Raw genomic sequence first — 57671 nt, 5'->3', positions numbered from 1 at the left:
ATTACAGTTTCTGCATACGAACCGATCACCTTCCACATGCAGCGCCACCGCCTGCCCAACCCGGCCAGCGGTGTTCCGAATGGTCAGGTTTTCGAGGATCGTTTCCGGCGCATCGACCAGTACCGTGTACGTCGTATAGGTGCTGTATTTGTCCTTTCCGGTCCAGTCTTTTCCACCCGGATACGCTTTCCCGGAAAAATCATCACCCGTAATGATTACACCTTCCCTGCTTTCGCCGATGATGTGAATGTTTGGTTTCCAGGACGGGATGACCAGCTTTTCGGCGTAGACTCCGTTTTTGACATACAGCGTCACCGGAACCTGCGAGTGGTCCCGGAACGAGTTGACCGCTTCCTGAATGGTTTTGAAATTACCACTGCCATCCTGCGCCACGGTAAATGAAGCCGGATACGTTGCCGATGCCGGGGGCGTTGTTTGGGCAAAGGTGTTGATCGTTAGGAGAATCGGGAATAAAAATAGGAGGGTTTTATTCATCGTTATTGGTTTATGTCTTGTTGTTTTATAAGCTACCCCGGCTCGGCATAGTCTGTGACTATGTCGTGGCGTTATCCGGTCTCTGACCGGCGTATTAGGCTGGTTATTTACTCCGGTCAGAGACCGGATAACACTCAGACATAGTCACAGACTATGCCCAACGATCACCGAATGCTCAACTTTACCAGTCTCTGATGAAGCTCAGTAACGGGTTACTCAGCTTCACACTGCCAGTTCCATGGGTTTGCTGCTGAAGCCGAAGTACGTTTTTGCGTTGCCATAGCAGATTTTTTGGACTACCTGGCCGGTCCAGTCGATGTCGTCGGGGAGTTCGCCGTTTTCGATGTCGTTGCCGAACAGGTTGCAGAGAATCCGGCGGAAATACTCGTGGCGCGGGTAGCTCAGGAAACTGCGCGAATCGGTGAGCATACCCACGAACCGGCTCAACAGACCCATGTTGGAAAGCGCGTTCAGTTGCCGCTCCATGCCGTCCTTCTGATCGAGAAACCACCAGCCCGAGCCAAACTGCACTTTACCTGCTACGGACCCGTCGTTGAAATTGCCGATCATGGTCGCCATCAACTCATTGTCGCCGGGGTTTAGATTGTACAGGATCGTCTTGGCCAGCTTGTTGGTCGTGTCGAGCCGGTCGAGGAAGCGAGCCAGTGCCCGCGCCTGCGAGAAGTCGCCGATGCTGTCCCAGCCGGTATCGGGACCCAGTTGGCGCAACATGCGGGAGTTGTTGTTGCGCAGAGCGCCGAGGTGAAACTGCTGGGTCCAGCCTTTCTCCCAGTCCATTTCGGCCAGATACACCAGCATGGCCGATTTGAACTTCAGGACCTCCGGTTCCGTCAGCGACTGACCGGCCTGCCGCAGTTTGTCGAAAATAGCGTTGATTTCGGCCTCCGAGTAGGATTCGGCGTAAATCTGCTCCAATCCGTGGTCGGAGAGTTTACAGCCCATGGCCGCAAAGTAATCGTGCCGCTGGCGCAGCGCATCCAGAAAGTCGTTGAAATTCCTGATCTCCCGGTTGCTGGCTGCTTCCAGCCGGGCAACATACTGGTTAAAGGCTGCCCCATCGTCGACCGCCATAGCTTTGTCGGGCCGGAAGGTGGGCAACACGCTGATCTCGAAGCCCGCATCGAGCAACGTCTGGTGGTGTTCCAGCGAATCGACCGGGTCGTCGGTGGTGCAAACGGTCTCCACGTTCATCCGGCGGAGCAGGTTCCGCACCGAGAAATCCGGTGATTGTAGTTGTTTGGTACAACTGTCGTAGATACGACGGGCACTCTGTCCGTTGAGGGTTTCGGTAATGCCGAAATACCGCTGCAATTCCAGGTGTGTCCAGTGGTAAAGCGGGTTGCGCAGGGTGTAGGGTACGGTTTCGGCCCACTTCTGGAATTTGGCGAAGTCGTCCTGCTTCCCGGTGCAATAGCTCTCATCGACGCCATTGGCCCGCATGGCCCGCCACTTGTAATGATCGCCGTAAAGCCAGATCTGGGTCAGGTTCTCGAACGTCAGGTCATTGGCAATCTGGTCGGGCGGCAGGTGACAGTGGTAGTCGATAATGGGCATTGGCTTGGCAAACTCATGGTAGAGTTGCTGAGCCGTTTCGGTTTGCAGCAGAAAGTTTTCCGTTAAAAAAGGCTTTTTCATGGGTAATATGATGAATGAATCGTTGTGTATTGGGTAGCTTCTTAAAGAGAAACGCCCCGTTTCCAGGGGATAAAGTCGTCCTGCCCGTGGCGCATAGCGGCTACGTCCAGGGTGCCACTGGCTACCCGGATAATCTGTTCCAGCAAGCGCTCTCCGGCCTGTTCGATGGTCTCCTCACCGTCGATGATGGTGCCTGTGTTGACGTCGATAATGTCCGGCATTCGGTTGGCCAGAGCCGTGTTGCTGGCAATCTTCACGACGGGCGCAATGGGGTTGCCGGTTGGGGTGCCCAGCCCCGTGGTGAACAGCACGACGGTAGCGCCCGAAGCGACCTCGGCCGTTGTCGACTCCACATCATTGCCGGGTGTACAGAGCAGATTCAGCCCCGGTTTGGTGACCAGTTCGGGATAATCCAGAACGGCCACCACGGGCGATGTACCCCCTTTTTTGGATGCCCCCGCCGATTTCATGGCGTCGGTGATGAGCCCGTCACGGATGTTGCCCGGCGAGGGATTCATGTCGAACCCCGACCCGGCTTCCTTGGCCCGTTGGGCGTAGGTAGTCATCAACTGCCGGAATCTTTCGGCCGTTTCGGCATCTACACTCCGGTCGCAAAGTTCCTGCTCCACCCCGCAGAGCTCGGGAAATTCGGCCAGGATAACGGTGCCGCCAAGGGCAACCAGCAGATCGGACGTGTGCCCCAGGGCGGGATTGGCCGAAATGCCTGAAAAGCCGTCCGAGCCACCACATTCCAGCCCAATCGTCAGTTTGCTGAGCGGCGCCGGTTGCCGCACACAGGTATTGGCCTGCATCAGTCCCGCAAAGGTTTGTCGCAGCGCCTGGCTGATCAGGGCTTCTTCGGTGCCGATGGTCTGCTGTTCCAGCACAAACAGAGGCTTGTCGAACTGGGGGCTCCGTTTCTGAATCTCTTCCTGCAACATAGCCACCTGCGCATTCTGGCAGCCGAGACTCAGTACCGTAGCCCCCGCCACGTTCGGATGGGTGATGTAGCCCGCCAGCAAACCGCACAAAGCCTGTGCATCCTGACGGGTGCCGCCACAACCGCCTTCGTGCGCCAGAAATTTCACCCCGTCGACGTTAGGAAACAGGCGCGTTGGCTGCCCGAACGGTTGCTCGGGCTGATCCAGATCGGCCCGTAACACATCCTCTACCGTTCGACCGGCCTGTACCAGCGCCATCAATCCCTGCGTCTGGTGCTGATAGGAATTGCGTCGGCCGTAGCCCAGATCGTGGACGAGGGCCTCTTCCAGCACCTGAATGTTCCGATTCTCGCAGAACACAAGCGGCACCACGAGCCAATAGTTGGCCGTTCCCACCCGCCCATCCGAGCGGTGGTAACCCATAAACGTCCGGTTCTGCCAGCGGTCGACGGCGGGGGGCGTCCATTGGTAGGAGGCCCCGGCCAGATCGTAGCTGCTGGTGGCGTGTACAACGTTGAAGGTGGTGAGTCGGCCACCCGCCGGAATGGCCTGTTTGGCTTTACCGACCAGCACGCCGTACATGGTAATGGCATCGCCGGGGGCAAAGGACTGGATGGCCAGTTTGTGTTTGGCCGGAATGGATTCCGTCACGATCAGGGTCGAATCGTCCCAGTATACCCGGTCGCCGGGTTCAAGGTCGGCGAGGGCAACCAGAACGGAATCGGCGGGGTGTATTTTTAACGCGGTTTGTTTCATGTTGTCAGGGCTGGGGTGGGGTAAACACCTTTATCCTCGTTAAAATTGTCTTTTTTACAGAAATACGCCTGACCACCAGCAGGCTGTTTAAGGTGTTTTCTGACGAAGATTAAACAGGCGGTTTTTGCGAACGAAGTGTTACCAAATATTTATTCACGCAATCGTTATCGGGAACGTTGCCGAATTAGCGGGGATCGGTGAAGGGGAAGGTTATTGGCTAATAGTTTTGGGGGAACGAGTACTTGTATGTTAATTCATAAAAGTTAGACTTTGGCGGGAATGTAGCGCGGATCTTTAGTCCGCGTAGCCGTCAGGCTAAAACAGGATGACGTTTTTAGCCTGACGGCTACGCGGACTAAAGATCCGCGATACGTTATTCTTTTACTTCGTAGCCGTTAGCAGCAGGCTCTTTTCGGCGGCTCCGTGGGTGAATTCGGTTTTGGTGCGGGCTTTGGACGTGTCGGTGTTGGTGACTTTGATGGCCTGGCTGCGTTCGCCGTCAATCGAGAACAGCACATCGGTATTGGCCGGGTACTGGATGTTGTTGAACGTCAGGTTGCTGCTGTTCGTGACGCTGATGACGGGTTTCGTGGACGTCGACAGCAGATTTATGTTATCGAGCTGAATGCCGCTGGCATCGACCAGTTCGACACCTTTCTCCGTTTCGAGAACCATGTTCGCCATGGCAATCTGTTGAATCGCCATTTCGGGAAGTCCACGGACAAAGATGCCTTTCTTCGCACCGGTACAGACGACGTTCTCGAAGCGCATATTTCGGAAAACGGGCGTGCCTTCATTGACGACAGGCCGCTCGTCGCGTACGCCGTCCGTCGCGAATTTGACGAAGTAGTACATGTCGAAGAAGATGGCTTCCTGCGCGATGTTCTTCATGAAAATATCTTTGGCGTAAATGTGCTCGACCACTCCGCCCCGCCCGCGAACCGACTTGAACCGCAGCCCCTTGTCGGTACCCATGAACGTACAGTTGGAAACGAACAGATACCGGGCACCTCCGCTCATCTCGCTGCCGACTACAAAGCCGCCGTGACCGTTATACACGGTGTTGTTGCGGATAATGCCGTTTTCGGTGGGCATTCCCCGTTTTCGACCTTCCTCGTCCTTGCCGGACTTAATGCAGATGGCATCGTCGCCCACGTCGAGTGTACACCCTTCAATGAGAAAATTCTTACAGGATTCGATGTCCATGCCATCCCCGTTATGCGCGTACTCCGGGTTTTTGGTGGTCACATTCCGAAGGGTGAGATCCTGGCACATCAGCGGATGCAGACACCAGGCGGGTGAGTTCTGGAACGTGACGCCTTCCAGCAGCACTTTTTTGCAGTTGGTGAGCACCACCAGATTCGGCCGCAGAAAGTCTTTCATGTCGGCGAAATCCTGGGGCGTTTTTCCCGGTACCAGCAGCATACTCCGGTTTTCGGTGCTGGCTTTTTTGAACTGCTCACTCGGGTACCAGGTCTTGCCGTCGTCTTTCAGTACTCCGCCCGAAGCGACCTTTTCATGCCATTGGCTCTCGGTAAGCTGGCTTTTATGCACCGCCCGCCACACATCGCCGTTCCCGTCCAGAATCCCCTGACCCGTAATACCCACATTCACCAGATTCGTACCCGACACCGGCGACTGGTTGCGGGCCGCGCGTTTGCCTTCGTACACCCCTTCTACCAGCGCATATTGGGTCTTGTCGGTAGTGAACAGCAGCGTAGCGGCCCTTTTCAGGTGCAGGTTCACATTGCTTTTCAGAACAATTGGACCGGTGAGCCATATGCCTGCGGGCACCAGCACCACGCCACCGCCTTTCTGGCTACAGGTCGAAATCGCCTTGTTGATGGCCTGGGTATTGAGGGAAACACCGTCGGGTTTGGCACCGAAGGCTGTAATGTTGGTCGTGTCGCGCCGGAACGTCGGCTGAACAATTTTGGGCAGGTTCGCCCAGCTATAGGTCGGCGTGGTCTGCGCCGTTGCCGAAAAACTGGTCAGAAGCGAAGCGATAACGATGAGGAAAAAGGAATGTCTGGTCATTTGGTTGGCTATGTTGGGGTGTAAAAACTCCGGGCCAGACTAGTGCCTGGCCCGGAAAGAATTTATTGGCTATTGATAGCCCTGATTTTGCGCAAACTCGGTTTTGTTGGTCACGGCGTCCAGCTGGGTTTGCGGAATGGGCCGCAGCACCTGAAAATCCTGAAGGTTAATGGCATTATCGGGGGCATAGGCCCGGATGCGCTCCAGCAGCTTACCGGTACGTTTCAGGTCGAACCACCGAATCTGCTCGCCAGCCAGCTCGCGGGCACGCTCGTCCAGAATGAAATCGAGCGTTACCTGCGCCGGTGCGATCTGCATGGCGGCAGCTTTGCCGGGTTTGGCCGCCCGTGTACGCAGTACGTTGACGTAATCGGCGGCAGCTTGTAGATTACCCAGTTTCATTTGGGCTTCGGCGGCAATCAGATACACCTCGGCGAGCCGGATCACGAACACATCGCGGGCACTTTGCGCTTCGTTTAGGCTGGCGCGGGTTGGGTCAATAAACTTGGATAGGCTCGGGTAACGCAGGTTGTCTTTCACCGTTCCGTTGGCGTTGTAGATTTTGCTTCGGTCGTAGGTCTGGTACTTGCGCGTAGCCTCGAACGCATCCGGAATGTCGCGCCGGGTGCAATACACGGCCGTATCGCCCAGGCTCATACCCGCCGGACGGGAGGTTGCGTTGGCATACCACACCTCGGTAAACGAGCCTTCGTAGCGGGCGTCGTTTTCGCTGTACAGGTCGAGCAGGAAGCGGGTAGGCATGTAGCGGTTGAAGGGACGGCCGTTGGCAATATCCCGGATCATGCCGGGGCGGTCGTCGTACTTCATCAGGAACAGTAAATGGGCGTTATTGCTGCCCCGGCTGTGGCCGTACGGATTGAAGGTCGAGTTGGCCAGGTCGTTCAGTACCAGATTGGTCGAATAGTCCACGACGTAGATAGCCTCTTTGGTTTTGAGGTTGCTCATCTTCCAGAGGTCGGCGTAGTTGGTTTCGAGTTTGTAGCCGTAGTTGCCGGTCAAAACGGCCTGCGCGGTTTCCAGCGCTTCTTTATTCATGCCCCGAGTCAGGTACATACGGGCCAGAAACGCCTGCGCGGCTCCTTTCGTCACCCGGCCATACTGCGGCTGCGTAACGGGCAGATTGGCAGCGGCAAACTTCAAATCCTCGAAAATCTGATTGTAAAACGTTTCCACCGGCGTGCGGTTGGCCGTGGAGATGATCCCGTTCGTTTCCTGCGTGGTGAAGTGAACGCCACCCCAGGTTTCAACGATATGCCAGTAATAGAAGGCACGCAGAAACCGGAGTTCTCCTTCCCGAATGGGCCGCAGGGTAGCCGACAAACCCGCCTGGCCGATGCGGCTGATGCCGCCGTTGCAGAGGTTGATGGCGGCATAAAATTCCCGCCACTCGTTGCTGAGGGCACCATTGCTGCCCTGGAGGTTCAGGTACTGAGTCAAATCGCGGTACACCTCGCCGGAGCCACTCGTCCAGATATCGGTACCCGTTTCGGCAATATTATAGCCTTCTTCTTTGCCGTACCACCACCGCTGATAGGTGTAGGCGGCATTGACCAGCGTTTCGAAGCCTTCGGGCGTGGTATACACAGTCTCTGCGGTCAGGCCGCTGGGGTTGTATTCGTCCAGCACATCTTTACACGCGAAGAGGGTGCACAAAGAGAGTAGGACTAACCCCGTTCGCATTAGGTATGAATTCATGTTGACTAAAGTTTTTGGGTTATAGATTGACATTCAGGCCGAAGACGTACAGTTTGGTCATGGGGAAGTTCTCCGAACCACCCCGTTCAGGGTCGTAATTCAGCTTCGTGAAGGTGACCAGGTTCTTGCCCGTTACGTACACTCGAACGCCCCGAACAACCTTGGGGAGCATTTTGACTGGTACGTTATAGGCCAGTGTGATGTTCCGGATTCGGGCGTAGGTGCCATCCTGATAGCCCAGCGTGGAGAGGTATTTCAGGCCACCATTCCTGTTGGGGCGCGGGTAGGCGTTGGTTGGATTTTCGGGCGTCCAGTAGTCCAGACCCGCCGTGCTGTTGCCAACTCCCTGCTGGTCGAAACGCGCCGACCGGTCGGAGTTGATCATCTGACCCACACGGGCGTAGAGGAACAAATTCAGGTCGAACCCTTTGAATTTAAATGTGTTGTCGAAGCCGCCACTCCACTTGGGGCGGGGCGTTCCCAGGATGATCCGGTCGTTGACGGCGTCGATCTTGCCATCGTTGTTCTGGTCTTTCACTTTGACTTCGCCGGGTAGCTGCGTGGGCGCAAGTTTGGCCGCCAGATCGGCTTCCGAAGTCTGCCAGATGCCTAGTTTCTCGTAGTCATAATACACGCTGATGGGCGAGCCAACAAACCAGCCATTGCCGATGTCGTTGGAACCGGTCACCAGTTCGGTGATTTCCTCCTTGTTTTTGGTGAAGGTGACGTTGCTGCTCCAGGTCAGGTTCTGGGTGCGGATGTTGGTGCTTCCCAGTGACAGTTCAAGGCCCCGGTTGCGGGTTTTGCCTATGTTCTGTTTCACGGTCGTTACGCCGGTTGTTGGCGGAAGGCCCCGGTCCAGCAGCAGGTCGGAGGTGCGGGTGTCGTAATAGTCGAGCGATGCGTTGACGCGGCCGTTGAACAGACCGAAATCCAGGCCTATGTTTTTGGTGTTCGATAATTCCCAGCCGAGGGCGGTGTTGCCCACGTTTCGGGAGAAGGTATAGGCCGGAGCGGAGATGTCATCGAAACCAAAGGCCAGTCGGGTGAGGGTGGTCTGGGTCGCGTAGGGGCCGGACGGGTCGTTGCCCGCTACGCCATAACTCGCCCGGATTTTGAGGTCGCTCAGCCCTTTTATGTCCTGCATGAATTTCTCCTCGATAACCCGCCACGCAAAAGCCGCCGAGGGAAAGAACGTCCATTTGTTGCCCAACGCCAGCTTCGACGAACCATCTTCGCGGGCGGTCAGCGTCAGCAGATACCGGTCGCGGAAGGCGTAGTTCAGGCGGGCGGCAAAGGAGACCAGGTTGTTTTTGGAGAAAGCCGAGTTGATCTTGATCTCCTCCGTAGCACTGCCCAGCGAGTAGAACAACTGCGAGGGCAGCAACTGGTTGACGCCCGAAGCCGCCGAGTTGTCGGAGGTGTTGCCCAGGTAACTGGCAATGCCCGTCATCGTGAGGGCGTGCTGGCCGAAGGTCCGCTGGTAGGTCATGACGTTCTCCCAGTTCACGGTGCGCCCGTTGCTGGTGTTGTAGGTAGACAGCGACTTACCCGTCAGCGAGCGGTCAATGGATTTGGGCGATGAATAGGCTCCGTCCCGTATGGAAGCCAGATTGACGCCCAGCGTACTCCGGAACGAAAACCCTTTGAATGGCGTCAGTTCGAGGTACCCATTGGTCAGCACCCGGGTAGTCAGCACTGAGTTATTGAACACATTGGGTTGCTCATCGGACAGGGGATTGGCCGTTTGTCCATCGAGCATGATGAAATTAAAATTGCCGTTGGCGTCGTAGAGCGACCCCAGCGGACTGATTTTGTTGGCCTGATTGAGGGGGTCCCGGCGTACGCTCTGGTTGTAATACGTCAGCTGGCTTTGCAGCCCGATCTTCATCCAGTCGTTGATCGTGAAATCGACATTGAGTCGGCCCGTATAGCGGCTCAGTTCATCCAGTTTCAGAATGCCTTTCTCGTTGAAGTAATCGACCGAAACGTACGATTTCAGCCGGTCGGTGCCTGAGCGGATACCCACCTGATAGTTCTGCTGAACCCCGTTGTGAATCAGGGCGTCCTGGTAATCGGTCCAGAGGCCTTTTTGTAGGGCGTCGTATTCGGCTACGTTGGTGAAGATAGCGGCATCATCGGCGGGGCTTTTCCAGATACCGGCGGCCCGCCACGCTTCCCGTTTGAAATCCCGGAAGCCGGTAATGTCCATCGCCTTCGGGTACATCGTCACCTGCGAAATCCCGGAATAGGCATTGAACGAAATATCGGGCTTGCCCAGCTTGCCTTTCTTGGTCGTAATCAGAATAACCCCGTTCGACCCGCGCGACCCGTAAATGGCCGTCGACGACGCATCTTTCAGGACATCCATCGTTTCGATGTCGTTGGCGTTGATATCCTCCAGGTTGCTGTACTGGATACCATCCACAATGATCAGGGGCGAGTTGTTGCCGCCAATGGAGCGGTTGCCCCGGATGGAGATGTTGATCCGAGCCCCCGCCTGTCCGCTGCTGCGGGTGATGTCGGCCCCGGCAATTTTACCCTGCGCGGCTTCGAGCACGTTGGATGTCGGTACTTCTTTCAGTTGCTCGCTCTTGAGCTGCACCACCGAGCCGGTCAGGTCTTTTTTGCGAACAGCACCGTAGCCAATGACCACGACTTCATCCAGCGAACCTACATCGGGTACCATCGATACGTTGACCGTCGGCTTGCTCCCAACCGTCACATCCTGACTCCGGTAGCCAACAAACGAGAACGTCAGCGTGATGGCGTTACCGTCCGGCACCGTGATTTTAAACTGCCCGTTGGCGTCCGTAGTCGAGCCCCGGTTGGAGCCTTTGATCACGACACTCACGCCCGGTAAGGCCGCGTTTTTCTCGTCGGTCACCGTTCCCGAGAGCGCCCGGTCGGCGGCTTCGTTCGCTGGCGTCACCAGTGAATGCGCGTCGGTATCGCTTTCCAGCACGATCTGACCGCCAACCATCCGGTAGCTTAGTTTCAGGGGGCGGAGCAATTCGGTGAGTACATCGGCCAGCCGTTTGTCGCGGGTGGTGATGGTGATCGGGCGGTCGACGCCAATCGACTTCGAGCTATACACGAAGCGGGCCGTTGTTTGCTGCTCGATCTGCGCCAGCACCACGCGAAGCCGCTGCCCTTCCACATTTAGGGTTACGGGGCGGTTCATTAACTCCTGGGCCTGGCCATCGAAGGCAAACGAGAAACTCGTGCAGGCAATCATCAGGAAGAGTTGGATAAGGGAAAGGTTCATCAATCTGGGAAGTAGATCGGCTGGCCAGCCGGACAAGCCGCCGGTGGGCACAGGTAGTCTTTTTTTCATACCTTTAAGGGTTTTGTTAGAAAGGAAATCGGCAAAACAATCCGGCTTGTCGGGGTCCGATTCGCAGTCGGTCCGATGCACGTCAGGATTCAGTAACGCTGGTTCATGTTGACGCATGACCAGCGTCTTTTTTTAATAGTCCCGGGAAACTTGAAAGGATTAGTTCATAGGCATAGAAGCGGAAAAGTGGATTAGAAATTGATTGTCGGGGCAACTATTCGGTACAGCCTTTTCCGCTGATCAAGATGGTCGTCCCCTGAATTTTATAGGTCGATTTCAAGGCTGCGCAAATAATATCCAGCTGCGTGTACAGCGGCTGATCGGTCAGGTTGGCCGTAAGCGGGCAGCTTTTCTGCTGGTCGTTCTCCAGTTCAATAGCAATTCCGTACGTCTGTTCAAGCTGCGTCAGCACATCCGCCAACGGCGCATCGTCGAACACCAGCGAAACGGTTTTTTTCTCGGCTTCTGTCGACGGGATCACTTTGGGCGCATCCACGAGGCCCGTTACAAAGTGCTGCTCGTCGGCAAAGAAGGTGGCGGCCTGATTGGGGGTTAAGAAGACCCCGTTCGCCGACGTCTGTTTCTCCGAATCCTGTTTGTATACCGTAACCCGGCCGGTAACCACTTCAACCCGCACCTTTCCCGATTCGGCTTCGGTACGGACAAAGAAACTCGTACCCAATACTTTGGTGATTACCTCGCCGGTGTGTACATAAAACGGGCGGGAGGGCATTTTCTGAATCGAGAAAAAGGCATCGCCGGTCAGGAAAACGGCGCGTTTGTCGGCGGCAAAGTGTTTGGGGAATCGAAGAGTACTCTTGGCGGATAACTGAACGAGGCTGCCATCTTCCAGCCGGACCTCTATGGGTTGCGCCGATGTATTGGACCGGTCAATCCAGCCGGTCTGCTCATCCGTCGACAGCGCCTGACCGGGCAGCAAATTTCGAATGGGCTGGCTGACGTAAAACCAGCCGCCAATGAGCAGGAGGGAAGCCGCTACGCCCAGCCAGCGGTACCGAACGGCGTGCAGAGGTCTGACGCGCCCCTGTTCAGGTTCTTCACCGGTATCCATTTTTTTTTGGATCTGATTCCAGAGACGCCCTTCGAGTTCGTCCATGTTCAGTTCCCCGCCCGATTCGCCGGTTTCCGTTTCCAGCAGGCCGTACCAGTGTTCAACAAATTGCTTCTCCTGTGGTGTACATTCGCCCCGCAGGTACTTCTCCAGGAGTTGTCTGAACGTCTTCCGACTCATGACTCTGTAGTAATGGTTTCTACAAGCTAAGTCAATGAGGGGGTCTCTAAACCGCAAAGGGTTTTATTAATTCTTTGAAAAGTCTACTAATTATTTGACGATAGGATAAATTATCTTTATAAAATTATACTCCTGATAATTGTACGGCATGGTCGTGTGAGTTGAGCCATGCTGTACAATTCCCAGGAGTATAAGAATTATAGGGTAATTCGGTACGTGATTGTGCGCTAAACGGACTAGAAGCCTAGCCCGAGTGCAAAGCCGCGAATTGTCGGGTTACCGGGCAGCGATGCGCCCGCCGTGGCCGAGCCGGTCGTTAAATTGATCGTATACAACTGGGTCGTACCGTTAGCCCGAAGCAGCGCGTAGGCGGTGCCCGATGTTCCGCCAATGTCAAACCCGTTGGCTGCTTCGGCTGTGAAGTCCAATGAACCTACGGATACCAGCGTGCCGTTGTTCGGTGGATTCTGCTGGACAAGCATGACCGAAGCCCCCTGAATGTCGAGGTTATACAGCGTGGTGGTGGTAGCACCCGCGAAATTGTTCGTGTAGGCCGAAGCCGATACCGCAGGGGTTCCCGGATTGAGCGGGCCATCTACGGCGGCAACCGCGCCGTCGTTCGGATTTAGCCGCAGGTTCTGCCCGGTCGTTGTCGTGACCCGAATCCGGTCGACGGTGGGGTTGAAATCGAAGCCAACGTCCGTTCCTGATAGCAGGGTGCTCAGCGGACCCGTACCTACCAGCGTTGCCGCCCCGTTGGAGGTGTTGATGGTGTATAGCCGACTGCTGCTGCCAATGGCGTACAGTTGCCCGTTTGCGGGTCGGAAGTCAATCCCGTAAAGCACTTCGGCGGGCTGAAGTCCCGTGAGTGCCTTGGCTATGGGAGCGGGGCTCATGGGGTTGAAGATGAGCAGGTTGCCGGTTCCGTCAAGAGCATAGGCAACGGGTTCGGTTGGGATGGCCAGACCAATAATGGTGCCGGGGAGGTTGCCCAATTTCTGCAATCGCCCCGTGGAGAGGTTGATTTGCTGTAACTCCGAAGCGCCGTTGAACGTGACCGCTACCAATCCCTGGGTGTTATCGGTTGGCGAGATGTCGAAACCCGCCGACCCCGTAATGTCTAACCCCAATGGGCCAACGTCCGTTAGTGTACCGTTGTTGGGTGGGTTCTGTATGTATAGCCGATCCGTTGCGGGGTCGATGTCGTAGAGGGTGGTCGTGGTTGAACCTGCCCGGTTGTTGGTATAGGCAACCTCCGCAATCATTGCCCCGGGAGCCCCGTTGATGTTGCCATCGATGGCGGCTACGGTGCCGGTTTCGGGATTCAATCGTAAATCCTGCCCGGTGTTCGTTACCAGCCGGATGCGGTCAACGGTTGGGTTGAAATCCAGACCAACCACCGAACCGGCCACGGCCGGGGTAAAGGCGGTAGTGGTTAGGGCGCGTCCTTCTGCCGTTGCGGTGTTGATGACAAACAGGCGACTCATGTTACTGACGCCGTAAAGCTGCCCCGTGGCGGGTCTGAAATCAATAGATAGGATTCGCTCCCCGGATGCCAGACCGGTGATGGTTGTTGTTGCCATTGGCGCATTAGGCGTCCGGATGTTTAGCCGTACCAATTGATTGGCATCGTTGAGGGCATAAATGGTGGCATCGGGCAGGCTAGAGGAATCGGGCGATAGCCGGTGGTCCTGGCAACCGTTTAGCGTTAGTAAGGAGCCGACCGCCATTAGTCCAATAAAGAGTCGAAGCGTTTTTCTGTAATGCGTAATCATAGTTTTTCGCGTTGAAAAGTAAGCAGAACACAGCCGTTCGTCGCTGCATTTGACTATACGTGACTACGCGCCAAACGGATTGGCGAAGATTAAAATTTGATTAAAAAACTCATCAGGACCGATAACCAATGGATAGCCGGACCGCGTTTACCACACCTTTTTTACACTCAGAAAACCGCCAATGCTAGCTGGCAACAGGTCGCCCCGATCTACCGCCATCGAGGTTGTAAGCACTGTGCCAGCCCAGTAATTAATTGGCCACTGGGCTGTCAGTAAGCCGGAAAACTGGTGAAACACCTGTGGGTAAGGCTGTTTGTAAGAACCGAAATTCCGGCTGTACGACAGGCGGGTCGTCAGGGTAGGGCCTCGTCGGAACGCACCCGTGGCACCTGCATACCAGGCTACAACCCGGTTGTTGGGATAGTAGCCGTTTCCGCCGTAGGTGTTTCCGATCTCTGGTGCCAGCTCGGGCCGTGGCATGATAAACGGGGTCCCCAGGGTACGCCCCCGATACGACCAGCCCTGGGTGTACTGGCTGTGGTTGAAGTAGTTATCCGCGCCCTGATAGCGCGCAGCCGGATCGAAGGTTGGCCCGCTTTGATTGGTGGTACTCAGCCATTCAAGCAAAATGCGCTGAAATCGAAATCGGGAGCTGGTTTTCGACCGATTCAGGTACCGTAGACCGATCAGGCCATCGGGCACATTCTGCAACGCCAGCCCCGACGCATCGTCGTACATATGCTGATGATAGAGAAGCCAGTTATGTTCAGTCCCGCTCCATTCTACGGCAATGTCATAGCTGCCAACGTGGTTGCCCAGCCGGTTTGTGCCGTCGAAACTTGTGAAACGGTCATTTTCCAGTGCATCCGGATACCGGCCCGTTACGAGCGACAGGTAGTCCTGAAAGGAAGTGGAGAGGCTTCCGTTCACCGCCAAAGGTGTACCAATCAGGTAGTCGGCGTGGCCACCCCATTGCACCTGATGGTTCAGCCCGGCATACACCCGGATACGCCAGTCTGGCTTGCCGATACGCCCGTACAGGTATTTCTGGTGGAGATAGCTATCCTTTATGTAGGCGTCGATGAGCCAGCCGTGCGCGTAGCCAACCCGAAACGACAGGAGTTTTTTGGTAAAGCCAATTGGCACAAAATCAGGCGTATGCAGCTGAATTTTGGGGAACGGCATGGCATTGCCCGACCAGGCCACAAAGCCCGATGTCAGGAGCGTATCGCCCAGTCCAGCTACCTCCCGACGATTACCGCCATACAGTTCAAAAACGCCGTAACGAACCTTCACGTAGGCACCGGGCAGAAGGATTACCGGTTGGCCGGAAGCAGCGCGGGGACCTGCATTGGCAACGGCACAGAGGCCAAATCCCCAATCAAACCGCGACTTTTTTCCTGAACTGGAATCGGGTCTGGGTTTATACGCACGGGCAAGCCCTAGCCGAACCGTGGCAAAGGAACCATGCAGGGGCGTAATGGCGTACTGATTGGCACGTAACCAGAACGGATTTTGGGCATCCGACGCAGTCAACCCACCAACTTCAGCCGAATACTGCATGGATCCGGACGACGAAGCGGTTTGTGACCATGCCAAAGATTGACTAATAAAAACAAGGCTGGCAATCAGGTACAATAATTGCATAAGCGCCTAAAGGGATGGGAGTATGAGACTGCTGAGCAAACATACGATGGAATGTCCAATCAAGTTTGCTTATCTTATTGTCGGTTTTCTGAAACATCTTACTCGTATTTTTCATTATTATATACTTAGATATATGAAAACAACCTACCGGATGAGTATACCATATACCACACTTAATAATGGGGTTGAAATGCCTTTGTTGGGACTCGGTGTCTATGCGCCCAAACAGAATGATGAAGTGCAGTCGGCCATTGAGTGCGCGCTCGAAGTAGGGTGCCGTTTAATTGATACGGCGGCTGCCTATGGTAACGAACGTGAAGTGGCGGATGCCATACGATCCAGCGGTATTCCCCGAAGCGACATTTTCATTACCACCAAAGTCTGGAACGAAGACCAGGGTTATAACCGTACCCTGAGGGCCTTTAACCGAAGCCTCGACCGGTTGGGCATCGACGTCGTTGACCTCTACCTGATTCACTGGCCCGTAAAAGAGCATCGTCACGAAACCTGGCGGGCGCTCGAAAAAATTTATTCGGAAGGGCGGGCCAGAGCCATTGGCGTGTCGAACCACTACCCAAATCATATTGACGAGTTACTTACCCAGGCGCACATTACCCCGGCTATCAACCAAATGGAGTTTAGCCCGTATTGCTATCTACCCGAGGTGATAGACTACTGCCGCCAGAAAACTATTCAGCCCGAAGGCTACGCACCCCTGGTTCGGGGCCAAAAAGCAGATGATCCCAAACTGGTTACACTAGCCGAAAAATACGGGAAGTCTACTTACCAGCTCCTGATCCGGTGGTCGCTGCAGCATGGTGTGGTTACCATTCCTAAGTCGGTTAAACGGGAGCGAATTCAGGAGAATTTCAATGTGCTGGATTTTGCCATTTCGGACGAAGATATGGCCCTGATGGATACGTTCTACGATAATACGCGCATTGCCGATGATCCACGTGATATGTTGTAAATAGGTCTGTTATCCTCTGATAACCAGGGGCTGATGATGTACTACGCAGTCGACCGAACATTGGTCACGCAGTAGAGTTGCCAAGGCATCCAGCCCCCATTCTTCACACCGGCGGTGCCCCACGGCAATCACCGCAATGCCGGTTTCGTCGACGGCCTGCTGACCCGGTTTTCGGTAAGCTCCCGTCAAATACAGATGGGCACCCCGGTCGGCGGCTTCCCGAACGAGGGCATCTGTCATGGCACCTACTACCGCAATTCGGGAGCTATCGGCATGCCAGCCCGTAGAACCATGCCCCGCTTCGGCCCGGTCGTACCCCCCAAAATGATCTTTAACGACAGTCAGCCAATAGTCAAACTCCTGTTCGGGCACATCAACGAGCATCCCGATTGGGCGTTTGGGTAAGGGTTCTTTAGTGGCGGTATCTGATTTATACCCTAATGGCTCCGGCGGGTTGAGCGCTCCCAACTGGCTGGCCAAGTGGGTGTTATACCCTACGGTCAGGGTTTCGTCGAAGGGAAGGTGATGGGATAAAACACCCACATCGGCCGGTAAATGCGTCAGGTCGAGTTGCCAGGGGCGGTGCAGCCACAGGGCGTCGAGGTCCATATCCGTCACCCATTTTGCCAGACCCGGAAACGGCTCCAGGGCTAACCCAATCCGTTGAACCGGCTGCGCCGACGGATGATAAACGCCCCCCTGCTCTTCTGCCGGATAGTGATGAACAGACAGCTCTTTTTTTAATAAATTAGCTATATCATTGATCGTGCGTGTAGCGGAGTCCATTTTTGTCTAACTAGAAATGTTCGGTTTAGTTTGCCATGCGAAAGCTCATTTTATACATCGCTACCTCTCTCGACGGCTACATTGCGCGTGCTGATGGCCGCGTTGACTGGCTTGAGTCGGTTCCCAATCCAGATCAGCTTGATTATGGTTATGCTGATTTCCTGGCCACTATCGATACAACTCTGATGGGCAATGCGACCTATCAAACCATACTGGGTTTCGGAGGTGACTTTCCGTATCCTGACAAAACAAACTATGTGTTCAGCCGTCAGCGCGGGCAGGCCGATACAGCCTTCATCCGGTATGTTGAGGAAGACCCGGCCACATTTACAGCGCACCTGAAAAATCAACCCGGAAAGGACATCTGGTTAGTGGGTGGCGGGCAATTAAACACCGTTCTGCTCAACGCCGGGTTGATCGACCAGTTCATTATCACGCTGGCACCGGTCAGTTTAGGCGCTGGTATTCCGCTTTTCGGCCCGGACGCCGTAGAAACACCGTTCAAACTCATAAAGTCAGAATCGTTCGAAACGGGCTTTGTGCAGGTCGTGTACGAAAAGGTGCCACCCCCAACCCCCTCCTAAAACAGGAGGGGGCTCCTCCAAAGGGTATACTTGTTTTAGCCCCCTCCTGTTTTAGGAGGGGGTTGGGGGTGGTACCGTTTCAGTTGGCAGTGTTCCCAACTTACCGTTAACTAAACTGCTTTTGGTTTTCTGGAGAAGAAAACCGTAAGTTTGCATCCTTAACAGTAGCCGCTGCTGGCGGTTCGATAAAGCCGATGATTTTCCTCGCTTAAAAACCTACGCGGTTTTTACTTCTTCTCTGGTCTCTGCCACCAGCCCATACGTCGCCTATGACGCAATTGGTGCGTTTGGTAGCCATTCTCATTTTTACCTCATTCATACGCTGTCAATAGCCGCTGGGCTGTTGCACTTCCCTTTGTTTCAATGACCAAATTCATTCGGTTATTCCTGGCCGCATTGCGCGGTACAGAAACCAATTTTACAACCGGCAGCATCAATCGGGCTATCTTCATGCTCTCCGTTCCCATGATTCTGGAAATGGTAATGGAATCGCTGTTTGCGGTTGTCGATGTCTTCTTCGTAGCCAAAATCGGGACGGAAGCTATCGCTACGGTGGGCCTTACGGAGTCGGTGCTGACCATCGTTTATTCCATAGCCATTGGTTTAAGTACAGCCGCAACCGCACTCGTGTCTCGCCGGGTTGGAGAGAATAACCAGCGGGGAGCCGGTACGGCCGTGGGGCAGGTAATTCTGGTATCCCTGACGATGGGGATTTTGATTGGCGGAATCGGCTTTGTGTGTGCCGAAGACATCCTGCGGCTGATGGGTGGCGATGCCCGGCTCATTGCCAACGGGGTCGGGTTTACGCGCATGATCTTTGCCAGTGCTCCGGCCATTGTGCTGCTGTATACCCTGAGCGGCTGTTTGCGCGGTTCGGGCGATGCCTCCGTTGCCATGCGGTCGCTGTGGTTAGCCAATGGCGTCAATATCGTCCTTTGTCCGGTCTTTATTTTCGGACTGGGTCCCGTTCCTGCATTGGGTGTAATGGGGTCGGCGGTGGCAACGACCATTGGTCGATCCATTGGCGTGTTGTATCAACTCTACGCCCTGACGCGGGTAAAAGGGGTTATCCAGGTGTTGCGGGCCGACATTACACCCGACGCGGGTATCATCCGAAACCTGTTAAGTATCGCTGTTGGGGGGACCAGCCAGTTCCTGGTCGGATCGGCCAGCTGGATATTCCTGACGCGTATCCTGTCGACCTTCGGCAGCGATGTGGTGGCGGGCTATACCATTGCGATCCGCATCATTGTGTTTACGATTCTACCCTCCTGGGGGCTGGCTAACGCTGCCGCTACGCTGGTGGGGCAGAACCTGGGGGCGGGTCAGCCCGAACGTGCCGAAACTTCCGCCTGGCGGGCCGCTTTCTGCAACATGCTCTTTCTGGCGGCCGTTGGCGCAGGGTTTTTTCTGGGTGCTGCGCCCATTGTCGGCTTGTTCGACAATAACGTCCGTGTGGTAGAAATAGCCGTCGAATGCCTTCGGGTGTTTTGCCTTGGCTATCTGTTCATGGCCTACGGGATGGTGCTTAGCCAGTCGTTGAACGGGGCTGGCGACACCCGTACCCCAACAATCATTAACATAGTGTGTTTTTGGGTTGTTGAAATCCCGCTGGCGTACCTACTGGCGCATACCCTGAACTGGGGGCCTCCGGGCGTGTTCTGGTCGGTGGCCATCAGTGAAACGTTGCTGGCCGGTGTGGCTATCTGGGTTTTCCGTCGGGGACGCTGGAAAACCGTGCAGGTGTAAGTCTGATAGGGCCTCAACAAACGCTATATCTTAAAGATATGGCGTTTGTTGACCCACCTTGAAGCCAAGTTTCGGCCGAATAAGCGGGCCTTTCCGTGCCGAAACTTTTACCGAATCAGGCCCGTTATAACTTACAGGGGTATCGTTTTTTTACGCAAAATTCAGTTTATCAGTTACCTGCGATAACCCTCAATAACCCTTACGAAACTACATGGTCGACACACATAAACCAGCCGAAACCGCTATTCTGGTAGCGGTGATCACGCAAAAGCAGACGGCTGAACAGACAAAAGAATACCTCGACGAATTGGCTTTCCTGGCCGAAACATCGGGCGTTAATACGATTCAAACGTTTACCCAAAAACTCGAACATCCCGACAACCGGACGTTCGTTGGTAAAGGTAAGCTGGAAGAAATACAGACGTTCATTCTCGACAACCCGGTCGATTGCGTCATTTTCGACGATGACCTGTCGCCCTCACAGGTGCGGAATCTGGAAGATAGCTTCAAGGATGTTAAAGTCCTTGACCGGAGCCTGCTCATCCTGAACATCTTCTCGATGCGGGCGCAAACGGCCCAGTCGCGGGTACAGGTCGAACTGGCGCAGTACCAGTACATGTATCCTCGCCTGACTCGGATGTGGAGTCACCTGACCAGCCAGAAAGGGGGCGTTGGTATGCGTGGACCGGGGGAGAAAGAGCTTGAAACGGACCGCCGGATTGTGAAAGACCGGATTGCCTTTTTGAAGGAAAAACTCGCCAAGATCGACAAGCAGAGCGTGACCCGCCGAAAGGAACGTGACCGTCTGGCACGGGTAGCGCTGGTGGGGTATACCAACGTCGGAAAATCGACGCTGATGCGTACGCTGGCGAAAGCGGATGTATTTGCCGAAAACAAGCTTTTCGCTACGGTCGATTCGACGGTGCGCAAAGTGACCCTTGGCAACATTCCGTTTCTGCTGACCGATACGGTCGGGTTTATTCGCAAACTGCCTACGATGCTTATCGAGTCGTTCAAATCGACGCTCGATGAGGTGCGCGAAGCGGATATTCTGGTACACGTTGTGGATGTTTCGCACCCGAATTTTGAGGAGCAGATCGAAGTCGTCAATTCAACGCTGGCCGACATCAAAGCGGCTGACAAACCTATGGTGCTGGTCTTCAATAAAATGGACCGGTTCTCACCCAAAGCTTCCTGGACGGAAAAAGCTGAATTGCCGGAAGAGGATGAGGTGTTCGAGGGTGGAGAAGAGGTGCTGATCCCCATGGCCGTGCAGCGAAAAACTGCTCTGGAGTACCTCAAGAAAACGTATCTGGCTCAAAAAGCGGATTACGTAGCGTTCATCTCCGCCGAGACTGGCGAGAACGTTGGTGAGCTACGGGAACTGCTTTATTCGCTGGTGAAAGAGAAACATTTCTTCATTTACCCCAACTGGGTCAACGTACCCTTAACAGAATCGGCCGAGGAGTACGGCGACGGTTTGGCGGGTTGATGGTTTTTTGGCAATTTTGCGCCCTGACAAACCTATAAGGTTTTTGAAACCTTATAGGTTTTCATTTTGGTTCCGTAGTTCAACGGATAGAATAAGCGTTTCCTAAACGCTTGATACGGGTTCGATTCCCGTCGGGACTACTAATTTTAGTGGCAAGCCTCCAGTAAGTTAATTACTGGAGGCTTGTTTGTTTTACAGCTAAACCTTTCTCAAGGTTTGCTGATAGTGTCCTGATTTTGAGAAATAGGAGCCTTGCCAGATGTTGGTTGCGCAAAAGTTGACCCTGTACTTGTGTGAATACGGTCAAGGGAATTGTGACACACAGGCGGTACAAACTGTACCGGGTTTTCCTGAAACGTTTCCCAATCGCTTTTTAATTGCTCTTTAAGTGTACCAAGATGTTTTTTATAATCTTGTGGGATTTCGTTAAGATTCTCTATCTGATCGAGGTAACGCAGTAGGTTGTAACACATAGTGAACTGCCCGGTTGCAATGAGTTGATCCCGAATGTTATCTTTAAAATCAGTCCCGTTAAACCAAAGTGTCGTATCCATTTGGCTTGCAGCATCAGCACAATCCTGCATCTTTACCGAAGGAGTAGGCCCCTTATGCCCCGTCTCATGTTCGCTACGAAGATTAGTTAAAGGAAGAGTCTTACGAGTTAGTGCATTGAGGAAAGAGGCAACGCGACGGTTTTTCCATTTATCGTTTTCATAAAAACTGTCGAATATAAGACGTCGAATTTGCTTCATCATAATATCTCCGGCCAGTAGTACCACTGAGCTAATTCGAGCTGACAGCATTTGCTTAACCGTGCCTAAGGGAATTGTAAAAAAGTATCCTTTGTAACGATGCCATACCTCGCCCCATGTGCCTCCTCCAGCTGTATTAAATTTAATCCAGGCCCACAGTATAACCGTTACCTCCAGTAATAATAGCGAAGTACACGCCCCTATTAGCCCAAACCGCCACACGTCTGAGGGTATAAACCAATAGATAATCAATGAAAATCCTGCCAGTAACAAGGCTAACCCTGTGGACAAAGCCCGTATTGAAAAACGATTTAAACCGTTATAGGGCTCGTCTGGCAATTTGTAAGCGGATATATATCGACTGTTGACATCACAGACTATAAACGTATCAAAACCTGGCTGTTTATTTTTCCCGCGATAGCGCTTTTCTGCTAACATCAATGAGCTAATAGCCTGATTATCATTTATGCCGCCATCCATTAACCCAAACGAAAAGTCAGTAGGTAGCATGGATCCAGGTAAATTCTCTGAATTCATACTATTTATTTCTTCGGCCTCGGCGTTTAGGTCCGTATCAGAAATTGATTGATTTTTGAGCTTTCCCTTTTTAATCATCACCAGTTCGGTAGCTTCTGTAATGGCCTCTCGACTACGTATAGCTCCTCGCAGCTCACCCTCAGTCAGCATTTGATGCAAGAAATCACGAGGAAACATGATGGGCTCCATACCTGCCGGGAAACAAGAACTAGCAGCCATAATATCGGCTAATTTCAATTTGCGAATTGTAGACAGACAGTCAGAACGTAGGGAAAGCCCAAAGTTTCCAATTAAACCCGTACGACCTGCCCCATCAATGTTTTGAAACCGAAATGACAGGCCATTCTGAAATTCTGTGGAGTTTACACATATCTGTTTTAGTACATTCTGATGTTCAGCGTCGCAGAATAAGCCAAAATTTGCCTTTTCGAATAATTCGTCATAAGCTAAACTGAACGCATTAATTAAGTTTCGTTGCTTATGATGACTAGTTTGATGCCAATGATCATCGGTTTCAAGTATACACATGGCACGATTCAATAGTGTTTCGCCATGCATAAAATCGCGTAATCGTATGTATGTTTTTTGAAATGCCTCCCCTTCAATTGATTCCCCTTCGTAGAGGTATTTAGCATAGAGCAGATTTACAAAACTACCGCCAGAAGCAGAAGCGATAAAACAAACCCGTTTCAGAAGGCTAATGCTGCTTCCATCAGCCGTAGTTAACTTACATCGGTTAAGATACGACAGACAGCCCAGTCCGAAGGCAGCCGCCCGAAACCCGCCACCCGATATGGAAAGAGCTATTTGACCTAGTGGAGTAAACGGTATTGGCGTTGTGTCCTTTTTCGTGGTATTACTTGATGGAGATGGCATGGCGAAACGAATAACGTGCTAATCACAACGTTACGCAGATTCCGGATACAAAAAAAGCAGCCCTCACAGGCTGCTTTCATATATAGGGTCTACTGCCTGTCATCAGGTATTCAATATGATTTGGGCTGCTTTTCGTTGCGATGAAGGGGCTTTCCTTTTTGCCTTGAGCCGGTCGGCAGCCGCGCAGGGTTAGTTTAAATTATTCGTATACCGGTTAAACGGCTGGACCCGACCTCCTGTTGGGAGAAAATGATTTTCTGGAGTTGAGTCCGCAAAACCAATGATTTTTTGTGGTGAGAGCGAAAAAAATTAACGCATTTTGATCACTGGTGTCCGCTTCTGTTGCATCCAGAATAACAACACCAAATGCATGATCCTGTTTGAGTAATGCTGGGTTTGTCAATTCACATACCCAGACCAGTTTGGGTAAAGCGGCTTTAATGATAAGTTCTTTAATATTGATGCTTAGCAACGAGTCGTTTAGCAGGTGCTTAGTCCCGCCAGCGTTAGTAGAGAAGCTTTTAACATTCCTTAAGAGTATTTTAGCGTAATATTGGCGCTGTATTTATTTCCTGTTTACCCTCATGCAATCCTTGCGTACCTTTTTCCTGGCTGGCCTGCTGGCCTTCGTTCATTTTTCTGTTCAGGCGGCTACCGTAGATACCGTCGCCACGTATAGCGCATCCATGAAAAAGACCATTAAAGCAGTGGTCATTACGCCCGATTCGTATTCTGCCGGGCAGGCGTTTCCGGTGGTGTACCTGCTGCATGGCTATAGCGGTAACTACAGCGACTGGGTTAAAAAAGTACCCAATATTGGTCGTGAGGCCGATCTGCACAAGGTCATTATCGTTTGCCCGGACGGGAATTTCGGCAGTTGGTACTTCGATAGTCCCGCCGATCCGTCGTTCAAATACGAAACCTACGTGGCCGATGAACTGGTGAACTGGGTCGACGGGCATTACAAAACCATCAAAAACCGGTCGGGCCGCGCCATTACGGGCCTGAGCATGGGCGGTCACGGGGCACTGTATCTGGCGTTCCAGCACCAGTTGGTTTTTGGAGCCGCCGGGAGCATGAGTGGCGGGGTCGACATTCGGCCTTTTCCCAACAACTGGGATATGGCCAAACGATTAGGTACCTACGCGCAGTTTCCGGAGCGATGGGAACAGAACACGGTCATCAATATGCTGCATCTGCTCACACCGGGGGCGCTGTCGCTGATTGTCGACTGCGGCACCGAGGATTTTTTCTTTCGGGTCAACAACAACCTTCACGACAAATTACTGGAGCGGAACATCGCCCACGACTACATTACCCGCCCCGGTGGCCATAACTGGAACTACTGGACCAATGCCGTAACTTACCAGATGCTGTTCATGCGGCAGTACTTCGACCGGGCAAAACCGAATTAAGACAACCCGTCGCCCGGGTTTGCGGATACCACCTAACCAATGACTTTATGAAACGCTCTCTCCCGTACCTGTTGCTGGTAGTACCTTATCTGCTGTTACCCGCAGTTGTTCAGGGGCAGAGCAAGGTGCGGATCGCGTGCGTGGGCAACAGCATTACCTTCGGGCATGGGTTACCCAATCGGACGCAGAATTCGTATCCCGGCCAATTGCAGAAACTCCTGGGTGACAGGTACGAGGTGATGAATTTTGGGGTGAGTTCCAAAACGGTCATTCGTAGTGTCGACAATGCCTACACAACCACCTCAGCCTACCGGGAAGCACTGGCCAGCAAACCCGATCTGGTGTTTATAAAGCTGGGTACCAACGATAGCCGGTTGCCCTACCGGCTGAAAATTGACGAATTTATTCCGGATTACCGGCAGTTGATTCAGTCCTTTAAATCACTGCCAACACACCCGCGTATTGTCCTGTTGCTGCCCGTAGCTTCGTTTCTGACGGATACCACCCGCCAAACGGAACAGGCGATTTCGTCGCTGATCATTCCCCGAATTCGACAGGTTGCGTTTGAGGAAAAATGTGCGTTGATCGACTTACATGCTTTGACCATTGATCACCCCGATTATTTTCCCGACAAGCTGCACCCCGATTCACTGGGTGCCTCGGTCATTGCCCGACGACTCCATGAAGCGGTGACCAGCGAGGAAGTAAAGGGATTTGATTTCTTCGCGGCAATACCTCAACCGGCATCGATTTCGTCATTCTACGGGTACGACTGCGCTGATTTTACCCTCGCCGGACGGGCCTGTAAAGTGGTTAAACCCCGGTTTGCCGCTAACGGCTTGCCCTGGATATGGCGGGCCCGTTTCTGGGGCCACGAACCCCAGACGGATATTGCCCTGCTCGATCGTGGTTTCCACCTGGTGTATTGTGATGTAGCCGAACTGTTTGGCAACGCTCAGGCTGTTGCCGCCTGGAATACATTTTATCGCTTCGCGACAAAAGCTGGTCTGGCACCTAAAGTAGCCTTGGAAGGCCTGAGTCGCGGGGGAGTTTATAGCTATAACTGGGCTGCTGAAAACCCCGAAAAAGTTGCCTGTATTTATGCCGATGCGCCAGTGCTGGATTTGAAAAGCTGGCCCGGCGGGAAGGGGAAAGGCAAGGGTAGTCCCGCCGATTGGGTTATTTTTAAAAATGATTACGGGCTGATTTCCGAAGAACAGGCTCTGGCGTTTGCCGGCAACCCAATGGATAAAGTGGCCGAAATCGTAAAGGGCGGCTACCCCATGCTGCACGTAGTGGGCGATGCTGATGATGTTGTTCCGGTCGATGAAAATACCGCACCTTTCGAACAGAAGGTAAAAGCGCTGGGTGGTCAAATTCAGGTGATTCACAAACCCGGTATCGGGCACCACCCGCACAGCCTGCCCAATCCAGCACCAATCGTCGATTTTATTCTGAAAGCAACAAAGCCGTGAAGGGGTATTTTATAGCTTCGCGCTTACCCGGACGTGGGCGTCCAGGCTACGCTACTTCAGTAACTGAATAGAATACTTTAGCCAAAAACGGTGTTACTATAGCAGGCGTACGAAAAGCGTTCGGCCGAACGATGCGTAAAAGATGCTATTCTGGTAGCCGTGCGCCTGTAAAACCAATGAAGACCGAACTAATCTACGAACTAGTGGCAACGGCCATGCAGGAGCTTATTACCGAACCCTGGACGATAGCCGAACTCAATATCCGTTACCTGGCATCGAGCCACGAAGCCGAATGCGATGGGACGTACCTCGACGCGTCCGGCGAAGCGCAGGTGTTGTCGACCGACTTCCCCGATGAGGTACTTGAAGCACTTCCCTTTCTCTTCGTTAACCGGACTAACGACGGAAACCCGCCGACGAATAGCGTGCAGATGACTGTTTCGGCGCAGGGGCGGTTTGCCGTCGATTACGAATGGGATCAGGAGATAGAAGATGAAGATGAGCATTTCTCGAAGGGCGGAACCGTAAAAGAGTGGCTGAAGATCCGCCAGGAGAAGTATGGCTATACGCCCGAATAAACTACGTTCATATTAGTACCCCACGACCTGACCCTGGTAAACCAGCCCGGCCGTGGGGACAATGACTCTACACAGACACTCGTTCCAGCCAGCGTTCTCCCTGAGTGTATTTTGCTTCCTGAAGCTCGGCGAGGGAGTTGCGTACGTTGATTAGTACACCCCATACATCCATTACAAATCGGTTTTCGGCCTGCATTTGTCGGAAGAAGTTGACCGCTTCGGCGTGCGACAGGCCACCCGTGGTTTTGGCAATGGTCATCAGCACCTCAAAGACGTCGTCGGCCATCTGGCCATCGCCACAGATGTAGTAATGGCAATCGGGTTGCGACAGTACATCCCATAAGTCTTTACTGCGCTGCCCGATGAGGTCCTGCACGTAAATTTTTTCGTCGTCGAGCCGCGAGAAGGCGACGTCCAGGTGGGTGAGTACCCCCGCTTCGTGCCAGGTTTCGAGTTCCTGCTGGTATAGGTAATCATTTAAGTTACGACAGCCGAAGAACAGGCGGGCGTGACCAATATGGGCGGGTAATGGGGTAATGGTATCGTCTCCGTTATGCTGTTCGTAGCTGGCTTCGTGCATGGCCCGAAGCTGCACTTCCCGATGCTGTAAGAACCCCACAAGGGGGGATAAACCCGTACCTGCCCCCACCATGAGCATGGGCGCCTGTGGGAGCAATGGCGGACGGAAACCCGACGAACGGATGGCTATTCGGACGGTATCGCCCTGCACGGGGTCCAGTTGGGCTAAATAATTGGAACACAAACCGGTAACGTTCTTGCCCGCATCGGTCGTGATCTGAACGACACCAACAGTCAGGTGAATTTCGGTCGGATGCACCAGCGAACAGGAAGAAATGGAATACAGGCGCGGTTTTTGCCGGGGCAGTACGTCGAGTAACTGGCCGAACGATAATCGGGCTGATGGGAAATCATCCAGCAAATCCGTAACCGTCAGAAAGGTGTCGGTGATGTATTTTTTTAAGGCAGTAACGGCCTCGTTATCCTCCTGTGTGTGGTTGAGTACCTCCAGCCACGATTCGAGCCGGTTTTTCTCGACGGGGGAAGTTGCTGTTTTTAGCAGTACCCTGAGTAGGTCATCGAGCGGCTCATGCACGGTAAGGTCGACATCTTCGGTAAGCACCTGCCACACCCGCACCGGCTTTGTATACACATGATTTCCCTGAATCACTCCCTTATTTTCGTTAACCGGCGGAGTTATGAACCAGGCATCGGCATCAATATTCAGCCGATCAATGATCCGGTGAACAAAAGCGGGCGGATTGTGCGGATATATTGCTACATGGTCGCCGGTTTCGTAGGTGGTCCCTACGGCGCTGATGTCGAGGGCGATAAATCGGGTTGACCGGCTGCCAACGATAACTTCTTTCAATAACTCGCGGTTGGCGAGCACCGGAACGGTGTAGCCGGGTTGTTGTTTAACCCGGTCTTCATGGGCTGTTGCGGGTACCTGATCCGGTGCTATAAAGGTTACCTTCAGGGCTGGGTCAGCCGAGGCAGACAGGTCTGTGCTGGTTGGGTCTTCGCCCAGTAAACGGGCAACAAGGTCGAGCCATTGCCGGAAGGTATTGGCCTGCCCTTTAATTTCATCGCCTTTGTGCATCATGATCACCCGGTTGCCGCCTATACGGGCCAACTCCCGATCAAGGGCGGTGCCTGCCGCGCAGAAATGGGGGTAAACAGTACTACCCAGCGCCATGACGGAAAAGCTTACGTCACGGCACATGCCCTGGGGCAAGGCCTGAATTCGGGCGTAAAATTTCTGGGCATTGCCCGGCAAATGCCCTTCTCTGAAAGTGGAGGTAATGACCAGCAACAGATCTTCCTGAGGTAGTTGCTCCACATCGTACTCATCGAGGGCCATCACCCGTGGCTGGAAGCGGTTCAGCCGACGGGCTGTTCGATGGGCAAAATGTTCGGCAGTTCCGGTTTCTGAGCCGTAGAGGATCAGCACACGGCGCGGTCGATGCGCCGGAGCACTGGCCCGGTCGGGGCGGTGCGTGTGGCTCGACCGATTTACGGCCAATACGTCCGTTTCCAGTGCTTCATTTACACCCGTCGCTTCGTCGTTAAGAACAACCCAGCGGTCGGCCGCGTAATGATAGGAAGGGCTGAGGTAGAAGTCGCGCATTTCGTGATGCCAGACCGGCGTTACGCTCCCGCCCGCCGATGGCACTACCCACGACCACTGGGCGGGGCACTCGCGACCGGCCCGTTTTTCGCGCTGGTCGTGGGTCAGAAACTGGCGGGCCGCCGTCTGGTGATCGACCAGAGTTACTTTCGCTTTGGAGAACGAGTGCAGTACCGCCACGTTCAGTTCCAGAAAAGCCCGGTCGCGCCAGAGGGTTTGTTCGCTGGAGGTATCCAGGCCAAGGGCTTTGGCAATGGACTCTGCTTTTTCGTACCGACCCTCTTCCCATAAGTTGCGGGCGATTTCAGTTTCCATGAACCAGCCATTGAAGGGAATGCAGCCGTACTGAATCCCGCCAATGTCCATTCGGAAGTTGGCAATGGCAGGAATGGCACACCATTTCATGTCCAGCGAGTTCAGGGCTGGGTAGTTGGGGTGCTCAATGGGTACCTTCAGTACATCGTCGTCGCTGAACTGATACATCCGGGGGGACTGGCCGGGCACATCGATCACAAGGGGCAGGGTGTCGTAGGCTGTCTTCTCGGTGGGGGGTACCCACCCCTGCCGAAGGAGGGTTTTGGTCAGGCTGACATTGGCTTTGTCGCCGAGTACGGTCCCGTCGGCCTGCTCATAGCCCGCAAAGCGGATGTACTGGCTGTTCCAGATGCGTGGTCCCCAGCGCTCCATTGGTTTTTTGGGGCGGAACACATTCATCACAATCTGGAGATTGCCGCCGTTGGTAGCCATGCGCAGATGTTCGGCACATTCGCGAAACATCTCGTCGGGATCGGTAACGTGACGCAGGTCGCGGACGATCATGTTACGCCACGAAATCCGCCCGATGCATTTGGAGGCATTCCGCCAGGCGAGCTGGGCACCGTAGGCCAGTTCTTCGTAGGTATGCGTATAACTCCCGGTGGCGAGAATTTCCCGCTTGATTTCTTCCCACCGTCGTTCATAATCGACCGTATCCCAGGTGAGTTCAGCACTGATCTGGTCTATGTACTCTTTTGCCTGCGTCAGTATCCGTTGCTGGTTGATCATCGGCTGGCGCAGTACGTTGGTCACCCGGTTCAGGAGAATTACCCAGGCATGTTCCTGCTCCGTGCTGAAACCGGGCACGTGTTTGCGCATAACCGTGAGCAGTGGTTCAACCAGTTTGGGATAGGCATCGGGTGGTACCGAGAAGTTGGTGTGGATCTGGCTCAGCTCGCGTAACTCCTTCGTAATGTCGACCCCACTGGCCAGCGACCGTACCAGAAAACCAACGGCCTGCATCAAATGCTCCGTCAGGCTATCGATGTCGGTTCGGTTAAAGTAAGGAATGATGTCGGGATGTGTTTGGAAGAGCGCGTGGTAGAAGTCTGTTCCAATAACGCGGGCGTCTGCCGATAGCTGGTCGCCAACCTGACGCATCAGGCGGATCATGTCGGGTGTAAGAGCCTCTGTATACTGCCGGGTTGCATTCAGCGCGGGGATGAGGATGGCTCCGGTAAAAAAACGGTACATGGCCGAGCCGTTGCCTTTGTTAAGGTTTTCCCGGTCATAATCTTCCAGATGCGGTACCTGATTTAGAACCCAGACCCATACCCGGCGGGCAGTAAGCCAGTGATTCGGCCGCATACCCAGGTCGGCGAGAAGAGCTACATACTCGTCTACCGATATATAGCCCTCCGGGGGCTTTGGGTACGTGCCCCGGTAGCTTTCGCGCAGAATTTGCTCCGTATGGGGCATAAGCTGCCGAACGCTCACATCGAAAAGGCTGGCAAAGTAGGTAGGCACCAGGTCAATGGCGTCGCCAAAGTGGTTGATGAGTTCCGGCTCTTCGTGCAGCAGACGCTCCACGAAGAGTTCGATGAGCATATCCTGATAAGCCAGAAATTTATTCCAATTGTCTTTCACGAGCACCTGCTCGGGTGCCGTTAGCAGAACAGGGTGTATTGATTCATCGGGCTTACCGGGTAGTGAGGGTTCAGGGCCTACCGGCGGAGCAGTGGGTGTTTTGTGGGCAAAGAATGGGCAACCTGTTACCGAAGGCTGATCTATATCGTTTGTTGAATGCATGAATGAAATCCCGACGCGGTCGTCAGCCTGCTCTTTAGTGAGTCGGATGCGCACCTGCATGTGAGGAGCTTCATCCCAGCCCCGCAAAGGTAAGTATGTATCGGTACTACTTTGGTCATTGGCGGGTGTAGGCAGTGGAATTACTACCGGAGCAATGGTTTGCCAATGCTGATCATTTTCATGCCGGTATTGAAGGCTTAACAGAAGGTCGCTATACCCCTGAAGGTGGCCATTGACAAGCCATTCGGGTTTGCGCCTTGTTTGTAGGTACTGTTCGCCTAAAGTCGTTCCGGCTGCATTTTGTGCCTGAATCCTTCCGCGATACGAATAGCCGTTCTCGGGGTATCCCGTGGCAACTACCTCCGTGATCCGGATCGTGCGTAATGGGTCAGAAATAGAGTCTTTGAGGTAATTGTTGATAGAGGCTGCCACAATAGTTATGAACGGCTTTAAGTATCCGGTATAGTAGGAGTTAGAATAACGTGTTGGATAAAAGAGGCTCGACTTTCGCCTGTATGTATAGTTTATTGGATAATTTATTGAGTTTATCTTATTTACGATAAAATCATTATGATAAATATAGAGTTAATTTAAATCTACGAAATATAAATTAAGTAAAAGGGAAAAAATTGACTGGTAAACGTATGGATTGGTGAGTGTACAGGGATCAAAAAGCGTTCGTTATGTAAATGAAAATCTCAATTTACGTAGTCTGGATGCGTCTAAAGCAGATTGAGTCGATTCATTAATTCGGGCTTGTTTGCACGGCTAATAGGAATGACCTTGTTGTTGATAACCAATGTATTATCCTGGATATCCACGATCTTGTCGAGGTGAACAATATACGAGCGGTGTACACGCAGAAACTGTATCCCCAGTTTCTCTTCCAGGTATTTCATGGTCGTGTATACAATGTGGGTTTGCGTCACGGTAAAAATCTTGACGTAGTCACCTATGTTTTCAATGTACGTAATGCTCTCGAAGGGCAACCGAATGTAACGCCCGTCTGTTTTGATGTAGATCTCTTTACGTGCATCCGTCGCTTTAGACCGTGCGTTCAGTTCCATCACTTTCTCAACTGCCAGGTTAAATCGGGGCAGGGTGAGTGGTTTCTTCAGGTAGTCTGTTACATTATACTGAAAAGCTTCGAAGGCATACTCTATTTTGCCAGTTGTCAGAATAACGTAGGGAATAGACGGAAGCTGCTCTAACAAATCAAAACCTGAGAGGCCGGGCATTTCAACGTCCAGCCAGATCAAATCGACCGTCTGGAGCGCCAGGTAGTCCAGTGCGCTTCTTGCATTATCAAATATGCCTAATACGTGCAGTGCGTGATGCTGTTCGCAAAGGCGCTGAAGCGCTTTGCGAGACATTGCCTCATCTTCCACGATTATACAACTGAGCCTCATAGCTGGGAAAGCATTTGTAATTCTGTTTCCAGAATGGGTAACATTTTATCCAGTTCATCAACGAAGGTGCGGCAGTCCACCTCAAGCCCGCTTTTATCGGCATCCTGCCGGGCTCTTTTCTCCAGCTGGCGCATTTTCTCTTCCAGGGTCGAGAGTCCTACCATGGCCAGGGTTGGTTTCAGCCGGTGCGCGGCATTGGCCAAAACGGCCCAGTCCTGTGTAGTGCATAAGTGCGGCAGCGTGCGTATGTCGGGCACAACATCGCTCAAAAAGAGGGAGAACATCTCCGATGCATAGGCGGCATCCGTACCATAAAGGTCAGACAGGCGTTTTCGGTCCAGGGCTTTATTGAACAGCAGACAGCCTTCACTATCAATAGCTGCGGCCGGGGCAAAACGCTGTAAAATGGAAAGAAGCTGGGCTGGCTCAAACGGTTTGGTCAGGAAGTCGCTCATGCCGGCTTCCATCGCTATGCTCTTGTGATCGAGCATGGCCGATGCCGTGAGCGCAATAATAGGGGCATGTTGATTGGGATTCTGCGTACTGCGAATGGCAACCGTAGCTTCGTAGCCATTCATGATGGGCATCTGAATATCCATCAAAACAATATCGAATGGCTGCTTTTTGGCCTGTTCAACCGCCTGCTTTCCATCCGAAGCCATTATGTAAGGTACATTCCATTTATTCAGTAAGCTGCCAATGTAAGTCTGGTTCATGAGGTTATCTTCAACAACCAGTACGGAGCAGGTTTTTAGCTCCTCTGCCATAACAAGCTGCTTGTCGACATTGTTTTTCGGTTCAACCTGGACTTTCGATTTAGTATAGGGGATAACGAAAGTAAAGGTGCTGCCAACGCCTTCCTGACTTTTTACCGATATGTTTCCCCCCTGAAGTTCAACAAGCTCTTTAGTAATGGCCAGTCCCAGCCCTGTCCCTTTATGTTTATACCCTTGAGGATTAACCTGCTTGAACTTCTGAAAGACGAGGTCAACTTTATCGGCCGGAATCCCCACGCCCGTGTCCGATACGATAAATTCAATCCAGCTTTTATCGTCTTCCTCTTTTTTAACTTTGCCAATAATCTGGATCTGACCCTCCTCCGTAAATTTCTCGGCGTTGCCAACCAGATTCATCATGATCTGATTCAGCATCACATCATCGCCAATAAACGTGTTGGTAATACGGGTATCCAGTAGAATATCAATCGAAATAGGCCGCCCCTGGAGCTTCATTTCAAATACCTTCTGGGTACTCCTGAGCAGACCCGCCAAATCGAATGGCCGGGCATGAATTTCAATGCGGCCAGCTTCTATTTTGGTCATATCCAGCAAATCGGAGATGAGGCTGTGCAAAAAGTCGGCGGAGGTTTTCAGAATATTGATGTACTCGCGTTGCTGGGCGGTAGGCTGGGTGTCGTACAACAGGTGCGACATGCCGATGATGGCATTGAGCGGGGTTCGGATTTCGTGGCTCATGTTGGCAAAGAACTGTTTCTCGGCCTGCTGCGCTTCTTCGGCGTACTGTTTGGCGCGGGCCAGCTCGTGTTCCAGCTGTTTGCGCTCGTTCATGTCGTAATGAATGCCCATAGAGCCTACTACCGTACCGTGTTCGTCCAGTATAGGTACGCCACTAACCAGCACCCAGATGCGGCTGCCATCCTTTTTGACCAGTTGCAGTTCGTATGAACCGGCAATGCCCTGCTGCCGTTCCTGCTGCTGCCGTTCAACGATTTCCACAAACTCGGCCGGTACCAGAAGATCAGTGGCATTTTTACCCACCATTTCGTCCTCCGAATAGCCCAGCATTTGGCAGCATCGTTCATAAGCCCGAACAATAATCTGGTCGTTATCAACCTCAAAAAGGCCCAGCTCCATGTTGTTCATGATGCCCCGGTACTTTTCTTCACTGCGTCGGATAAGCTCACGGGCCATGTACTTCTCCGTTACATCGGTGTAGCGCCATAGATGCCCCATGTACTGGTTGGCATCCAGGAAGATTGGGATGTAGTCGAGTTCCAGGATACGGCCACTGACCATACTGATTTCTTCGCCAACACAAGCCTCCCGGCTTAGGAGCAGTTCGTTCATCCGGTCTGTGAAACATTCCGGATGAACAAAGAGCGGTTTTACCTGCTGGCGGGTCTCCATGCCGTCATGCCCAATGAGTTGATCGGGCGAAAGCGGCAGTTGAAAAATATCGCAGAAGAGCTGGTTGGCCAGAATAACCCGCCCATACTCGTCCTCTACCATCACGCCCGACTGTAGGTTGGTGATCAGGGTAGACAGCCGGGTTTGGGTGGTCTCCAGTTCAATCTCGGCGAGCTTCCGGTCCGAAATGTCTCTGGCTACCGCTACCAGTTCCTGGATCTGACCATTGGCCTCGATCAGCCGTACCGTCTGCCCGATCCAGACGGTACGGCCATCTTTGGCTACTACCGGAAATTCATTATACGTACTGTCCTGCCGTTCGGACATCATAGTCCGATAAAAGTTGATGAGCCTTTTCCGGTAGCCCAATTGAACAACGGAGGTAAAGTGACTGCTCAGAAACTCCTCCTCCGTATAGCCCAGCAGTTTCTCGACAACGGGGCTAACAAACGTAAAGAAACCCTCGGGCGAGATTTTGTAAATTATATCCTGAACCGATTCGATAAGCTGGCGATAGCGTTGCTCGCTCTCGCGGAGTTCGGCCAGTTTGTCCCGAATCTGTTGCTCCAGGTTTTCATTCAGGTGCAATAGCTGTTCGTTGGCGTTGTAAAGTGCCAGTGCTTTCTTCTCCAGGATGGCTTCTGCCTGTAGACGGGCCGTTTTTTCGCGAACAAGTTTCCTTCTTAGCAGGTCAATGTCTTCCTCCATAATTACACCTTCACAATGTCAAATAAAACCTGACTCCCGTCTTCGACAAGATTTGTTTTAACGATTGTTGCTGTTTCGCCAAAGTTTGCCAAACAGCCTTCAATCAGCCCATGCGCGAAATCAGACAGCTTGCGCTCCGATGTATAGAGCATACGAAGGTGGTTCGACGAGGGTTGATCAATAGTAAAGTGGGGGAGCTCCGCATCCGGATAAAGTTTTCGAACTTCAACATGAATGTAATGCTGTACCGAATTGAGCAACTCGAACGCTGAACTGGCCCGGTCAACAAACGGGCGATAACTTCTGGTAAATGCCGAAAACATATACTGACCATAGGAACGTAACAGGTCCGCTTCGGCAATATTCGTCTTCTCACTCAGAATTCTGACCAGGGTACCCATTTCGGCGTGGTCGTAGGTCCCGATTGCTGTGTATATCCCGCCAGATGGGAGATCGCTTTCATCAAGTAGTTGGTCAACCAATGCATAACCGAACTTATCTTCGATCATTTCTAAAAATTCGGTGAAAACGATTCCTTTCATTAAATAAAAGAGGAGAAAATAGTAAGTAAGAAGATATATAAATATATTATAAGTGGTTTTACTATGCAATATAGTAACAATTTCTCTAGACAAAAGATATTATCTGTAACTTGATATTACTAATATAGTGAATAGTCTACCAAACTGGGGGTGAAATTGTTATTTTATCGAAAAATAGTACTTTATGTTGTATTGTTAACAAATTTTGGTGATATAAACGGTGCGTTTGTTCCTGAACTACATAAATCTAACCGGATCATGAAAATTACGCTGAGCGATGAAGAGATTATAAGGCAACATATACAATCAAGTGCGGCCGGTTGCTACGAAAGTCTTTACAGGCGATACCAAAAAAAGGTCTATAAGCAATGTTTGGCAATGACAAAGAACCCGGAACAGGCACAGGACTTTACCCATGATGTATTTATTCGGGTTTTTGTATCGCTGGACGGCTTCCAGGGGCGCTCAAGTTTTGCCACCTGGTTAACGAGTGTTGTTTACTATTACTGCCTCGATCAACTGAAGCGCGCCAAACGATTGGCAACAATAGCGTTGGATGAAGGCATTGATTATTATTATACAGGCATGGACGATTCAGAAAAAACGGATTATCAATTGCAGCAGCTTTCCAATGTACTCCGGGCTATTAGACCAAAAGATGCCCTGATGCTGAAACTGAAGTATGAGGATGGTTTACCCGTGAGCCAGATCAGTCTACAACTAAATCTGAAGGAAAGTGCCGTAAAGATGCGTCTGAAACGTTCCCGCAATAAGGTCAGAGAGTTGTGCCGAACACCATTATATTGTATGTATTAGCCGTTGCAGAGCCTATATTGAAGAAACCCAGTGTGCCCTTCTTCATCTGCTTGACTGGCAGTTGAGAGGTTTATCCAGTAATGAGTTTACCATAAAAAAGAGGCCATTCGTGAGAACGGCCTCTTTTTTATAGAATGACTTATCGTGAGGATTACTCGCCGAACAATTGATGCCAGACGCCTTTTGCTTTTTCTTTTGCCTCTTCGATCTGAACCGCTGCTTCTGCCTTTAACTGATCCAGTTTAACCTGAGCTGCTTCCAGCTGAACGGCCGCTTCTGCTTTTAATTCGTCAAATTTATCCTCGGCAACATCCGACAATTCATCTGCTTTGGCAGAAGCAGCAGCAAACGCTGTTTCTGCCTGCGCCTGCAGGTTCGACAGATTTTCGGCGGTAGATACCTTAGCCGCTTCGAAATGCTCGGTCGCTTTTGCCTTTAAGCCATCAACGTCGATGTCTTTTCCGAAGGCCTGCGCCTGAGCAACCAGTTTATCCTTTAGTTCGTCGAGTTGGGTACCAACGGCATCCAGGTGTTGGCCCGCTTCTGCTTTAAAGGCTTCTAATTTTTCGGCCGCTGTTGCTTTAGCCGCCTGTACGTCTTCTGCCGCTCTGGGCTTTTCGTTGTTTTCCATGAGATTGTCTTGTGGGATTTTACCAGGAAGCGATTCATTCAAACAGCTTCTAAAGGGCTAAAGATGAGCAGAAACCGGGGCAGAAGCAAAAATAAACGTAGGAAAGGAGAGCCCGGCGGGAGGGAGGGAGAAAGGAGGGACGAAAGGGGCGTAAGAACACCTGTTCCTGTTCGCGTTGCCTGCTCCGTTAGCCAATCCTGCGTATGATCAGGCTGTTTACCAACTCGAAAAGTCCGGCCGGTTTAAGCGTTCGCCAGTTGGCAATGTCGAGGGTTCCACCAAAGTTAATGTAATAGTCGAGGTGGTATTTTTTCCATTCCCGCTCAATGAATTCCGGCGAATGAATGGCCGCAATCCAGCCGTCTTCCACATCGTCAAACCATTCTTCGTAGTAGCTGTCATCCGACCCGTGAAAATTGAGGATGTTCTCACTGATGAGAATGAAGTACTTGATGCCCTCGTGCACAAGTGGGTCGATTACCTGGCGCTTCAGGTACATAATGTCGTTGTGGAGCGTGTCGTTCCACTCGCCAAACAGTTCGATCACCACGAACTGGCGGTCGTAGTTGGCGAATAAAATCTTGCAATACAGTGTTTCTGAGCCTATTTCATCCCATAACGGATGGATGTAATAGCCGTAGATATCATTGTCATACTGCTGCATGTTATACTCCCGTTCGTGAAACGGAGACCGCTCGTCTTCCGATGCGGTATAGTATTTCTCCCAGCCGTAGAAAGGTTCTATGTCCTGCATGAGTGAAGTTAAAGAGTGAGCCTTTCGCTCTTTTTTACTTGCATAACGCCAATTTTCCCGCGTTTGTTGACGACGGTGTAAGTAAGTTTTTTCGGCGGGCGGTTGATGCTACAGCGCTTTTTTCATCAGACAGAAATGACCGAATCCGCCAATCGATTCGCCATTCCGTGTAGCTTTACCGGATGAAACCTGTCAGTAAACATATTCTGATTACCGGTGTCTCAACCGGCATTGGCTACGGTGCCGCCAGGCACTTTATTAAGCGTGGCTACACCGTTTTCGGCAGCGTGCGAACGCAACCCGATGCCGACCGGCTGCAGGTTGAGCTGGGTGAACGGTTTGTGCCGCTTCTCTTCGACGTAACCAATGCCGATGCTGTGACTGAAGCGGCCCGTTCTCTCACCGAACGGCTGGCGGGGAGTGGTCTGGGCGGGCTCATTAACAACGCCGGAATTGCCATTGGTGGCCCGTTGCAACATCAGCCAATGGACACCATCCGGCAGCATTTTGAGGTGAACGTACTGGGGCTTATTCAGGTAACGCAGGCATTTTTACCCTTGCTGGGTGCCCGGAACGATCACCCCGTTCAGCCGGGCCGGGTTCAGAACATCAGCTCGGTAAACGGGCAGGTGGCTATTCCGTTCATGGGTGCGTATGTGGGTTCAAAACACGCCGTGGAAGGCATCTCGCACAGCCTGCGTCGGGAGGTAAGGCTGTTTGGTGTCAAGGTGATCATCGTAGGCCCGGGGGCGGTTAAAACACCCATCTGGGGTAAAGGAACCGACATGAGCCTCTATGCCGACACGCCCTATTACCCCGCTATGAAACGATTTCTGAAGCAGGTAGAAGCCGCCGAAAATCGGGGCTTTTCTATTGACTACCTGGGCGAGCGTATCGTGGATATTCACGAAACCCCCCGTCCGCGTATTCGCTATGCGCTGGTGCCCGGCAAACTTGTGGGCTGGATTATTCCCCGCCTGCTGCCTGCCCGAGTACTTGACTGGGTACTTGCCCGGATTTGAACGTTGTTAGATCGATACTATTTATGCTTAAACCTGCTTTTCAAAAAGACAATGTCCTGCTCGCCGATATGGAATCGGCTACAAGTCAGTCTGATACACTGCACATCTGGTGGCTAGGCCAGAGTGGTTTCCTGCTCCGGCACAACGATAACCAACTGTTGTTCGACCCCTATCTGTCCGACTCGCTATCCCGCAAATATGCCGATACCGATAAGCCGCATGTCCGAATTTCTGAACTCGTCATTGAGCCCGGTCGGCTGAAGGGGGTCGACGTGGTAACCTCCAGCCACAACCATACCGACCACCTTGATACCGAAACCCTGCTCCCTCTTATAGCCGCTAATCCAGGACTGGCCTTCGTCATTCCCGAAGCGAATCGGGCGTTCATTGCCGACCGGCTTAAAACCAGCCCGGACTGGCCCATTGGTATGAACGACGGGCAAACGGTTAGCGTTGGACCGTTTGTGTTTCATGGTGTTCCAGCGGCCCATAACGAACTCGAACGAGATGCCGAAGGGCGCTGCAAGTTCATGGGCTTCGTGGTGGAACTCGGTGGGTATCGGGTGTATCATTCCGGCGACACACTCTGGTACGACGGAATGGAAGAGGTGTTGCGCCCGTTTCAGGTCGATGTGGCGTTTCTGCCCATCAATGGCAATAAACCCGAACGGCGCGTGGCGGGCAACCTCAACCCCGATGAAGCCGCCCGGCTCGGGCGCGACATTGGGGCCAAACTGGTTATTCCGCATCACTACGACTTATTTGAATTCAACACCGCCGACCCAGCCGATTTTGTAAATGCCTGTGAACAGTACGGGACGACGTACCGTGTTATGCAACTGGGCGAACGAATCAGTCTGTCCCGGTAGAACCTTTGTTTACCCGACTTTGTCAGGCATACCCCTAACCGCTATGAAAAACGCCCTGTTTCTGTGCTTGCTGACGGCTTCACCTATGATGGCCCAAACGGACACACCACCAGCCAATGCGCTGAAGTTTTCCATTGAAGTTGTTGATAATCAAATTAATATTGGCTACGGGCTGGCTATTGGAGATGTTGACGGCGATCGGCTTCCCGATATTCTGCTGGCCGACCAGAAAGAGTTTGTGTGGTACAAGAATCCCGGGCGCCCGGCTCAGGGCACTAAAGCGGATGGCTGGAAACGGTACGTCATGGCGGCTAATCTGACCCCGCAGGATAATGTGTGTATTGCCGCCCGCGATCTGGACGGCGATGGGCGTGTGGAAGTAGCCGTTGGCGCTGGCTGGAACCCCGCCGAAACCAGCGACAGCACCAAATCCGGAGCCGTTTTTTACCTCGTGCGTCCGCAGGACCCCACCCAGCGCTGGGAACCCGTTCGACTGCCGCACGAAGTGACCACCCACCGCATGCGCTGGGCCAGAGTGGGCAAGAGTAGTTACCAGTTAATTGTGGTGCCTCTGCACGGCCTGGGCAACAAAAACGGCGAAGGCCGGGGCGTCCGAATCTGGGGCTATGAGTTCCCGAAAGACCCGCGTGGTGCCTGGAAACGGCATGTGGTCGACTCAACCATGCACCTCACGCACAACGTTGAGATTTGGGAAGACGGCGACAACGGGTCATCTACGGGTTTGATCGTGGCGAGTAAAGAGGGCGGGAATATTTTCCAGTGGCGTCGAAAAAAATGGCGGGCAGTCGATAGTGAATCCGCCAACAATGCCCTGCCGCTGCTAACCAAAGATGTGGCCGGTATCGGCGAAATAAGGCGGCTGGATAACGGAAAAAGCATCGCTACCATTCAACCCATGCACGGCAATCTGCTACAGGTAGAAACCGGAAATTATTCGACGAAAAAGGTAAAAGATAAAGAAGCGAATAAGGAGATCAGCGTTCTGAGCGACATGTTTAGTCAGGGACACGCGCTTGTGTCCGGCGATTTTCTGGGCATTGGCAGCGACCAGATCGTGGCGGGCTGGCGAAATCCCAATGCCGACAAAAAAGTGGGTATTCGCCTGTTTAAACCGCAGGAGCGGGGAAGCGTGGCGGGGTATCCACTGGACGACAGCGTACGGATGGCCTGCGAGGACCTGCAAGCCGCCGACCTCGACGGTGACGGCGACCTGGACCTGATTGCCTCCGGCCGGGCCACGCTGAATGTGCTGATCTACTGGAATAACCGCTGAGTTGTAGTACCGACCGTCCCGGTCGGGCGAGAAAACTTGAGTTCACACCCGACCGGGACGGTCGGTACTACATTCAGTCTACTCTTTATTTCCGATCTGACCCGCCAATGCACGCAAACCAGAGGAAAGGGCTTCGAGCCGAGTGCTCATATCGCCTTCCGGCCCCATCATGGTGCTGAACTGCGTCGTGTGGGTAGCCAGTGTTTCCAGCAGGCCAACCAACTCCCCGGTATTGATCTGATCACTCTTCAACTGCGTCTTTAGCTGTTCAAGCGTGCTGGCAATGTCTTTAGCGTTCTCTGCCTGATTGAGTTCGGCAAGCCACTGGTCAATAACACCCGTACCACTTTGTGGGGTTGTGCTGGTCGGGTCACCCTCTACAACGGTCATTGTCGAGTCGAGCAGTGCCGAGGATTCTTCGTGCGTAAACATATCAGAACTGGTTGGAAAAGTTGCGTAGCGCGTGGGCTAACTGCGTGAGTTGATGGGATGTGACACCATCAACGACTGGCTCCTGCGCCAGTGTTGCGGTATGGCTGGCCATATTGAGCAATAGGTGTCGGATCATTTCCAGATCATAATCGCCCGTTTTCAGGTGGTCGCGAAGGGCAGTAATTTCGGCCATAATACGCTCGGCACCCACGTCGCCGGGTAGTGCATTTAGCCAGCCTTCGAGTAAAAGGATACCTCGTTCGGGTGAAAGCGTGGTGAGATTACCTTCGCCAAATGCGCCGAGGGTATCCGTGAGCATTCGGTGCTCCAGTGTTGTCCCTGTTCCTTCCATAACATTGTAATGAAAAAAGCTTCTGCCTGATATTTACCAGGCAGAAGCCAGATTATTGATTGGTACTAAATTTTCTCAGGATTTTCGACAGGCTTACCAAACCGCCCGTCCAGGTACCTTCAGAGGTTGGGGCCTCTGCTATAACCTGTGCCTGATCGGCAAGGCTACCCAGTAGTTGCCGGACGTATGATTCATCGGGTTGAGATGCCTGCAAAGCCGCCCGAAGTTCGTTCAGCGTACTCTTCAGCTGGTCGATGTTCGAATCGCCCTCCAGCGCCTGGAGCCATCCGTCAAGGAGCATAACCCCCTGCGTGGCCGAAATGGGTGACTGGCTGTCATTGTTGTCCCGAAACGCTTTGAGGGTATCATTGAGCATACCCTCCTCTAAAATATTTGATCCGAGCATATTGGTTTTGGTTATTCGTTACCGGTTACTAGTTATTGCGTTGCTGGTTATTGGGTTGGACAATGATTTAATAACTGATAACCCAATAGCTAAGAACAACTAGCCAGTAACCAATTAAAGGCCGGCCAGTGTGCGTAGCGTAAAGGCTACATCATCCAGTTTGCCTTCGGTTTGTTCCTGTACGTTGCGGCTTTGGGCCACCAGCGCGGTGTTGTCGGCCAGATTAAGGAGCAGGCCCTTTACACGGTCGGCGTCGGGTTCGTCGAGGGTTAGCTCATCCCGCAGTTCCTTTAAGTCGGCTTCAATAAGCTGGGTCGCTGTGTTTCCCTCAATGACCCGCAGCCAGTTATTAATAAGGTCGATACCGTCCTGTGGCGAGGCCAGAACGGTGTTGTTATCGTCGGTAAGGTTGTTCGTTCGCTCAAACAAGCGCTGATCCAATGCGTGAGAAGGCATAGTTCGTTCAGGTTAGCAACAGTCCGGCCCGTATCGTCATCCGATTTAGTGCCTGATCTGTCAGTGGTTTGTTGTCTTCAAATAACCCCGTCCGGGGCGCTTTGTTTAAGTTGACCTGGGTAATCTGAACCAGTGACGGGTGTTTCCGTTTAGTACTGCGACCGCCCTCCCGACTGGCTGTAATCGGTGTCGCCAGCTCCACCCGAAACGCCCATGCCAGCCATCCGGCCGCCGGTATCGCTTCGGGAGTCCTGCGAAGCTGTCGAATTATCGCCGGGGCCAACTCGGGAGCTTCCCTTGTCGTCGGTTTCGTCGGGTGTGCGTGTGGGTTCCGAAGCGTCGTCGCTGGTTGCCGCATCCTCCATTATCACCGTAGGGCCGCTGCTGACGGTGCCGCCGTTGCGCTCGGTCAGGTCATCGGCCGATGGATCAAAACCAGAAATCCCCGCCCCGCTATGTGTCGATTCGCCCCCAACCGTGCTGGTCATGGGGGCCTGCTCGCCAGACGTATTTCGTCTTGCTTTGCCCGTCAATTGCTGGCTGAATCCCTGCAGAGCTTCCGAGAGGAAGGTTAGTTTGGGCTTACTGTCTTCATCGGCGCTGCCGATCGTTTGCTTTGTCTCGTTGGACAGGGCCTTTAAAATACGCTCTACGTGGTCGCCGTTGGGATTTCCGCTCTGGAGTTCAGCCTTTAGGTTGCCCAAAGCGTCAACGAGGGGTGACGTTGCGGACCCCTCCGATTGTAGAAAGTTGAGCCAGCTGTCGATGAGCGAAATGCCATCCGTGGGCGATATTGCCGCCGTTTCGCCATTAAAGGCCTTAGTGGTCAGGCCAATTAAGTTTGCTGCGTGTTGATCCATTGCCATACGATGTCGAGTTTAGGGTTAGCTGATTTGACTGGCTGCCTGCCGATGAAGATTTTCGAGTACGGCAATTAATTGGGACAGTTCCTCCTGCTCCGCACTCGATTCGGGCGTGGCCGCTACGGCCCGGGTTTGCTCAATCAATTCCTGTAGTAGTGATGCAATGCGCTGGTTGTCGATTCGGTTGTACCGTTGGGCGGTGTCAATTTCCGGGCGTAACCGTTCGAGGGTTTCGGCGATGTCGTCAGTGATTTCGTCGCCCGCTTCTTCCAGTCGGTTCAGCCATTTGTCAATGATCGACAGACCGTCTGATGCGGTTGTTTCATCGATGTTTCCGTCGAAGGTATTTACCGTCTCCTCGACTAGTGAAATCTGGTTCTGGTCTTTTGCAATCATGATTCAGTTTGTTGTTTTGTTGTTGATGTTGTTGTAGGGACAAGGCATGCCTTGTCTCTACCTTGGGAACTAACCCGCGCGTTCGGCGATTGTTCGCCAGATGGGCACATAGTTATGTTCAGCTCTCCGGTTAATTTGATCAGATATGAATGCCAGTCGTTTACAGCCCGAATTACAGTATCAGTTTGCCCGGAGTGGGGGAGCGGGTGGGCAAAACGTCAATAAAGTAGCCACCAAGGCTGAACTCCGTTTCGATGTTCGCAACTCGCAGGTGCTCTCCGAAGAAGAACGGGCCGTTCTGGAAGAAAAACTAGCCAACAAACTGACGACAGAGGGCGAACTGGTCCTGACGCACCAGACCGAGCGCACCCAGTTGGCCAATAAAGAGAAGGTAACGAAGAAGTTTTACCGGCTCATCGAAAAGGCTTTCGAGAAACCCAAGCCCCGCAAAGCTACCAAACCATCAAAAGCCGCCGTGGAGGAGCGAATTACCAAAAAGAAGCAGAAGGGCGATGTGAAGGAGAAGCGGAGGAAAGTCGATTACTAGACTGGGTCGTTTGCCGAGTAATACGCCTGGTTTACGAATAGGGCTATCCGAAATAAGCTAACGGCTTTACGCTCAGGGAGGTTTTCCTGAGTAGGCACATGCTGCCAATAATACATGCAATTCTCGATAGACTATTAGGTAATTAATTGATAGTCAAATTTTTAATTTTTTTCTTGCAAAAGAAATCTGACTAATACACCTTTGCCTATCAATTAACAATTCTAATTCTTTGCCGGACCTCTTACGCTTTGTTTTGATGGGTTTTTCTGTCTGATCAACAGCAGGCTGCTCCTGATCATCTGTTGATGGCTCATCAATGAGTCTATTGGTTCTGGTTTACGGAAAAACAGCCACTTAGCTCTCTGTAAATTTTATGGTAAATCATCTACGAAAAGTCTCCGGCGCGGGTCTTCTGGCAATGCTATTGCTTATTGGCAGGCAACCCGGCTGGTCGCAGCCCGTTGCGCTGACCAGCACCAGGCAGCCCCAACGAAGTCAAACTATTACTACCCTCGATCAGCCCGTTACGGGTACCGTCAAGAGCGAAACCGGCGAAACGCTCCCCGGTGTGAATGTCGTGATCAAGAATACGACGAAAGGCACCAGCACCGATGCTAACGGTCGGTTTACGCTGGAGGCTCCCGCCAATGCCACGCTTGTTTTCTCGGGTATTGGCTTCACTACGCAGGAGGTAGCGGTAAACGGCCGGACACGTATAGAGGTGGCGTTAGTGACGGATAACAAGCAGCTCGATGAGGTCGTCGTTGTGGGGTATGGTACCCAGAAACGCAATAGCCTGACCAACTCCGTAGCGCAGATCGGGGCTGAAGAAATTGCCCGCCGACCGGTTTCCAATATCCAGCAGTCGTTGCAGGGGCAGCTGCCGGGCGTTACGGTGCTCGATCAGGGTGGCTCGCCGGGGCGCTCCAATACCGCCATTCGCGTTCGGGGCATCACGACTTTCAACATCAATGGCATCGGCAATACGGCCGGTACGAATAACGGTACCGGCGGTTACGACATGAGCAAGAACGACGCGCTGGTGATTGTGGACGGCATCGAGCAGCGGCTGTCAGACATCAACCCGGACGATATTGAGACAATCTCGATCCTGAAAGATGCGGCTTCGACGGCCATCTACGGGTCAAGAGCAACCAACGGCGTAGTGCTCGTGACGACAAAACGGGCCAGAGGCAGCAAGGTGCAGGTGGAATACAACGGCTATTATGCCATCCAGAACTCCATCAACAAGCCGACCATGATGGGCATTGAAGATTACATGCGGCTGCAGGTCGTGGCTTATACCAATGCCGGGGCAGCCCTGCCCGCCCGGTTCACCGAGTCGTCTATTCAGGCGTATGTGACGGCTACCGACCGCGAAAAATACCCGATGCCGAATACCTGGTTTCAAACGGTACTCCAGTCGGCTCCCCAGCAAAACCACACCATTGCCGTTGCAGGGGGCACTGAAGCTCTGCGTACCCGGTTGAGCCTTCGCTATCAGGATCAGGGCGGTATCATTACGAACTTCAACAGCAAAATCGGGGAGATTCGCCTGAATACCGATTACACGATTTCGCCCAAACTGCGCGTTAGTGGCGATATCAATTACCGGTACAATTATTCGCAGGCCCCTATTATTGACCCCATCAACTTCCTGTTTCACGGGTCACTCTGGGCCGTACCCAAATATGCCGATGGCACGTATGGCCTGAGTACGCAGGGTAACAATCCGCTGATGTACGCCGAAATCGGGGGAAACTCAAAGCGGGCTACGGATTACCTGGCGGGCTACGTGAAAGCCGATTGGGAAATTCTCGACGGGCTGACCTTCTCGACTCAACTGGCCGGACGGGGTACGTTTATTCAGGAAAAGAACTACGCGAACTCGTACGTGAACGTCGACAAGAATACCAACATCACCAAAACCGTCGCCAACAACACCCTGACCGAAGTTCGGAACACCCTTCGCGAATACACCCTGACCAGTTTGCTGACCTACGACCGTAAATTGGCCAGTCATAATCTGAGGGGCTTACTGGGTTATTCGCAGATTGGCAACACCCAGACGTTCCTGAGTGCCTACCGCGAGCGGTTTTATAACAACGACATTCAGTCCATTGGGCAGGGAGCCAACGACGGAACCAAAAACAACACTGGTAATGATGCGGATTATGGCCTGCGGTCGTACTTCGGTCGGGTCAACTACGATTACGACGGCAAATACCTGGTGGAAGTAAACGGACGCTATGACGGCTCGTCGAAGTTCACCGGCGATAAACAGTATAGTTTCTTTCCGTCTTTCTCGGCGGGCTGGCGGCTCTCGAAAGAAAATTTCTGGCAGGGTCTGCAAAAAACGGTCAATGATCTGAAACTGCGGGGATCGTGGGGCATAACCGGCAACCAGTCGGTGAATCTGTACAGTTATTATGCTGCGCTAACGGGCAGCGGCTACAACTTCAACGGAGCCGCCGTGCAGGGGTATCGGCAAACGACGCTGGCCAACACCGACCTGGGCTGGGAGTCGACAACCCAACTGGATTTGGGGCTGGATGCGTCTTTTTTCCGGGGCCGCATGAACCTGACTGTCGATTATTACCGGAAGCTGACGAATGATATTCTGCTGAATCTGGACATTCCGGCAACCATTGGGTTGACGGCACCCCCGCAAAACGCGGGCTCGGTTGAGAACAAAGGCTGGGAATTTAGTCTGAACTACCGGGGTGCCAAAAATCCGTCGGGTTTTCAGTATAATCTGGGAGCCAACTTCAGTGTAAACGAGAACAAAGTTGTCGATCTGAAAGGCACCGGCCCGTACATTATTGGATCAGATATTGACCCTCGCTACATCATTGCGGTTGGCCTGCCTATCAATGCGCTGTGGGGTTACAAGACAGATGGCCTGTTCCAGACACAGCAGCAGATTACGGAATACAAGGCCACCTACGCGGCCAACACCAAACCAGGTGACGTAAAGTATATCGACGCCAATGGCGACGGCAAGATCGACGCGAACGATATGACGAACATCGGTAATACGTTTCCCAAGTTCACCTTTGGCCTTAACTCGAATTTCTCGTACCGCAATTTTGAACTGAACCTGCTCTTTCAGGGCGCAGCCAAAGTAAGCACACGCCTGGCCGGAGCCTTATCCGAAATGGGGAATCAGGAGGGCTTTACGCACTCGATCTACACCAATAACTACTGGACACCCGAAAACACCGACGCCCGCTTCCCCCTCCCGAGGAAGTTTGACCTGCGCAACGTAGCCACCTCCGACCGGCTGGTAATCGACGGATCGTACCTGCGGGTGAAAAACATCCAGCTGGCCTATTCACTACCGGCGGCTATTGCTTCGAAAGTGCGGTTGAGCCGGATTCGGACGTATGTATCGGCCACCAACGTGCTCACCTTCTCGAAACTCAACGAGTGGAATCTGGACCCCGAAGCGGGCTCGGGCCGGGGCGTGTATTATCCGCAAACATCGCTGTATACACTCGGTCTTAACCTACAGTTCTAATCCCATTCACCCGTCTACTTTTCAAAGCTCATGAAACGAATCAATTATATACTCGTGCCTTTTATGCTGGTTGTGTCGGGGGCCTTGTTCACCGCCTGCGACCGGGAATTGCTGGATACTGTTCCCAACGACCGCCTGTCGGAAAGCCTTTTCTGGAAAACGGAGAGCGATGCCAAACTGGCCGTCAATTCGTTGTATACGGATCTCGATGAAGCCAATATTTTTAGCTGGGACGCCCTGACAGACATTGCCCACGTTAACCAGCCGTTCGATATTCAATCGTATGTCGAACAGGGGCAGTATGATGCTACCAGTGCCAAAGTGTTTACCGAGTGGTCCAACGCCTACAAGGGCATTCGGGCGTGTAATTACTTTCTGGAAAACGTTAGCAAAGTGCCGTCTACGAATACGGCCGTGATCAATCAGTTCAAGGGCGAAGCCAGAGCGCTCCGGGCCTATCAATACCTGAAACTGGCGAATCTGTTTGGGGAGGTGCCGCTGATCACGACGGCTATTTCGCTGGACGAAAGTCGTACGCTGGCGCGGGCACCCATGGCGCAGGTCTGGGATTTTGTGGATAAAGAGCTAAGCGAAGCGGCTGGTCTGCTGCCCACCACCTACGCTGCCGCCGACAAAGGCCGGTTTACCAAAGGGGCCGCTCTGGGGCTTCGGGCGCGGGCTAACCTGATGGCGGGTCGTTATCAGCAAGCCGCCGATGCCGCCGACCAGGTGATCAAACTGGGCGTTTATGGGCTTTATGACAGTTATGAAAAGCTTTTCAGTTATGCCGCCGAGAACAACAAGGAAGTGTTGCTCGACCGGCAGTTCATTAAAGACACCTATCCGGTCAATGTGTTTGCGTTGATGGCTCCTTACAGCCAGAAGAGTGCGAACAGCAACTACGTGCCCACCAAAGCGCTGGTCGACATGTACGAGACAACCGCCGGGAAGCTGATTACCGATGCTACCAGCGGCTATGATCCCGCGAACCCCTACGCCAACCGCGACCCCCGGCTTAGGTTCTCTGTATTCCTGACGGGCGATGTGCTGCCCAGCGGAATTACCTTCCGTCCCGAGCCAAACAGCGGCACCGCCGATGCCGTGGGTAACACGTACATTGCCTCAACAACGGGTTTCAATATCAAGAAATACATCAATACCGAAGACTACGCCAATCCCGGCAACAATGGCATCAACATCATTCTGTTGCGCTACGCTGAGATTTTGCTTACGTATGCCGAAGCGAAAATTGAGTTGAATCAGCTGGATGCCAGTATGTTCGCGGCCATCAACGCCGTTCGTAATGGCCGTACCGACGTGAAGCAGCCGTCTGTCAGCAACACCGCTACGCAGTCGGAGCTACGGGCCATTGTGCGCCGGGAGCGAACCGTTGAACTGGCGTTCGAAGGCCAGCATCTGTTCGACATTCGTCGTTGGAAAACGGCCGAAACGGTGCTGCCCGGTCCTATTTACGGCATTACCTACAAGACTGCTACTGGTACTCTGGCAACCATTCAGGTGGTGGCGGTAAACCGAACGTTCGATAAGTCGCGGCATTACTTGTGGCCTATTCCGCAGAAAGAGCGTAATCTGACCCCAACGCTCACGCAGAATCCGGGTTGGTAGACAGGTTTGACACAGAGATACACAGAGACAATAAGAGATTCACTGAGATTTACTGAGACCTTTGTGAATCTCTTATTGTCTCTGTGTATCTCTGTGTAATAATCTAATGGTGAGTAGTATGAAGTTAAGCGTAGTCGTATGTAGCGTAGCGGTTCTGATAGTAGCCGGGTGGGTGCTTGTTTCCTTCACACCCCCCCGGAGTGCCGTACCACCCAACATTATCTACATTTATGCCGATGATCTGGGTTATGCCGAACTGGGCTGTTATGGGCAGCAGAAAATCCGGACGCCCAATCTGGACCGGCTGGCTCGCGAAGGTATCCGCTTCACGCAGCATTACACCAGTATGCCCGTGTGTGCGCCCGCCCGCTGTATGCTCCTGACCGGCAAACACAGCGGTCACTCATACATTCGGGGTAATTATGAGATGGGCGGCTTTCCCGACTCGCTGGAGGGCGGACAGATGCCGCTTTATCCGGGCGCGTTCACCCTTGGCCGGATGTTGCAGCAGCAGGGCTATAAAACAGCCTGCGTGGGTAAGTGGGGCATGGGCATGGCAAACACCACCGGCAACCCGAACCAGCAAGGCTTCGACTATTTCTACGGCTACCTCGATCAGAAACAGGCGCATAACTACTACCCAACGCACCTTTGGGAAAACGGCAAACCCGATAAACTCAATAACCCCGTCATCGACGTGCACCGGCGGCTAACCCCCGAAACGGCCACCCCCGAAGCGTTTGCCTATTTTCGGGGTAACGACTATGCGATAGACAAAATGTCGCAGAAAGCCCAGGCGTTTGTCCGGCAGAATAAAAAGGGGCCGTTTTTTCTGTATTTGCCCTTTACCGCACCCCACGTATCCTTACAGGCACCCGAAGCCGCCGTCAAGGAATACATTGGTAAATTTGGCGATCATGGAGGTGCCGAGCGGCCGTATCTGGGGGAGCAGAGCTATGCATCGACGCCTTATCCAAGAGCTACCTACGCGGCCATGATTACGCACATGGACGCGCAGATCGGGAAATTGATGCAGTTGCTGAAAGAACTGAACATCGACAACAACACCCTCGTCATGTTCTCCAGCGATAACGGGGCTACGTTCAACGGTGGGGTAGAGGCTGCTTATTTCAACAGCGTGGGTAAGTTGCGCGGTCTGAAAATGGATGTATACGAAGGCGGTATCCGCGAGCCGATGTTGGCCCGCTGGCCCGGAACGATCAAGCCGAACCAGACCACCGATCACGTATCCGTTCAGTATGATCTGCTGGCTACCCTGGCCGAGCTGGTCGGGTATAAACATCCCTTCGTGACGGACGGTATCTCGTTCCTGCCAACGTTACTGGCACAGCCATCCAGTCAGAAGAAACACCCGTTCCTGTACTGGGAATACCCCGAAAAAGGTGGTCAGCTAGCCATTCGGATGGGGAGCTGGAAAGCTGTCAAAACGAACGTGCGCAAAGCCCGAACTGCCCCCTGGCAGCTATATGACTTAAACAAAGACGTGAGTGAAACCACCAACATAGCCGATAAACACCCGGACATAATCCGTCAGGCCAACGTCATCGTTGCCCGCGAGCACACCCCCACGCACATCAACGAGTGGGAAATCGTAACCCCCAAAACCAAACCAGCAAATTAACAACCCCGAAGGGGTTGACTATGGATAACCCCGGATGCAATCCGGGACCAGCTAACCAAGGTGCCTACTACCCAACCCCGAAGGGGTTGACTATGGATAACCCCGGATGTAGTCCGGGGCAGCAACGTCCTAGCCTGAGAGGGAGCGATCGGTAGAGACACATCACAGTCAACCCCTTCGGGGTTGGGTCTGGCGTCCTGGTGGGTTGGCCCCGGACGGCGTCCGGGGATATCCACAGTCAACCCCTTCGGGGTTATTCGTTCATGAGTTAAGTAGTACCTGGTAAACAAATTAAGATTTTTGTAACATTGGCTATGACACACATACCTATCCGACTATCCCGCCTTGTGTTGAGTGCCATTACACTCATTGGGCTTGGGTTATCCATCAGCGCCTGGGTTGAGAAACCCGCTCCGGCAGCTCCACCCAACGTTGTCCTGTTCTTTATGGATGACCTGGGTTATGGCGATCTATCCGTAACCGGTGCGCTGGATTACACCACGCCGAATCTGGACAAGATGGCCGCCGAAGGAACCCGCTTCACCAACTTTCTGGCGGCTCAGGCCGTGTGCAGTGCATCGCGGGCGGCCCTGCTAACGGGCTGCTACCCAAACCGACTGGGTCTATTCGGTGCCCTGGGTCCAAACTCGCTCATTGGCCTGAATCCAAACGAAGAAACCCTGGCCGAGTTGCTGAAAGAGCGCGGCTACACCACCGGCATGTTTGGCAAATGGCATCTGGGCGATAACAAACAGTTTTTGCCCATGCAGCAGGGTTTCGATGAATACTACGGCGTGCCTTATTCGCACGATATGTGGCCGCTGCATCCGGCGCAGGCACAAGCACATTATCCACCCCTGCGCTGGATAGATGGCAACGAGCCGGGCCCGGAAATCAAGGATTTAACCGATGCCGGGAAAATTACCGGCACCATCACCGAGAAGGCGGTTTCGTTTATCCGCAATCACAAAAAGAAGCCTTTCTTCCTGTACGTGCCGCATCCGCTGCCACACGTGCCATTGGCGACATCGGCCCGGTTTAAAGGACAAAGTGCGCGGGGTATCTTCGGTGATGTGCTCACCGAGCTGGACTGGTCCGTTGGGCAGATCATGAACGAGTTGAAGCAGCAGGGGCTGGATAAAAACACCCTCGTCATTTTCATCAGCGACAACGGCCCCTGGCTGAACTACGGCGACCATGCCGGTTCGTCGGGCGGGTTTCGGGAAGGAAAAGGAACGTCGTTTGAAGGCGGCCACCGGGTGCCCTGTCTGGTTCGCTGGCCGGGTGTGGTACCCGCCGGTCGGGTGAGCAACAAACTACTAACGGCGCTGGATATTCTGCCGACCGTCGCCAGCGTCTGCGGTGCCCGACTGCCTAAAAACCGCATCGACGGCGTCGATTGGGTGGCCTTGTTGAAAGGTGATAATTCCGTAACCCCCCGCGATAAATTTTACTACTATTATCGGAAGAACAGCCTGGAAGCGGTGCGGCAGGGCGACTGGAAACTCGTTTTCGCGCACCCCGGCCGTACATACGAAGGATTTCTGCCGGGGCAGGGCGGTAAGCCGGGACCCAGCACCGAAACACATGCCATTGCAGCGGGTTTGTACGATCTGCGCCGAGATCCCGGCGAGCGGTACGACGTTCGGGAGCAACATCCGGAGGTCGTAGCCAAACTCGAAAAGATTGCCGAAGAAGCCCGCACCGACTTGGGCGACGACTTGCAGAAACGTACCGGCGCTAACGTTCGCGAGCCGGGGAGGATCAGTCAGTAACTAACGTAGCGTTTAGTAAAGCACGTTACTCAACCAGTAAGTAGTGATCATCACTGCAAACTGCTGGTTGGGTAACGTGCTTTTGTGTTGAGCCCATTTCTTCCTGCTGCTCTCCTCTTTGCCTACTATCAGACCCGTGGAAAGGCTACATTGAGTTTATTGTAATTAGGTAATTGTACTTGAATTATACTACTCAATTTACTTAGCTACATCTATATTTGTTTACGTTTAATAAATAAGATAAACTTATAGTTTATTGTAATACTTTTTTGGCGTACTTGCATTGTCGTCTTAGTAGATAAACTTTATTCGCTAAAACGGCAAAGGATTATCCATCGTAACGAACCATAATACAATGATCTACAAAAGATTTTTACCAATCTTAATAGCACTGCTATGCTTCAGCTTGCCTGAGCTGGTACTTGCTCAAACAAAACGTGCTGTTTCTTTCTCATTTAACTTAGCGGCCAACACACGTACCAGTGCGGGCGTATTTGCAAAGGATGGCACACTGGTTCGAACCTTATGGAGCGGAGTTAGTATGTCGGCAGGTTCTTACTCGAAGAATTGGGATGGCCTCATGGACAATGGCCAAACGGCGGCTACAGACACCTACGATATTCGGGTATTATCGAATAATGTGAGCTACACCTGGGAGGGCGTTATTGGCAACTCTTCGTATGGTATCAGTAAGAATAATAATGTTCAACGGGCTTTCCTGCGGATGCAGAGTTTGGCCATCAGCGGTACCAATGCCTATTATGGTGTAGGCTACGCCGAAGGACATCCCTCGCAGGCCAAGTTCATTGTAGGCAGCCCGCAGTCCCGGATCGAGTTTTCACCGAAGGAAGAAACGGCGCAGGCTACCCTGTTTACGGCTACCGATGGGACCACCGTTTACTGGGGAGGTTACGATGGCTATGGCAATGGCAGCAGCTGGTTTGTTTATGGTACAAAAACGAGTGATAATACCGAACAGATTTTTTCGAACGGCCAATCGCTGCGGATGACCCTCGGCAAAACGTATGCCTCCTGTCTGGATGTAATTCCCCAAACGAATGGTACCATTACAGGCATGGCCGTCCAGAAAAGCGGCAACTACCTGTTCGTTTCGCATAAGGCCCTACAGCAGATCCGGGTCTATAATAAAACAACCGGTGCGCTGGCCCAGACGCTCCCTTTCAACGAGGCAGCCGGGTTGGCCGTGGATGCGCAGGACCGGCTGTGGGTCGTCAACGGGACAAGTGTACGCAAATATTCCGTACAGCCGGACGGGACGCTGCTCAATGCCGGTATAGCGATTTCAGGTCTGGAACGCCCCATGGCGCTGGCCGTATCGCCCGATAACGGAACGGTACTTGTTGCCGATGGCGGGGGGAGCCAGCAGGTAAAAGCGTACAGTAATTTAAATGGAATGCCTTTGTGGACGTTTGGTCAGCGGGGTGGGTACGTAACGGACCCAACGGTGAGCAACGACAAGTTCTACTTTTCGGATGTGAGTGGAGGTATTAACGATACGTTTCTTGCGTTCCAGGCCGATGGATCGTTCTGGGTGGGCGATTCGGGTAACTACCGGGCGCAGCACTACACGGCCGGCCGGACCTTCATTGATCGGATCCAGTACATCCAGAATAACTACAGCAGCTTTGTCGACCAGAATAATTCCAGCCGGGTATTTGCCCAGTTTCTGGAATTTTCCATTGATTACTCGAAACCACTGGCCGCCAACAATGGCTCATGGACACTGGTCAAAAACTGGCGGGCTGCGCTCCCTGCCGAGTATTTTGAAATCTTGTCAATTAATCATACCTACATCACCAACATATTCCGGGATGTGTTGACGATGCCCAATGGCCGTGTTTACGGATTCCTGAAGCGGTTCACTGACAATAAATGGGTATTGGTAGAACTGCCCGCCAGCGGCCCTTTACGCATCACCAATCAGGCGTTCGATTCACAGAACCGCTACACCTACCATATTACCCCCGATGGTTCACTGAAGCAGTCGGCCAGTAATTTATCGGGAACAACGGGCACCATTGACTGGCAGAACCGGCCGCTGACTGGATTTGATGCCAGCAACAACCCGATCTGGGGAGCGCCCGTCAATTATGTGTCGGCTCCGATCAGCAGTGGCGAAGAGCCGGTTAACTGGTACGGTGGTCAGGGCCGAACGGGCGAAACGACTTCCTCGGGTGTTATGATCACCTTTGACGACGGGAAAATAAACGGAGCCGTGGGTGGAGGATACCACCTGGGTGGTCTTAAGGCCAATACCAACAAATGGTTATGGAAAACCGCCTATGCCACGATGGCCGATTATAAAGGCCCTTACCCATCGGATGGAGCTTACGATGTAGGAAACGGGGTCGTGTACGGCGGGGGCGGAATTAGTGTTTATGACCGTCATATTTTCTGGAATTACCACGGCGAATTCTGGAAAGGTAGCCAGACCAATAAATGGCAGCATGTATACGATAACGGGCTGCTGGTGGGTGTGTTTGGTAAAACCGGTCCCGAGGCTCGTCAGGAGTCTATCGATGGTGGTGCGGTTCCCGGTATGGCCGGAAACGTTTACTATGGTACGGTAGTGAAAGGTACGGATGGAAATGTTTATCTATACCACGCAGAGGAAGCTGGCTGGTCGGGCATACACCGCTGGAAGATCAATGGCCTCAATACCATTCAGGAGCAGATTATACCCCTGCAAACCTTGTCTGCCTATCCCATAAGTACTAACCCATCCGATCTGGGCGGAATTGATCTGCTACAGGGGCTGGCACGTAAAGCCGTGCTGCAAAGCGGAGCCTATGGATGGACTCGAAACCCTACGAATAATTTCGATAATGGCTACAATGACAAATGGATTGCTAAAACAAGTGTGCTTTCGTACGACCGCTTTGCCAACCCGGATTTATATGTGAATTTCTCGAAAGCAAATAGTTCGTATAGCGTTACCCGTGATCTTGGTAACAACATTGATCAAAACTACTGGAGTTTGAAAGGGACAATCACGTTTGACGGTACCAATCCCAATAATGGGGTATCCGGCCAGGCGAATACCGGTGGCTGTTACTTCGATGTGCTGGATAATAACGGGAAAGTACTCGCCCGGATAAAGCAACAGGTTTTCTTCGAACTAGCCAATGCACCGGTCAAACTGTATGGCAATACCAAGGTCATTGCGCAGGGGCAGTATTTTAACGCGGCATCCTCACCAACAACGGCGTCCGACCCCTTCGAGATAACAATGTCGAGTGGAACCCTGACGATTAAATACCGAAACTTCGCTCCCGTTACGGCTACGATTTATGACAATGCCGGAAACCTTAAAAACCCAAAATCGGTCCGGCTGTTCTTCTGGTCTAACGGTATCAATTACGAACGCACCATTGACATACAAAGCCTCCGTTTCTACACGAACACCACCCCGCAGCCTACAACGGCCAGCGTTACCAACGGAACGAATTATTATGTACAGGCAAAACACAGTGGTAAGTACCTGGATGTAGCTTCGCAATCAAAAGTTGATGGGTCTTCTGTCATCCAGACAACCTACACCAGTGGTACCAGCCAGCAGTGGACACTGACCGCCGTAGATAACGAGGAATACACCATCAGCGCGGTACACAGCGACAAGCTACTGGATATATGGGGAGGGTCGACCAGCGATGGCGCTATTGCCAGCCAATGGTCATCCAGCGGGCTGGCTAACCAGAAATTCAAGTTAGTTGATGCAGGAGACGGCTATTTCAACGTCGTGAACAGCAACAGCACCAAGTGCCTTGAAGTGCAGGGAAACTCAACCGCCGATGGAGCCCTGCTGCAACAAAGTGCGTGCGGTGGTAGTAACAATCAGAAGTTCCTGTTTACCAAAGTAGCCGCGAATACGAAATCGAAAGTCGTCGATTTTTTCAACCAGAACTCGGATGTACGGGTGAATGTCTACCCAAATCCGGCTGTTGATTTTGTAACCATCGATGGGGCCAGAGGGGCTGTGATAACCATTTTTGATGCAATGGGTCGAATAAAATCGACAACCGATTGTACCGTTGATTCGTCTACGCTTTCGGTGTCTTCGTATGGTACGGGAGAGTATATTCTTCAGATAAAGAAAGATAATCAGCTCATTAATAAAAAGCTGATCGTTAGTCGTATGTAAAGCACAAAGCCGGGTAAAGCAAAACAGCCCTCTTCCCATTTCTGAACGTCCATTGTGGCCATTCGGAAGCGGGAAGAGGGCTGTTTGTTTTGCAATGCTTGTGGTGTCAGTTTCTCAAAACTGATACTACTACCACCACCACAAGCTACCTAGTCGAGTACGGCTAAACGGGCTACCATGCTGTCGTGAATCTGGGTCATGGTCTCCTTCAGGTCAAAGGTCCAGTCCCAGCCCGGATAGTGCGCCTTGAACTTGCTCAGGTC

The 57671-nt window shown here is 52.7% G+C and carries 40 protein-coding genes, 1 tRNA gene and 1 pseudogene (1 of these 42 running past the window's edge); 18 read left to right on the top strand and 24 right to left on the bottom strand.

Annotated elements, in window-relative coordinates; genetic code table 11:
* From CRO74_RS21550 to CRO74_RS21510, 9 genes are all read right to left on the bottom strand, one after another.
* Positions 1-495, bottom strand: partial view of a pectinesterase family protein gene (locus tag CRO74_RS21550; protein ID WP_097128822.1) — the 5' end (the start) only. Its footprint begins 519 nt before the window's first position; the window shows 495 of its 1014 coding nt (coding positions 1-495); it begins with the start codon at positions 493-495; its stop codon lies beyond the left edge, outside the window.
* A gap of 222 nt (positions 496-717) precedes the next feature.
* The gene (gene uxaC, locus CRO74_RS21545) at positions 718-2151 is read right to left on the bottom strand and encodes a glucuronate isomerase (protein ID WP_097128821.1); all 1434 of its coding nucleotides are present in this window, start codon (positions 2149-2151) and stop codon (positions 718-720) included.
* A gap of 41 nt (positions 2152-2192) precedes the next feature.
* Positions 2193-3848 carry a UxaA family hydrolase gene (locus tag CRO74_RS21540; protein WP_097128819.1) on the bottom strand — a complete coding sequence of 552 codons (1656 nt, stop codon included), beginning with the start codon at positions 3846-3848 and terminating at the stop codon, positions 2193-2195.
* A gap of 381 nt (positions 3849-4229) precedes the next feature.
* A complete protein-coding gene (locus tag CRO74_RS21535) occupies positions 4230-5885 on the bottom strand; it encodes a glycoside hydrolase family 28 protein (protein WP_097128817.1) in 1656 nt (551 codons plus the stop codon).
* A gap of 69 nt (positions 5886-5954) precedes the next feature.
* Positions 5955-7601 carry a RagB/SusD family nutrient uptake outer membrane protein gene (locus CRO74_RS21530; RefSeq protein WP_097128816.1) on the bottom strand — a complete coding sequence of 549 codons (1647 nt, stop codon included), beginning with the start codon at positions 7599-7601 and terminating at the stop codon, positions 5955-5957.
* A gap of 19 nt (positions 7602-7620) precedes the next feature.
* Positions 7621-10938: a TonB-dependent receptor gene (locus tag CRO74_RS21525; protein ID WP_245877940.1), complete on the bottom strand. Its 3318-nt coding sequence runs from the start codon at positions 10936-10938 to the stop codon at positions 7621-7623.
* Positions 10939-11152: 214 nt separating this feature from the next.
* Complete coding sequence (locus CRO74_RS21520) at positions 11153-12190, bottom strand: FecR family protein (protein ID WP_097128812.1); 1038 nt, start codon at positions 12188-12190, stop codon at positions 11153-11155.
* A 236-nt stretch (positions 12191-12426) separates the two neighbouring features.
* Positions 12427-13965 carry a DUF4394 domain-containing protein gene (locus CRO74_RS21515; protein ID WP_097128810.1) on the bottom strand — a complete coding sequence of 513 codons (1539 nt, stop codon included), beginning with the start codon at positions 13963-13965 and terminating at the stop codon, positions 12427-12429.
* 147 nt (positions 13966-14112) lie between these two features.
* Positions 14113-15612, bottom strand: coding sequence for a capsule assembly Wzi family protein (locus tag CRO74_RS21510; RefSeq protein WP_097128808.1), 1500 nt, complete (start codon positions 15610-15612; stop codon positions 14113-14115).
* Positions 15613-15745: 133 nt separating this feature from the next.
* Between CRO74_RS21510 and CRO74_RS21505 the strand changes: the two genes are divergently transcribed.
* Positions 15746-16582, top strand: coding sequence for an aldo/keto reductase (locus tag CRO74_RS21505; protein ID WP_097128806.1), 837 nt, complete (start codon positions 15746-15748; stop codon positions 16580-16582).
* Positions 16583-16591: 9 nt separating this feature from the next.
* Here CRO74_RS21505 and CRO74_RS21500 read toward each other — a convergent pair whose 3' ends face one another.
* A complete protein-coding gene (locus CRO74_RS21500) occupies positions 16592-17368 on the bottom strand; it encodes a Nif3-like dinuclear metal center hexameric protein (RefSeq protein ID WP_097128804.1) in 777 nt (258 codons plus the stop codon).
* 35 nt (positions 17369-17403) lie between these two features.
* Between CRO74_RS21500 and CRO74_RS21495 the strand changes: the two genes are divergently transcribed.
* From CRO74_RS21495 to CRO74_RS21480, 4 genes are all read left to right on the top strand, one after another.
* Positions 17404-17952: a dihydrofolate reductase family protein gene (locus CRO74_RS21495; RefSeq protein ID WP_097128803.1), complete on the top strand. Its 549-nt coding sequence runs from the start codon at positions 17404-17406 to the stop codon at positions 17950-17952.
* 363 nt (positions 17953-18315) lie between these two features.
* Positions 18316-19701: an MATE family efflux transporter gene (locus tag CRO74_RS21490; protein ID WP_097128800.1), complete on the top strand. Its 1386-nt coding sequence runs from the start codon at positions 18316-18318 to the stop codon at positions 19699-19701.
* A 211-nt stretch (positions 19702-19912) separates the two neighbouring features.
* Positions 19913-21193, top strand: a complete 1281-nt coding sequence (hflX, locus tag CRO74_RS21485) for a GTPase HflX (protein WP_097128798.1) — start codon at positions 19913-19915, stop codon at positions 21191-21193.
* Between the two features lie 68 nt (positions 21194-21261).
* Positions 21262-21333 (top strand) — tRNA-Arg (locus CRO74_RS21480).
* Between the two features lie 69 nt (positions 21334-21402).
* Here the strand turns inward: CRO74_RS21480 and CRO74_RS21475 are convergent.
* Positions 21403-23358 carry a hypothetical protein gene (locus CRO74_RS21475; RefSeq protein WP_097128796.1) on the bottom strand — a complete coding sequence of 652 codons (1956 nt, stop codon included), beginning with the start codon at positions 23356-23358 and terminating at the stop codon, positions 21403-21405.
* 584 nt (positions 23359-23942) lie between these two features.
* Here CRO74_RS21475 and CRO74_RS21470 point away from each other — a divergent pair.
* The 3 genes from CRO74_RS21470 to CRO74_RS21460 all read left to right on the top strand — a co-directional run bounded on the left by CRO74_RS21470 (position 23943) and on the right by CRO74_RS21460 (position 26826).
* The gene (locus CRO74_RS21470) at positions 23943-24773 is read left to right on the top strand and encodes an alpha/beta hydrolase (protein ID WP_097128793.1); all 831 of its coding nucleotides are present in this window, start codon (positions 23943-23945) and stop codon (positions 24771-24773) included.
* A 47-nt stretch (positions 24774-24820) separates the two neighbouring features.
* Positions 24821-26248 carry a GDSL-type esterase/lipase family protein gene (locus tag CRO74_RS21465; protein ID WP_097128792.1) on the top strand — a complete coding sequence of 476 codons (1428 nt, stop codon included), beginning with the start codon at positions 24821-24823 and terminating at the stop codon, positions 26246-26248.
* A gap of 176 nt (positions 26249-26424) precedes the next feature.
* Entirely contained in the window at positions 26425-26826 is a 402-nt protein-coding gene (locus CRO74_RS21460) for a hypothetical protein (protein WP_097128790.1), read from the top strand.
* A 67-nt stretch (positions 26827-26893) separates the two neighbouring features.
* On the opposite strand, the gene CRO74_RS21455 is transcribed toward CRO74_RS21460, so the two are convergent.
* The 4 genes from CRO74_RS21455 to CRO74_RS21440 all read right to left on the bottom strand — a co-directional run bounded on the left by CRO74_RS21455 (position 26894) and on the right by CRO74_RS21440 (position 35845).
* A complete protein-coding gene (locus tag CRO74_RS21455; protein WP_097128788.1) occupies positions 26894-31471 on the bottom strand; it encodes a nitric oxide synthase oxygenase in 4578 nt (1525 codons plus the stop codon).
* Positions 31472-31761: 290 nt separating this feature from the next.
* The gene (locus CRO74_RS21450; protein WP_097128786.1) at positions 31762-32448 is read right to left on the bottom strand and encodes a LytR/AlgR family response regulator transcription factor; all 687 of its coding nucleotides are present in this window, start codon (positions 32446-32448) and stop codon (positions 31762-31764) included.
* Positions 32445-35303: a PAS domain-containing hybrid sensor histidine kinase/response regulator gene (locus CRO74_RS21445; RefSeq protein WP_097128784.1), complete on the bottom strand. Its 2859-nt coding sequence runs from the start codon at positions 35301-35303 to the stop codon at positions 32445-32447. Before CRO74_RS21445 ends, CRO74_RS21450 begins: the two co-directional genes overlap by 4 nt.
* A 2-nt stretch (positions 35304-35305) precedes the next feature.
* Complete coding sequence (locus tag CRO74_RS21440) at positions 35306-35845, bottom strand: heme NO-binding domain-containing protein (RefSeq protein ID WP_097128782.1); 540 nt, start codon at positions 35843-35845, stop codon at positions 35306-35308.
* A 258-nt stretch (positions 35846-36103) separates the two neighbouring features.
* Between CRO74_RS21440 and CRO74_RS21435 the strand changes: the two genes are divergently transcribed.
* The gene (locus CRO74_RS21435; protein ID WP_097128781.1) at positions 36104-36661 is read left to right on the top strand and encodes an RNA polymerase sigma factor; all 558 of its coding nucleotides are present in this window, start codon (positions 36104-36106) and stop codon (positions 36659-36661) included.
* Between the two features lie 151 nt (positions 36662-36812).
* On the opposite strand, the gene CRO74_RS21430 is transcribed toward CRO74_RS21435, so the two are convergent.
* Together CRO74_RS21430 and CRO74_RS21425 are read right to left on the bottom strand one after the other, a co-directional pair.
* Complete coding sequence (locus CRO74_RS21430) at positions 36813-37292, bottom strand: hypothetical protein (RefSeq protein ID WP_097128779.1); 480 nt, start codon at positions 37290-37292, stop codon at positions 36813-36815.
* A gap of 187 nt (positions 37293-37479) precedes the next feature.
* On the bottom strand, positions 37480-38046 hold the full coding sequence (locus CRO74_RS21425) for a hypothetical protein (protein WP_097128777.1): 567 nt from the start codon (positions 38044-38046) through the stop codon (positions 37480-37482).
* 182 nt (positions 38047-38228) lie between these two features.
* On the opposite strand from CRO74_RS21425, the gene CRO74_RS21420 reads away from it, so the two are divergent.
* The 3 genes from CRO74_RS21420 to CRO74_RS21410 are packed head-to-tail and all read left to right on the top strand — an operon-like array spanning position 38229 to position 41231.
* Positions 38229-39068, top strand: coding sequence for an SDR family NAD(P)-dependent oxidoreductase (locus CRO74_RS21420; RefSeq protein WP_097128775.1), 840 nt, complete (start codon positions 38229-38231; stop codon positions 39066-39068).
* Positions 39069-39091: 23 nt separating this feature from the next.
* A complete protein-coding gene (locus CRO74_RS21415; protein ID WP_097128774.1) occupies positions 39092-39937 on the top strand; it encodes an MBL fold metallo-hydrolase in 846 nt (281 codons plus the stop codon).
* A gap of 43 nt (positions 39938-39980) precedes the next feature.
* Positions 39981-41231 (top strand): FG-GAP repeat domain-containing protein, encoded by a 1251-nt coding sequence (locus CRO74_RS21410; protein ID WP_097128772.1) that lies wholly within the window; start codon positions 39981-39983, stop codon positions 41229-41231.
* Positions 41232-41309: 78 nt separating this feature from the next.
* On the opposite strand, the gene CRO74_RS21405 is transcribed toward CRO74_RS21410, so the two are convergent.
* From CRO74_RS21405 to CRO74_RS21380, 6 genes are all read right to left on the bottom strand, one after another.
* On the bottom strand, positions 41310-41663 hold the full coding sequence (locus CRO74_RS21405; protein ID WP_097128771.1) for a hypothetical protein: 354 nt from the start codon (positions 41661-41663) through the stop codon (positions 41310-41312).
* A gap of 1 nt (position 41664) precedes the next feature.
* Positions 41665-42015 (bottom strand): hypothetical protein, encoded by a 351-nt coding sequence (locus tag CRO74_RS21400; protein WP_097128769.1) that lies wholly within the window; start codon positions 42013-42015, stop codon positions 41665-41667.
* 52 nt (positions 42016-42067) lie between these two features.
* Positions 42068-42421 carry a hypothetical protein gene (locus tag CRO74_RS21395; RefSeq protein WP_097128767.1) on the bottom strand — a complete coding sequence of 118 codons (354 nt, stop codon included), beginning with the start codon at positions 42419-42421 and terminating at the stop codon, positions 42068-42070.
* Positions 42422-42535: 114 nt separating this feature from the next.
* On the bottom strand, positions 42536-42877 hold the full coding sequence (locus CRO74_RS21390; RefSeq protein WP_097128765.1) for a hypothetical protein: 342 nt from the start codon (positions 42875-42877) through the stop codon (positions 42536-42538).
* A gap of 149 nt (positions 42878-43026) precedes the next feature.
* Complete coding sequence (locus CRO74_RS21385) at positions 43027-43743, bottom strand: hypothetical protein (protein WP_144035961.1); 717 nt, start codon at positions 43741-43743, stop codon at positions 43027-43029.
* 18 nt (positions 43744-43761) lie between these two features.
* Positions 43762-44136 carry a hypothetical protein gene (locus CRO74_RS21380; protein ID WP_097128761.1) on the bottom strand — a complete coding sequence of 125 codons (375 nt, stop codon included), beginning with the start codon at positions 44134-44136 and terminating at the stop codon, positions 43762-43764.
* Positions 44137-44281: 145 nt separating this feature from the next.
* Here CRO74_RS21380 and arfB point away from each other — a divergent pair, with 145 nt between their 5' ends.
* The 6 genes from arfB (at position 44282) to CRO74_RS21350 (ending at position 57408) form a co-directional block, all read left to right on the top strand.
* Complete coding sequence (gene arfB, locus CRO74_RS21375; protein WP_097128759.1) at positions 44282-44683, top strand: alternative ribosome rescue aminoacyl-tRNA hydrolase ArfB; 402 nt, start codon at positions 44282-44284, stop codon at positions 44681-44683.
* A gap of 373 nt (positions 44684-45056) precedes the next feature.
* A complete protein-coding gene (locus CRO74_RS21370) occupies positions 45057-48203 on the top strand; it encodes a SusC/RagA family TonB-linked outer membrane protein (RefSeq protein ID WP_097128757.1) in 3147 nt (1048 codons plus the stop codon).
* A 30-nt stretch (positions 48204-48233) separates the two neighbouring features.
* Positions 48234-49829: a RagB/SusD family nutrient uptake outer membrane protein gene (locus CRO74_RS21365; protein ID WP_097128755.1), complete on the top strand. Its 1596-nt coding sequence runs from the start codon at positions 48234-48236 to the stop codon at positions 49827-49829.
* Positions 49830-49947: 118 nt separating this feature from the next.
* Entirely contained in the window at positions 49948-51471 is a 1524-nt protein-coding gene (locus tag CRO74_RS21360) for an arylsulfatase (protein WP_097128753.1), read from the top strand.
* Positions 51472-51785: 314 nt separating this feature from the next.
* A complete protein-coding gene (locus CRO74_RS21355; RefSeq protein WP_097128751.1) occupies positions 51786-53246 on the top strand; it encodes a sulfatase family protein in 1461 nt (486 codons plus the stop codon).
* Between the two features lie 355 nt (positions 53247-53601).
* On the top strand, positions 53602-57408 hold the full coding sequence (locus CRO74_RS21350) for an RICIN domain-containing protein (RefSeq protein ID WP_245877939.1): 3807 nt from the start codon (positions 53602-53604) through the stop codon (positions 57406-57408).
* Between the two features lie 149 nt (positions 57409-57557).
* Here CRO74_RS21350 and CRO74_RS32080 read toward each other — a convergent pair.
* Positions 57558-57671 (bottom strand): annotated as a pseudogene (locus tag CRO74_RS32080) (NAD-dependent epimerase/dehydratase family protein); the annotation flags it as partial.

Origin of the sequence: Spirosoma fluviale (assembly GCF_900230225.1) — a bacterium.
GTDB classification, from domain to species: Bacteria; Bacteroidota; Bacteroidia; order Cytophagales; family Spirosomataceae; genus Spirosoma; species Spirosoma fluviale.
Note: the sequence above shows the minus strand (reverse complement) of the source record. Positions and strands in the feature narration are given on the sequence as shown.

Excerpts from the sequence above, each read along its gene's own strand:
- uxaC (WP_097128821.1), bottom strand. The coding sequence starts at position 2,151 with ATGAAAAAGCCTTTTTTAACGGAAAACTTTCTGCTGCAAACCGAAACG.
- CRO74_RS21540 (WP_097128819.1), bottom strand. The coding sequence starts at position 3,848 with ATGAAACAAACCGCGTTAAAAATACACCCCGCCGATTCCGTTCTGGTT.
- CRO74_RS21535 (WP_097128817.1), bottom strand. The coding sequence starts at position 5,885 with ATGACCAGACATTCCTTTTTCCTCATCGTTATCGCTTCGCTTCTGACC.
- CRO74_RS21530 (WP_097128816.1), bottom strand. The coding sequence starts at position 7,601 with ATGAATTCATACCTAATGCGAACGGGGTTAGTCCTACTCTCTTTGTGC.
- CRO74_RS21525 (WP_245877940.1), bottom strand. The coding sequence starts at position 10,938 with ATGAAAAAAAGACTACCTGTGCCCACCGGCGGCTTGTCCGGCTGGCCA.
- CRO74_RS21520 (WP_097128812.1), bottom strand. The coding sequence starts at position 12,190 with ATGAGTCGGAAGACGTTCAGACAACTCCTGGAGAAGTACCTGCGGGGC.
- CRO74_RS21515 (WP_097128810.1), bottom strand. The coding sequence starts at position 13,965 with ATGATTACGCATTACAGAAAAACGCTTCGACTCTTTATTGGACTAATG.
- CRO74_RS21510 (WP_097128808.1), bottom strand. The coding sequence starts at position 15,612 with ATGCAATTATTGTACCTGATTGCCAGCCTTGTTTTTATTAGTCAATCT.
- CRO74_RS21505 (WP_097128806.1), top strand. The coding sequence starts at position 15,746 with ATGAAAACAACCTACCGGATGAGTATACCATATACCACACTTAATAAT.
- CRO74_RS21500 (WP_097128804.1), bottom strand. The coding sequence starts at position 17,368 with ATGGACTCCGCTACACGCACGATCAATGATATAGCTAATTTATTAAAA.
- CRO74_RS21495 (WP_097128803.1), top strand. The coding sequence starts at position 17,404 with ATGCGAAAGCTCATTTTATACATCGCTACCTCTCTCGACGGCTACATT.
- CRO74_RS21490 (WP_097128800.1), top strand. The coding sequence starts at position 18,316 with ATGACCAAATTCATTCGGTTATTCCTGGCCGCATTGCGCGGTACAGAA.
- hflX (WP_097128798.1), top strand. The coding sequence starts at position 19,913 with ATGGTCGACACACATAAACCAGCCGAAACCGCTATTCTGGTAGCGGTG.
- CRO74_RS21475 (WP_097128796.1), bottom strand. The coding sequence starts at position 23,358 with ATGCCATCTCCATCAAGTAATACCACGAAAAAGGACACAACGCCAATA.
- CRO74_RS21470 (WP_097128793.1), top strand. The coding sequence starts at position 23,943 with ATGCAATCCTTGCGTACCTTTTTCCTGGCTGGCCTGCTGGCCTTCGTT.
- CRO74_RS21465 (WP_097128792.1), top strand. The coding sequence starts at position 24,821 with ATGAAACGCTCTCTCCCGTACCTGTTGCTGGTAGTACCTTATCTGCTG.
- CRO74_RS21460 (WP_097128790.1), top strand. The coding sequence starts at position 26,425 with ATGAAGACCGAACTAATCTACGAACTAGTGGCAACGGCCATGCAGGAG.
- CRO74_RS21450 (WP_097128786.1), bottom strand. The coding sequence starts at position 32,448 with ATGAGGCTCAGTTGTATAATCGTGGAAGATGAGGCAATGTCTCGCAAA.
- CRO74_RS21445 (WP_097128784.1), bottom strand. The coding sequence starts at position 35,303 with ATGGAGGAAGACATTGACCTGCTAAGAAGGAAACTTGTTCGCGAAAAA.
- CRO74_RS21440 (WP_097128782.1), bottom strand. The coding sequence starts at position 35,845 with ATGAAAGGAATCGTTTTCACCGAATTTTTAGAAATGATCGAAGATAAG.
- CRO74_RS21435 (WP_097128781.1), top strand. The coding sequence starts at position 36,104 with ATGAAAATTACGCTGAGCGATGAAGAGATTATAAGGCAACATATACAA.
- CRO74_RS21430 (WP_097128779.1), bottom strand. The coding sequence starts at position 37,292 with ATGGAAAACAACGAAAAGCCCAGAGCGGCAGAAGACGTACAGGCGGCT.
- CRO74_RS21425 (WP_097128777.1), bottom strand. The coding sequence starts at position 38,046 with ATGCAGGACATAGAACCTTTCTACGGCTGGGAGAAATACTATACCGCA.
- CRO74_RS21420 (WP_097128775.1), top strand. The coding sequence starts at position 38,229 with ATGAAACCTGTCAGTAAACATATTCTGATTACCGGTGTCTCAACCGGC.
- CRO74_RS21415 (WP_097128774.1), top strand. The coding sequence starts at position 39,092 with ATGCTTAAACCTGCTTTTCAAAAAGACAATGTCCTGCTCGCCGATATG.
- CRO74_RS21410 (WP_097128772.1), top strand. The coding sequence starts at position 39,981 with ATGAAAAACGCCCTGTTTCTGTGCTTGCTGACGGCTTCACCTATGATG.
- CRO74_RS21405 (WP_097128771.1), bottom strand. The coding sequence starts at position 41,663 with ATGTTTACGCACGAAGAATCCTCGGCACTGCTCGACTCGACAATGACC.
- CRO74_RS21400 (WP_097128769.1), bottom strand. The coding sequence starts at position 42,015 with ATGGAAGGAACAGGGACAACACTGGAGCACCGAATGCTCACGGATACC.
- CRO74_RS21395 (WP_097128767.1), bottom strand. The coding sequence starts at position 42,421 with ATGCTCGGATCAAATATTTTAGAGGAGGGTATGCTCAATGATACCCTC.
- CRO74_RS21390 (WP_097128765.1), bottom strand. The coding sequence starts at position 42,877 with ATGCCTTCTCACGCATTGGATCAGCGCTTGTTTGAGCGAACGAACAAC.
- CRO74_RS21385 (WP_144035961.1), bottom strand. The coding sequence starts at position 43,743 with ATGGCAATGGATCAACACGCAGCAAACTTAATTGGCCTGACCACTAAG.
- CRO74_RS21380 (WP_097128761.1), bottom strand. The coding sequence starts at position 44,136 with ATGATTGCAAAAGACCAGAACCAGATTTCACTAGTCGAGGAGACGGTA.
- arfB (WP_097128759.1), top strand. The coding sequence starts at position 44,282 with ATGAATGCCAGTCGTTTACAGCCCGAATTACAGTATCAGTTTGCCCGG.
- CRO74_RS21370 (WP_097128757.1), top strand. The coding sequence starts at position 45,057 with ATGGTAAATCATCTACGAAAAGTCTCCGGCGCGGGTCTTCTGGCAATG.
- CRO74_RS21365 (WP_097128755.1), top strand. The coding sequence starts at position 48,234 with ATGAAACGAATCAATTATATACTCGTGCCTTTTATGCTGGTTGTGTCG.
- CRO74_RS21360 (WP_097128753.1), top strand. The coding sequence starts at position 49,948 with ATGAAGTTAAGCGTAGTCGTATGTAGCGTAGCGGTTCTGATAGTAGCC.
- CRO74_RS21355 (WP_097128751.1), top strand. The coding sequence starts at position 51,786 with ATGACACACATACCTATCCGACTATCCCGCCTTGTGTTGAGTGCCATT.
- CRO74_RS21350 (WP_245877939.1), top strand. The coding sequence starts at position 53,602 with ATGATCTACAAAAGATTTTTACCAATCTTAATAGCACTGCTATGCTTC.